This window comes from Boseongicola aestuarii (assembly GCF_900184815.1).
GTDB lineage: Bacteria > Pseudomonadota > Alphaproteobacteria > Rhodobacterales > Rhodobacteraceae > Boseongicola > Boseongicola aestuarii.
Window position 1 is genome coordinate 57,672 of sequence record NZ_FXXQ01000011.1, and the last position, 55,196, is coordinate 112,867.

The window sequence follows — 55,196 nt, forward strand, 5'->3', positions numbered from 1 at the left end:
ATGCCGTCGCCCACCTCGGTCAACCCCCGAAAATCGAACTCAACACACCCGGTCCAATGGGTCTCGCTGACGTCGACCTGGCTTGCGGGCGTCTCGCCAAAGGCGGCCTGATCGATGTCGCCTGTCGCGTTGAAACCGTTCAGCTGCGGCATCCAAAAGGCGCCCGCGCCTTCGCGAACCTTTGTTGTCGCATCAGTGCCGCCAAGCGGGCAATTTCCCACTTTGAAGCCGACAGCGCCGCTCAGAAGGCGATCGAAGACGCTATCGCGGCAGATTTCGTCCAGTTTGAACAGCCCGACGGCGGCTGCGCCATCCCCGCCTCTATCAACCTGCTGACAGCCAGGAAGCCACACTGACGGCTTCAATGAGCCCGAAGATCTCTGGGAAGACTCCAACAGAGAACCGAGCCGCGCCCCATAAATCCTTGCGCGACACGACAGCGAAGGCCATATAGTCCAAAATCACAAAGGTCAGGAAAGGCCGGGGCATGCAGAGCTACCTCGAATTCGAAAAACCTCTCGCCGAGATTGAAGGCAAGGCCGAAGAGCTGCGCGCGATGGGCCGCGCCAACAAAGAGATGGACGTCGAAAAAGAAGCCAAAGCCCTTGATAAAAAGGCAGAACAGCTTCTGAAGGACCTCTACAAGGACCTCTCTCCCTGGCGCAAATGCCAAGTCGCACGGCACCCGAACCGACCGCATTGCAAAGACTACATCGAGGCTCTCTTCACCGAATACACGCCGCTCGCGGGGGACCGCAACTTTGCCGACGACCACTCGGTCATGGGTGGTCTGGCGCGGCTCGACGGACGACCCGTGATGGTGATCGGCCACGAAAAGGGCAACGACACGAACTCGCGGATTGAGCGTAATTTCGGCATGGCCCGTCCCGAAGGCTATCGCAAGGCCATCCGCCTCATGGATCTGGCCGACCGCTTCAATGTGCCGGTCGTCACGCTTGTCGACACACCCGGCGCCTACCCCGGCAAAGGCGCCGAAGAACGCGGCCAATCCGAGGCCATCGCGCGCTCGACCGAAAAATGCCTGCAGCTTGGTGTCCCGCTGGTTAGTGTCATCATCGGCGAAGGCGGCTCCGGCGGGGCCGTCGCTTTTGCAACTGCGAACCGCGTCGCGATGCTGGAACACTCGGTTTACTCGGTGATTTCACCCGAAGGCTGCGCCTCGATCCTCTGGAAGGACGCTGAAAAAATGCGCGAGGCCGCCGAAGCGCTGCGCCTCACAGCGCAGGATCTGCACAAGCTTGGTGTCATCGACCGTATCATCGCCGAACCCATGGGCGGCGCCCAGCGCGGTGCCTCGGCGGCGATCAAGGCGGTAGGCGAGTGTATCGACGATATGATCACCAAGCTTGCAAGCCTGTCGCGCGATGAAGTCCGCCGCGAGCGCCGCAAGAAATTCCTCAACATCGGATCAAAGGGCCTGGCCGCCTAGACGAAACCTTCGCGATTCGCTGGTTTCCTGCCTGACACCTGCACCTGTCAGGTCGCTGGCATCATTCCGGGTATAGTAAAATCGCATCGAAGATCTCGTATTAAACCCGCTGTCCAGGAGTATTGCGCCTAAATACTGAGGCTTAGTTCACTTCTGGATTTGCCCGATAACAGAATTAAAGCCGACCAACCCCTTTTCGCGAGTCTGAATGACAACCCCAAGCGGTCGCTGGAAATCATGGCAAGCCTTCTTGTCTTGCAAAAAGTTGGGGACACAGGCCACAGCCGAGGATGTGGAAACACAGGAGCAACCCGAACTGTTCCCCAGACCGGTTTGCGATGTGCTTCAAGGGTATTTTTTCGGTCGCCTTGCGGTTTTGGAATGCGGACAACAGGCTGGCACCATCGGTGGCATGGCACCCAAAAAGGCGGGTACCGCAAACCGTTAGGGTTTTTCGAAACGGCAAAGGGTCACTATGTCAGGCCTTGAGCGCGCTTACCTTTCAGTCTTTTTCCAACTCTACGGCACCCGCTCCGTCCCGGACTGCCTTCACCTGCGTCGCCAATTCAAGTAGCCAGCTTTCGCGGATCTTTAGCACCGCCGCGATATAGGCTGCGTTTTCGGCTGGGGGAGTTTCAAGATCAAACACATCCGCCAGAGCAATCATTGAGCGACGATCGTTCTCGTTAAAGATATCCGCCATCCTTTCGGCACGGTCTTTGGGAACTCCCATGGCTTCGTAGGCCGATCGCCCGATGCGCACGGCACTGTCATACGTCTCTCGGATGATATCGCGGCAACCGACGGCCCAAAGGTGATAGACATGATGGCGCGTGCGGGCGCGGGCAATCACGTGCAGGTCTGGATAGTTCGCGATCGCATACTTCGTCAGTTCGGTGATCTTGTGTTCGTCATCGATGACGATCACCAAAATCTTGGCTTTCGCAATGCCGGCAGCCGCCAAAAGGTCGGGACGCGTCGCATCGCCATAATAGGCACTGCCTCCGAATTTGCGCAAATTGTCGATTTGCTGCGAGCTGTAGTCAATCACTGTGGTCGTATAACCAGCAGCCTCCATCATCCGATCGATCACCGTACCCATGCGCCCGTATCCTGCAATGATCACATTTCCTTGCTCTTCGATCGTATCCTCCTCGCGATCAGCAGCGGCTCGGACATAGCGCGGTGCGATCACGCGGTCGTAAAGAATGAACAGCGCGGGCGTCAGAACCATCGACAGCGCAATCACCAGCAAAAGCTGATCCGCAACAGTCTGAGGAATCACGGAACTGGCAACAGTGAAACTGAGCAGGACAAATCCAAACTCCCCTGCCTGTGCGATGCCGAGCGCCAGAAGCCACCTGTCAGAGCCGCGCAAGCCGAAAATCGTGGCCAGAACGAACAGGATACCACCTTTGATCACCATCAGGCCAACGGTCATCGCGATCACCAATGCAAGGCTTTCGAACAGCAGGCCAAAGTCAATGCCCGCGCCGACAGTCATGAAGAACAGTCCCAGCAAAAGTCCCCGAAAGGGATCGATGTCGGATTCCAACTCGTGCCGATATTCGCTGTTCGCAAGAACAACACCCGCCAAGAACGTTCCCAAAGCAGGTGAAAGGCCCACCAGGCTCATCAAGAGAGCAATGCCGACCACGCCCATCAGGGCAGCGGCGACAAAAATCTCGCGCAGCCCTGCAAGCGCGATGAATCGAAAGAGCGGTCGCGTCAGATAGTTGCCGCCCAGAATAACCGTGGCAATGGCTGCCAGGTTGACCAGAGCCGTCTGCCAACCGTTCAATCCACTTACAAGGCTCAAGGACGATTTGTGGTCTTCGTCACCATGAGCATCTTGGGAGGCATGAATTTCCGTCGTTCCATGCCCATCCACTAAGGCCGATGCTGTGTCCATCAGGTCCGGCATGGCCAAAAGTGGGATCAGCGCAAGGATCGGGATCACCGCGATATCCTGAGCCAGCAGCACCGAAAAGCTCGCCTCGCCGCCATCCGACTTCATCAGCCCCTTCTCGTTCAGCGTTTGCAAAACGATCGCCGTCGATGACAGAGCCAGCACCAAACCCATCGCCAAGGCAATCGTCCAAGCCTGCCCGAACATCATTGCAACACCCATTACAGCAACCGTGGAAAGCAATACCTGACCTCCGCCCAGCCCAAAAAGCTGACGGCGCATTCCCCACAGATGCTTCGGCTCTAGCTCCAGCCCAACCAGAAACAGCATCATGACCACGCCGAATTCCGCAAAATGCTGGATCGACACGACATCCACGTGCAGCACCGCAAGCAGCGGCGAGATCAATATCCCCGCAATCAGATACCCAAGCACCGACCCAAGACCAAGGCGCGAGGCAATCGGCACCGAGACCACGCCCGCGACCAGAAAAATAAAGGCAAGCAAAAGAAAGTCGGTCATGAGATATCCCCTCGCCGGAGAACAGCCCCGACCTCTAATCCCACCGTCAAAGCAGAAGCCGCTGACGTCAAGAACTCCAACTAAGTCAACGGCGCCGAAAATATTTTTGAACAATGTTCATATTTGCTATTGACGCATCGCATTCGCCCCCCTACCTATTGTGAACGCTGTTCATGAAAGGAGTGAACCAATGCTGAAATCAACTTTGACACTTTCCGCCATCGCGCTTGCCGCCACAGCAGCTCTTGCCTCAACGCCCGCTGAAGCCGGCGCGTCCGGCCAACACTCGGCCGCCGCATCGGAACACGCAGGCGCCGCTTCGGCTCATGGCTCAGCCGCGGTCGGCACCAGCGTTTCCACCGCCATCGCGGTTCCGGTCATTGCCGCGGGCTCGGTGCTTTACGTGACGGGAGCCGCACTTGAATCCGTCGGCGATACCGTCATCGGCGCAGGCTCAGACCTCGCCAATTCCTCGGCAACCCCTCTCATAATCGACATACATACCGCGCCAAATCGCGCCCCGGCGCTCGATTAAGTAACTGAAATGAAACGCTTATCAGCTCTCATTTTCGCCGCCATGGTCGCGCTTTTGCCTACCATGGCCCCGGCGGGCAGCAGTGAAGCCACCGAGGCCATTCTGCCCGCCGATCAAGTCGCGACATTCTCTAATCGCGTCCAAAAAGACCTTGCCGCCCGTGGCGCGCATGTCGCAATCGTGGCCCGCATGGGCCGCGACCCCTCAACGCTGCCCAAAGGAATCAACTACACCCACGTCGCCTATTGGGTTTACTCGGAAATCACCGACCAGAACGGCGGTAAGAGTTATGGCTACCGTGCCTATAACCTCTACCAACTCGGAGACGATCAGACAAAAAGTCGGCTGATCCAGGACACCCCGGCTGACTTCTTCGCCGGCGCACAAAAACTCGATGCCGGAATCATCATTCCGGACCGCCGCCTGCAACAGAAACTGCTGAGCGTCATCGCCAGCCCGACCTACAGCGCGCTTCACAACGCCAACTACGCGGTGCTTGCGAACCCTTCGAACAAACGCTTCCAGAACTGTACCGAACACACGCTCGATGTGATGATGGCGGCGCTTTATGACACCTCGGACCGCAGCCAGATCAAGGCCAACATCAACGCGCACTTCGACGCGCAGGAGATCAGGATCAGCGGTATGAAACGCACGTTCGGGCCACTGGCCTCCGGCGCACTATCCACTTCGGACCACGGCGCAAAGATCAAAACCGCGACTTTCGGTTCGATCTCACGGTTCATGAAGGAATTCGACCTGGCCGAGAAAGTCTACAGGATCACACCGGAAGCAAGCTATCGCTTCTGATGTGCGGGCCCTGCCTCCGTCATCCCCCGAGGCAGGGCCCCAGAAATCGTCTCTAACACAGGCGTAAACTGGCCAGATGGTAAACCATTTCAGGCGACAGATAGAGCTGGAACAACGCGAAAAGCACGCCCAGCGCACCCAGCAGATAAATGAATTGCACTGTCCGCGTCATGCAACTTTCCCCTCGGGTCGCTCGGATATGGGCCAGTTCAAAGCTGCTGCCAGAACGCTCAAACCAATCGCCACTCCCCAAGCCATATCATAGTTGCCGGTGCGGTCATACAACCAGCCACCCATCCAGCCGCCCGCGAACGACCCGAGCTGATGCGCGAAAAAGACTATTCCGCCCAGCATCGACATATGCTTCACGCCCCATACGCTCGCCACCGTCCCGTTCGTCAAAGGCACCGTCGACAACCAGAACAGACCCATCAAGGCACCAAAGATATACGCCGATACGGCCGTGACCGGCATCAGCACAAAGCCCGCAATCAGCGCACCCCGCGCAAGGTAAATCCAGCTCAGCAACATCGGTTTGCGCATCCGACCGCCCCAAAGCCCGGCCAGATAGCTGCCAAGAATATTCACCAACCCGATCAGGGCCAGCACCACCGTCGCGACCGAAACATCAACGCCTTCATCAGCCAGAAACGCGGGCAGATGGACCGCGATGAACACCACCTGAAAGCCACAGGCGAAAAATCCCAGCGACAACAACCAGAAGTCCCGGTTGCCAAAAGCGCCCGACAGCGCATCACGGACGGTCGTTGTGTCGGGCAGAGCCGCACCGCTCTTTGGCGCATCCGGCCGACGAATACCCAACGCCAATGGCACCATCAAAAGCGCGCACCCCGCCAAAGCCACAAGTGCGCCATCCCATTCCAGAAATCCAATGGCTCCCAGCGTCAGTGGCAACAAGGCGAACTGCCCGAAGGATCCGACCGACATGGTGATCCCCATTGCCATCGATCTCTGTTCGGGCGCTACAAGCTTGCTGATCGCCCCGAAGATGACCGGCATTGTCGTTCCCGCCAAACCAAGCCCGATCAAAACACCCGCGCCGAGAACGAACATCGTCTCTCCGGCAACGACGCTCATCAACCAAAGGCCAAGCGCGTAAAGGACTCCGCCCGTCATGATCATGACTTTTGCCCCGAACCGGTCTGCCAGCATCCCGGCAAAGGGCTGCGCCATCCCCCACACAAGGTTTTGCAGCGCAATGGAAAACGCAAACGTCTCACGCCCCCAGCCTTGCTCAATGGATATAGGCTGAAGGAAAAGTCCAAATCCGTGGCGGATTCCGAGAGAGAATAGCAGGATCAGAGCCCCGCAAGCCAACGCGACGCCCGCGCCGTTCCATTTGGAGGTGGTTTCAGTTTTCATAAAGAGAAGCCTTCGCGGCGTCAGAGTGCGAGAGTTCCGAGATATTTCGCAGAGTTTCAATCAGATGGTCCGTTTCCGGACCAAGCAGGGCCTGCATGTCGGCCTGCGCCTTTTGCCAAAGCGGCAAGGCCAGAGCCAGCGTGCGAATACCTTCGGAGGTCAGGAACAAGTCCTTGCTGCGCTCGTCGTCGCTGGTTGTCATCGCAACCAGACCTTGCCGCTCCAGCACCCGGACGTTTCGCCCCAACGTACTGCGGTCCAGCCCCATGCGTTTCGCCAGTATCGTCAGAGTGGCGTTCGGGGTGCGCTGAATTTGGCGCAGCAAGCGGAACATTGTCACTTTCAGACCCGAGGGCTTCAGTCGCGCGTCATAGAACTCGGTTCCGGCAAGGGCCGCGGTGCGCAGGTTGGTGCAGATACAATCGACTGTCTCCATATTTACGGGCATATACCCGTGCATAGGTTCAGGCAAGCGAATTGGCGCCAACAGTTAAGATCGCAGTAAGAATTATCACCGAGCGATGCGCCGTTGCGGATTCCTGGCCAAGTCAGAACGGTCGCACCGACGCAATACAGACGTGAAACCGACGTCATACCGACGTTGGGATTTCAGGTCTTCGGTGCGTTAACCAACCGCGTTGCGGTCTAGCCGATAAAGTTCTGCGTCAGCCAATACTGCCCGCAGTACTGGGCCCGCGGATCGAAGGCGACAGCTGTCGTCGTCTCGCGGACGCGCTTATCTAGGATATTCTTGCGGTGCCCCGGTGAGTTCATCCAAAGCGTCACCACATGACGGGCAAGACTGGCATATGAATGCGCCGGAAGCGGTTGACCATCGTTCGTGCGGAACTGGCAAGCATTTGAATCGACTATCTTAAATCGACGGTTGTCGATCTGATAGCGATGCACCATTCCGATGTTTTCTGACCCTGTCCGAAACCGGACACCGGCCTTTTTGACACGCTGGGTCAACGTCGCCGCACCTGCAACAGTGCTTTTGTGGGTCAACTGCTGCGTGCGCGCCATCCATTTCGAGTGCTTTTCCGCTTCACGCGAAAGGCGGGCGCTTGCATCCGTTACCAAACTTAGGCCCGCGCGACACCGATGGAAATTGACCTCCACCCGGATCGCCTGATCCAAAAGAGACTGATCAATCCGCGTCTGCGGCACCACCGTATTCGCAGCCTTCGCAGGCACATTCCGCGAGCAGGCCTCTGAAGCGTTCGCCACAACGCAAGACAGCGCGATTCCGGTAACAACAGCAGCAATCGTGGATCTCATTCGCAGGTCCTCGTCCCTGCCCCCACCGCGACCTTCCAAGGGAAATGAGGCCAAAGCGAGGCAACCTGCCGACGATCGTTTGGAATTTGTTCAGGAAAATGAGTCTTGCGACCGAAATCCGCTTCCGGAGACGCTAGTGCCCGCGGCGCAGCGCATCCATGGTTCGCACCAGTTCGGCACTGATGCCCGGTTCGGAAAGTGCGTGTCCGGCCCTTGGAACAAAGGACAGTCTGGAACGAGGCCAGGCTTCATGAAGTCGGTGGGCGGACAGTGGTGGACAGATCATATCGTACCGCCCCTGCACAATCGTTCCGGGGACGCCTGCCAAGGCTTCAAGGTTCTTCTCAATCCAGCCATCATATTCGAGGAACCCGGCATTCGAGAAATAATGATTCTCCAGACGTGCAAAAGCGCGCGCATATTCCGCAGGACTGTCACCGCCGGGACCATCGTTGGCGATGGACGCCAGCGTGTTCTCCCAGCTGGCCCAAGCCCGTGCAAATCTTGTCTCCATCGCCAGATCGCCCGAAAACAAACGTCTGTTGTAGGCCTGAATGAAGTCGCCACGTTCGTCTTCAGGGATAATTTCAGTGAACCTCGACCACACGTCCGGCCAGAAAGCACCTGCACCGCCCCCATAGAACCAATCAAGCTCGCGCCTGGTCATCAGGAAGACACCGCGCAAAACCAGATGCGCAACGCGCTCGGGATGGGTGATTGCATAGACCAATCCCAGCGTTGCTCCCCAGCTTCCTCCGAACACGACCCATTGGTTGATCTCGAGTTTTTCGCGGATATGTTCGATATCACGCACCAGGTGCCATGTGGTGTTGTGGGTCACGCTTGCGTGCGGACGGGATCGCCCACAGCCTCGCTGATCAAACAAAACAATGCGATAGTGCGTCGGATCGAAATAGCGCCGCATCGCGGGAGAGCACCCCCCACCGGGGCCTCCGTGAAGCACAACAACCGGGATGCCATGTGGATTGCCGCATTGTTCGACATAGACACGGTGGCCGTCGCCGACATCCATCATACGCTGATCGAAAGGGTCGATCGGCGGATAGAGGAATTGTGACGCACTTTTTTTGTCTGCAACTCGGTCCATGTCAGTCCTATATAACGCGAAATCCTGGCAATCTATGTCAGGAACGACAGAATTTTTGAAAGGTGTCTAACGCTTATGGCGAATTTGAACACGATCGATGCTTCGGAAATCGAAAAGTTTCAGGCAATGGCGGCAGAATGGTGGGACCCCGACGGGAAATTCAAACCACTCCATATGCTGAATCCTTGTCGGTTGAGCTATATCACGTCGCAAATAGCGGCCGAGTTCGGGCGTGATCTAACAACACCCCATCCGTTCAAGGGATTGCGGATCCTCGATATTGGCTGTGGCGGAGGCTTGTTGTCTGAACCGATGGCCCGCCTTGGCGCGACGGTCGTTGGAGCAGATGCCGCCGAGCGGAATATTCCCGTGGCGCGTGTTCATGCAGAGCAACAAGGGCTGGACATCGATTATCGCCACACATCCGCAGAGGCCCTCGTGGAAGCGGGTGAGACTTTTGATGCCGTCTTGAACATGGAGGTCGTTGAGCATGTGTCCGACCCACTGGCATTTCTGTCAGCCTGTCACGATCTGCTGAAACCCGGCGGTCTGATGACTTGCTCAACGATCAACCGAAACGCCAAGAGCTATGCAATGGCGATTATCGGGGCCGAGCACATCATGCGGTGGCTGCCGAAAGGAACACATGAATGGTCAAAATTCATCACGCCAGATGAGCTTTACGAGCTGCTTTCTAAGGCGGGTCTGGACCCCGTGGACCGCAAAGGATTTGTTTTCAATCCAATCAGTTGGTCATGGCGATTGAGTGAGCGCGACCTAAGCGTAAACTACGTTACGGCGTCCGTTCGTCCTTCTTGAGCGGTTCGTCAAAACGTTTTCGAATTTCGCGCAAGACTGGCAAGGTCTGCCGGACGTTCTCCGCTCCGGCAGCCGAAACCGCGTCATTCAGTATCGGCGCGATTGCCGCAAGGGCGGTGTCTCGCGCACTTTTGCCTGCGGGGCTGATCGCTACAAATTTACGCCGCGCATCGTCCCAATCCGGGCGAACGTGAACATACCCCGCTGCCTCGAGTCGGCTTATCGTGTTTGTCATTGCTCCACGCGTCACGTGAAAGGAGCGGGCCAATTGTGCTGGCGTCCGCTCGGAGCCGCTTCTTGAAAGGTGGTTGAGAACGGAAAAGTGGCTGAGCTCCATGCCTTTCGGCAGAACTTTTGCAAGACGTCCACGCGCAAGCTGGTCAGCCATGAACAGTTCGCTGAAGAGCGCGATAGCCAACGGGTCGCCTTTGTCACTGCTTTCGCTCATTTCACCGGTCCGTAGGGTCTGTCGTGCGACAGGCTTGGTAGTCTTGCGCGCACATCATCAACCGCAGCGAGATTTAGATCAACCATTGTGATCCCGGTCAAATCGCCGCCATCAGCCAGCACGCGGCCCCATGGGTCGACCGCAAGTGAGTGGCCGTAAGTCTTGCGCCCACGACCTTCGGAGGCAGAATGGGTTCCGCACTGTGCTGGCGCCAGGACGAAGGAGCCGGTTTCTATCGCCCGGGCACGCAAGAGGATTTCCCAGTGCGCCGCCCCGGTTTCCGGCGAAAATGCAGATGGTACCGTCAAGATGGCGGCTCCCGCTTGCGCAAGATCACGAAAGAGCCTTGGGAACCGCAAGTCGTAGCAAATCGTCATGCCAAGTCCGATTCCGTCCATATCGGCAAGCGCTGCCTTGTTCCCAGGACGGTAGCCGTCACTTTCCCGATAGGTTTCGGTTGCGCTAATCGAAACGTCGAACATGTGGATTTTGTCATAGCGGGCGACGATTTCTCCACGCGGATTGATGAGGAAGGATCGGTTCACGAAGCGCCCATCGCCACCGTTGTCCTTCAGCGCAAGCGAGCCAATGAGAAGCCAGATGTCATGTTCGAGGGCAGATTCTCGAAGTCCTGAAAGCGTGATGTCTTCGTTCTCTGTCTGCAGCACCGAAGCTTGATGACGACGCGACATGGAAACGCAATTGGTCACTTCCGGCGTCAAGACAAAAGCCGCGCTCTTTGACGCGGCCTCGGCCACCAAACCCTTGACGGTCGACAGATTTTCCTCGGGGCAATCCGAGCTTGTTGTTTGTATGAGACCTACGCGCAATACATCAGGCCGCAATAAGCGGATCAAGTTTGCCCGAGCGTTCCAAGGCATAGAGTTCGTCGCACCCACCCACATGGGTTTCACCGATGAAAATCTGGGGCACGGTATGGCGGCCGTTGGCACGGGCGAGCATTTCCTGACGGCGCTGAGGGTCGCGTGCGACATCGATCTCGGCAAACGAAACGCCTTTGGACGTCAAGAGACGTTTGGCTGCGTGGCAGAAGCCACAGAGCGGAGAGGTATAGATTTCAACGTTCTTCAAGATCATGCCTCCTTCTGGCTTGGTCTTCATTTAGGGGGTCTTGGCTACTCTTGCCAGCACCAGAACGGAAATCTGTGAAGCCCCTGCCGCAGAGCAAGCGTGCGCCGATGCAGACAGGGTTGCTCCGGAAGTCATGACATCGTCGATCAGGCAAACACTACGACCCTCAAGAAGACCAGGGCGATTGGTCGCTGGCACGATGGATTCTTCGACATTTCGATATCGGGCATCAACACCCATGCCGTCTTGCGGCTTGGTTCTGGAGGTTCTGATCAGCGCGTCGAGGGCCATATCGAGGTCGCAGAGCTTCGCAACAACCTTAGCGAGTTCAGCCGATTGATTGTATCGCCGTCTGAGAAGGCGGCTCCAATGCAGGGGGACGGGCACGAGAATTGTGTCATTGCTCAGAATATCCGAACCGGCGCGAGCCAACCAGCGGCCAGCGACGGGGACAAGATCGCTGCGGTCACCGTGTTTGAGACCCAACACCACGCGGCGCCCGGCATCACGATATGAAACGGCCGCTCGGCCCTTGCTCCAGGGACGCGGAATTGCGATGCAGTCGTCACAATGGTCGGACACTCCATCGGTTTCTCCAACAAGATCTGCGCCGCAAAGATCGCAGGAATGGCCTGTTTGAAACGGCATGTCTCGCCAGCATGCCCCGCAAAGCGCGCCCTGCCCATCGACCAGTTCCGAGCACAGGGCGCACTGATCCGGATAGATCATTCCCAAAGCGCGTTGCATTAATGACATTCTGCCCCTACCTCGTTTGTTGATGATCGACGCGCCGCGCCTTACCGATAGAAATGCTCTTGCGTTACACCGTGCTCGCGCAGCACGGAGGCCGGAGTTTTTCCTGCTGAACGAAGTTGCCGCTGACCTGGAAGAAAGGCTCTCTGAGGTTAATAAAACGTTCACTAAGACCGCAATAGTCGGAGGTCTGCGCGGGCCATTCGAAGCGATGTTGCAAGATGCAGTAAGCGTTTCGGACGATGAGCCGCTTGGCTTGGGTCGCGCGGCGCACGATCTGGTGGTCCATACAATGGCGCTTCACTGGGCGGATGATCCGGTTGGTCAACTTGTACAGTCGCGGTTGGCGCTGGAACCGGACGGTTTGTTTGTGGCGGTGTTCTTTGGGGGTCAAACCCTGCATGAGCTGAGAACCTCTTTGGCTCAGGCTGAGTCGCTGGTGACAGGAGGGCTATCTCCCCGAGTGCTGCCGATGGGGGACCTGCGCGATCTTGGCGGATTATTGCAGCGGGCCGGGTTTGCGCTTCCGGTGGCGGACAATCGCACGACTACTGTTCGCTACAGGAAACTGGCGGATCTTGTGCGGGATTTGCGCGGCATGGGAGAGACGAATGCTCTTTCGAGCCGGCACCGTAGCCTTGGCAACAAGCGCCTTTTTGCGGAAGCCGAGGGGCAGTACCGAACCCATTTCTCCGACGACGATGGATACTTGCTTGCAACATTCGAGGTTGTCTTTCTGACAGGATGGGCACCGGACGAAAGGCAGCCGAAACCGCTGCGACCGGGATCGGCGACCAAGCGGTTGTCGGATGCCTTAGGCACGACAGAGCTGCCAACCGGAGATCGGGTCGAGCCGCCAAAAAGTTGACCTGCGAGTTAATCCGGTTATCTGGCCTTCCGCGGCAGACTATGATCTGAGGACCTCTTAAAATGTTTGACGACAAATTGATGCAGGACGGTGCTTTGGCCAAAGATACACCTCAGATGAGCAACCCACATTTACCAGCAGACCACCCGCCCGTGGCGAACGAGAAAATCGGTGTTCTGATCGCGAACCTTGGAACGCCCGACGGGTATGACTACTGGTCAATGCGGCGCTATCTGAACGAGTTCCTCTCCGATCGCCGCGTAATCGACTATAGTCCCTGGATTTGGCAGCCGCTTTTGCAGGCGGTTATCCTGACCAAAAGACCGTTCTCCAGTGGTGCAGCCTATAAATCGATATGGAACGAGGAGCAGGGCGAAAGCCCGCTTATGACGATCACGAAAGCACAGACCAAGAAGATCAGCGAAGCGATGGCTGAACGCTATGGTGACGATGTTATTGTCGACTTCTGCATGCGCTATGGAAACCCGTCGACAAGATCTAAGGTCCGCATAATGGCCGAGCGTGGATGCCGTAAGATATTGTTTTTTCCTCTTTATCCGCAATATGCCGGCGCGACGACGGCAACTGCAAACGACGAGTTTTTCCGGTCGCTCATCACTGAGAAATGGCAGCCGCCAGTTCGAACGGTGCCGTCCTATTTCGATCGCCCATCCTACATTGACGCTCTGGCTCAGTCGGTCGAGCGCGCCTACGGCGTGATGGAAACCAAGCCGGATATTTTGGTGTGTTCATATCATGGCGTGCCGCAACGCTATCTGATGGAGGGTGATCCCTATCATTGCCAGTGTCAAAAAACGACGCGCCTCTTGCGCGAGCGTCTGGGCTGGGACAAGTCCGAGATCGTCACAACGTTCCAAAGCCGGTTCGGCCCCGAGGAATGGTTGCAGCCCTACACGGTGGAAGAGGTCGCGCGACTGGCAGAGGGCGGGAAAAAGCGAATCGCAGTTATTGCGCCCGCATTTTCCGCCGACTGCATCGAAACTCTGGAAGAGATCAACGAAGAGATTCGCGAAAGTTTTGAAGAGGCTGGCGGGGAAAACTTCACATATATTCCGTGCCTCAACGATGACGATGCGCATATCGCAGCGCTTTCGGAGGCCATCTCGGATAACTTGAAGGGCTGGATCGAGTAAGCGCTGCTTGTTCAGCTTGGCGCCACCACGCCAAGGTTGGGCATGGTGGGCATCAAGTACGAGTACGCATCGCTCAAAGTAAAACATCCCGCCTGTTTGGCAGGATGTTAAAAAAGTTCAGATATTTCGAAATGCGTTAGATTAGCAAGACCTGCGTGCCGACGTTCGCCAGCTCATACAGCTCGGTGATGTGTTCGTTGTAGAGCCCGATACAGCCATTTGAAGACCGCCGCCCGATCTTGCGCGTGTCGTGCGTTCCGTGGATGCGGTAATATGTCCAGGTAAGGTGCAACGCACGAATGCCCAGCGGGTTGTCCGGGCCAGGAGGCATGTAGTCCGGCCAATCCGGATTGCGTTCCTTCATCGCGGGCGTTGGCCGCCAATCTGGCTCGGGGTCTTTCAAAACAACTTTCGTACGCCCGCGTCGTGTCAGGTCTTCGCTAAGCGGAACAGATGTCGGGTACAATTTGTATACGGAACCGCTTTCATCCCAGTAGTGCAGCGCACGGGATGTGATGTCGACAAGGATGGCCCCGTTGCGCAGGTTGTCAAAGTAAGGCTGCCACTGCAGCGACCGAAAGCTGGACGCATTGCGCCTTACCGTTTGGCCACCCAATTCGGAACCGTCGACGGACTGCGCGATTGCAGGGGCGGCCAGAACGGAAACGCCAGACGCAAGGAAGGCGCGTCGGTTGAAATTCGAATTCGAAAAATCAGTCATTGAAGGTCTCGCTCAAGGCAATGATCGGGCGAACAATAAAGATCATTTGCACCACCTTCAATTCACAGCGGCGTTAGTTAGCCGATACTGTGACACTTACGTTTGAACCGAGCGGAAGTTCGCTGTATGGCGGTAAAAAATGTCCAGAGGCCCGAGAATATGATCCGAACGCTTTTTGCTCTTACGATGGCACTTTTTGTTGCCGCATGCGCGACGCCTGCGCCACAGATCGGGCCGGACGGGAAGCCAATTCCCCAGCTTTACGTGATCGATGAACGTGACACGGCGGACATTCAGTTTCGCGTATTGGACGGAGTGAACGCGCTTCGTAGCGCATCCGGCGCCGGACAGGTGCGCCTGTCCTCTGAACTGAATGCGGCGGCGGCGACACATTCACGTGATATGTCAGTGCAGAACCGTCCGTGGCACTTTGGGTCAGACGGGTCCAGTCCGCTTGATCGCGCAGCCAGAGTTGGTTTTACGGGCACATTGCTCGGCGAAAATATTTCTGAATCCTATGAGTCCGAACTGGAAACGCTGTCGGCGTGGATGGAACAGCCCGATACGCGCAATGTCATTCTGGACCCTCGCGCAACTGATCTTGGTTTTGCATGGTTCCAAGAACCAAACGGCAAGATCTGGTGGACGATGGTTGTTGGCGCCGGAAATGCCGCAGGGCTTCCTGCTACTTGAAGATCGAGATGATCGTACCGGTGCGAACCATCGCATAGACTTCTTCGATTTCTTTGTTGGTGACCGCGATGCAGCCCCAGGTCCAGTCGGGTTTGAGCTTACTCACCAAAGTTCCTTCGCCATGGATGAAGATGTCTCCGCCCGGCTCTTTGCCAAGCGCCTTGGCATCGGCCACGTCGCGTTGGTTTGGATAGCTGATCCCAAGTGAGAGATGGAAACGACTGTCAGGGTTGCGCCGGTCGATGCGGTAGTGCCCCTCGGGCGTTTTTCCGTCGCCTTCGATCTTCTTGTCGCCCGTAGGTTCGAATCCAAGGGCTATTTCATAGGATTTGAGTGCTCTGTTGCCGTGCAACAGATACATCTTGCGCTTTTCCTTGAGAACAACGACGCGGGTCACTTCTGGACCGTTGTACGTCTGAAACTTCGATGCACAGGCGGAGAGGGCTGTCGCCAGAAAGCCGAAAAGCGCGAAACGTCGTGTGAATTGCATGGTCTTGGCCCGAGCCTGTTGCCTCAAAATCCGTATACCGCATTGCAAACACTTCGTGAATCCCCCTCACACAAGAGTCAGCCCTGCAGCTATTTCGATATGTGTGGACCAGCGGAACTGGTCGACGATATCGATCCAATCGAGCTTGTAGCCTGAATTCGTTAAAATTGCGGCATCCTGCGCAAAGGTGACGGGGTTGCAGGACACCGAGGCGATTCGTTGCACTTGTGCAGCGGCGATCTCCGACATCTGCGCTTCGGCTCCGGCACGCGGCGGATCGATGACAATCGCGTCATAGTGCTTGAGTTCGTCAGGCGTGAGGGGGCGGCGAAACAAATCGCGTCGCTCGGTTGTCACGCGTTTGCAGCCCTTGGAATGACGCCAGCCTGCGTCCAGAGCGCCCAGAAGCGACTGCTCACTTTCGACGGCATGAACTTCCGCCCCAAGCGACAATGGAAGAGCAAAGGTGCCGCATCCGGCAAACAGATCCAGAACCTTTCTGGCGTCACCTAAGGCATCCTGAACTGACGCAAGCAGCGCGGCCTCGCCTTCCGCGGTTGCTTGCAGGAAAGCGCCCGGCGGGATCGGAACCGGCGCCGTGCCCATCTGCAATACCGGCGCTACACGTTGGATTATCACATCGTCATCCCAGCTGATCCTGGCGAAACCAGCCGCGTTTGCGATGTCTATCAGTCTCGCCTGCATGGCATTTTCCAGCGGCTTGCCAGCACTTACCAAAACGTCGAGTCCGGTGTCGGTGTCCGTCACGGAAAGACGCAACGCGCTTTTGCGCGAGGCCGCGAGAGATGTAATTTCTTCAAGCGCAGGGAGCGCCGCAAGAAGCGCGGGGCGCATGACCTGGCAATCCGGAACTGCGATCAAAGTATCGCTTGCCGGGCCGTGAAATCCGACAAGAGCCCCTTTCTTGGTTCGTCGACCCGTCAACGTTGCGCGCCGGCGGGATGCTGTAGGAGAGGTGTGCAGGTTCCTGATCGGGGCCTTGAGACCGACGGCTTCCAACGCGCGCGAGACAACGTCCTTTTGCCAGTCCACCACAAAGCCGTCAGAGGCATGCTGCAAGGCGCATCCTCCGCAGGACTTGTAATGGCGGCATTTCGGCGAAATGCGATCAAGGGACGGCGTGACGATTCTCGGCGCTGTCAGGCGCGACCCTTCAAGCGTGCCCTCGACAGTTTCACCTGGCAAAGTGCGCGCCACATACACAGGGCCACTGGCGATTCCGTCCCCGTGAAGCCCAAGTCGCTCAATCGTGACGGTCGTCATTTATTCTGCTGCCTCGCGGACCCCGATAAAGCCACCGGACTGACGATGCCAGAAACGCGCATAAAGGCCACCTGCATCAAGCAATTCTTCATGAGCACCCTCTTCGACAATTCGTCCATCGTCCAGAACGACAATGCGATCCATTCTGGCAATAGTCGAAAGCCGGTGCGCAATCGCAAGGACCGTCTTGCCTTCCATGACCTGGTCGAGTGCAGATTGGATTGACGCCTCAACTTCTGAGTCAAGCGCGCTGGTCGCCTCGTCCAGCACAAGGATTGGGGCGTCCTTGAGGAAGGCGCGCGCCAATGCAATGCGCTGCCTCTGGCCGCCGGACAATTTCACCCCGCGCTCACCCAAATGCGCATCGTATCCGGTCCGGCCCTTGTGATCCTGCAGTTCGAGGATGAATTCGTGGGCCTCGGCACGGCGCGCGGCGGCTTCAATGTCAGCGTCGCTGGCGCCGGGGTTGCCGTAGAGAATATTGTCACGCGCCGCGCGGTTAAACATGGCGGTTTCCTGCGTGACCATGCCGATCTGGCGCCGCAAACTCTCTTGCGTCACTTCGCGCACATCGTGCCCGCCAACCAGAACACGGCCCATTTCCGTGTCATAGAGCCTGAGGAGAAGTGAAACGAGTGTTGATTTTCCGGCACCGGAAGCACCCACTATCCCGAGCTTCTCGCCCGCATTCACTTTCAGATCGATTCTTTCGACACCACCATTTTGACGGCCATAAGCGAAACTGACGTCTTTGAATTCAATAGTCGGTTCAATCTCGGAAATCGCTTTTGCGTCCGCTCTGTCGACAAGCGTTCGCCGCGGGGTCAGCGTCCGCATTCCGTCTTCGACCTCGCCAATATTTGCATAGATCATCATCAGCACATGGCTGACCCACCCAGTCATCTGTGCAATCCGAATGGAAATGGCCCCCGCCGCAGCGATATCACCGGCACTGGCGGCACCGTTGCTCCAAAACCAGAGCGTCCCGCCAATCAATAGCACCGGCACCATTCCCGCAACCGCCATTAAGCAGAAGCGGAAGGCCGCTGAGATAACGCCGTAATCCAGGGCGCGTTCACGGAAGCTTCTGACGGCCTCGGTTGCTGCGGTCTCCTCGTGCGCGTCGTGCGCGAAGAGTTTGACCGTTTTGACGTTGGTGATGGTATCGACGATCTGCCCGGTGACCATCGCGCGTGCATTTGCGCGTGCCTTCGAACGAAGGCGAATGCGCGGCATGAACCAGCGGATCATCAAGAGATACAGGAACAGCCAAAGGCACAACGCAAGAGCCATCCAACCATTGATGGTGGTGAGCAAGACTGCCGAAGCAACGAGCGATGCGATTGCGAAAAACAATACGTTGATAACTTCGCCTGCGACATCCGTCAAAGCGCGCGCAGTTTGCATCTGTTTTTGCGCGATGCGACCCGCAAAGTCGTTGTCAAAGAACGTCACTGCCTGTCCAAGCGTCCAGCGATGCAGTCTAGTCAGAACGAGCGGGTTGAGGTTCGGCAAAACAACGACCGAGTTTGCCATGGAGGAGAGGCCGAAAAACAGAGGCCGCGCGATGACGAAAAATCCGAGAACCAGCAGAACCAGCCCCCAGTTGGCCGTGAAAAACGATTCGGGGTCGGACCCAATGGCTGTATCAATCACATAGCCAAGCAATATAGCGGACATGACTTCAAGCGTGCCCGCAGCGGCGGAAATCACACCGGCAATCAGAAGGATCGGGAAAGACCCGGCGAGCGCCCAGCGAAAGAATGCGCCAAGTGTGCTTGGGGGGTCGCCATCTGCGGGCTGGAAGGCATCTATCAGATCACCTGCGCGACGTATCATTCTGCTGCCTCGGTTTCGGTATCAATGAAGCCGCCCGATTGCCGGCTCCAGAACCGTGAATATAGGCCGCCCTGCGCCAAAAGCTCGCTATGAGTTCCCTGCTCGACGATATGACCGTCGTCCAGCACAAGAATTCGATCCATCTGCGCGATTGTCGACAGCCGGTGAGCAATGGCAATCACCGTCTTACCCGCCATCATTCCATAAAGGGTGTTCTGAATTTCGGCTTCAACTTCAGAGTCGAGGGCGCTTGTCGCTTCATCGAGCACCAGGATAGGCGCGTTTTTCAGAATGACGCGCGCCAAGGCGATCCTTTGTCGCTGCCCGCCAGACAGCTTGACACCGCGCTCGCCGACATGAGCATCATAGCCTGTGCGCCCTTCAGGATCCTCAAGATCAAGGATAAATTCGTGCGCTTCAGCACGGCGCGCGGCTTTGGTCATCTCTGCCTCGCTCGAGTCCGGGCGCCCGTAGAGAATGTTATCGCGCACCGAACGGTGAAGAAGCGAGCTGTCTTGCTGAACCATGCCGATCTGGGCCCGCAGGCTATCTTGCAGGACTTTTGTGATATCCTGGTCATCGATTGTGATCGTCCCACCATCGGGATCGTAAAACCGCAGAAGCAGCTTCACGAGAGTCGACTTGCCCGCGCCGGACCGCCCGATGAGTCCGATCTTTTCGCCTGGGCTAATAGTGAGGTCGATCTTGTCGAGCCCTCCCGAGCCTTTGCCATAGTGGTGTGAAAGGGCTGACATTTTGATACGCCCTTCGGTCAACTTCAGCGGTGCCGCATCAGGCGCATCGACAAGCGTGATGGGCTGGGCAATCGTTTCCATTCCTTCCGCCACGACGCCAAGATTTCGAAAAAACGACGACAACGACCACATGATCCAACCTGTCATCGCGTTCAATCGAAGGACCAGGGCCGACGCCAGAGCCACGACGCCGATGGACGCCGCACCAGTTGACCAAAGCCAGATACCCCACCCCACCACAGCGACAATCAAAAAGCCGTTTATCAGTGTGAGAAATACATCCATCACTGTATAGAGCCGCATTTCCCGCTGAAAGGTGACGCGGGAGTATTCGATCGCGTCTTGCGCATATGAACGCTCGGCTTCTGTATGAGCGAACATCTTGACGGAATGAATGTTGGTATAACTGTCAACGACGCGTCCGGTGACCGCGCTGCGCGCATCGGAAGCCGCTTTGCTGGCCGGGCCGACACGCAGGATGACCCAACGCACCAGCAGGAGATACAGGATCAGCCAAATGGCCAGCGGAATCATCAGCCGCGGATCGGAGCCTGACAATAGGATGAAAGCGCCGCCAACATACGCGATCGAATAGGCCATTGCGTCGAAGACCTGGAAAACCGCCTCGCCAGCGGCGGGAGGCGTTTGCATGATCCGGTTTGCAATCCGGCCTGCGAAATCATTCTCATACCACCCGACAGACTGGCGCAAGACATGACTGTGCGCGCGCCATCGGATCAGAGTGCCAAAATTCGGCATGATGGCGTTGTTGAGCAAGCCGACATCAATCACTTGGATGAGGGGGCGCACAACAAGCAGAAAAACCCCAATGAGAAGCATTTCCAAGCCGTAGTCGGTCCAGTAGGAACCAGGGTCCGTATCTGCGAGCGTATCGACGAGGTGCCCGAGGTAGGCGATCAGCCAGACCTCGATCAAAGCCCCGAGCATCGTCAGGACACCGGTAATCGCAAAAACCTTCTTGAAGGGCTGACAATAGTCCCAAATAAACGCCCACAGCTTTTGTGGCGGCTGATCAGTGACTGGATAGTCACAATAGGGGTCAACAAGGTTTTCTAGGTATCGAAACATGGCGGGCGCTCCGGGAGGTCGAGCATAATTGCAGTATGAGCGGGTCGGCATGGCGCGTACCCAAAACAGGATCGGACCGGTCAGTTATCCGGGATACAGATCCTGTACATCATAGTGCGCCCTCCTTGTTCGGCATTCCTGTCGTAGCCGATCAAGGCTGGTCTGTCATCCCTCTTTCAAAGCGATGCCGATCAGTGCGTCGCGTGAAAGGAGGAAATTACTTTCGATCCAAGCCTTTTCGGCCCGCCGCAACGCCGCGCCCAGCGCCGGTCCGGCGTGGTGCGCCATCAGGTCTTTGGTTTTCAGTGGAAATTCTGCCGCGGCTGCGTTCCGGATCGACTCTGCGATGCCTCCGGGAAGTTGCTGCTCGCTCAAGGCCTGCCGAATAAGGACCACGCTCCACGCTGTGTCCTTTCCATATCGCCACGCGACTTCAGAAATCGAAACGGTGCCCGAAGCCAGTTCAGTGAGTTGGCTACGCTTCCTGGCGTCCGCGCGTGAGAGCCTCCAACGTTGGTTCGGATCATCCCCGCCCAAAGTCGCAAGGCGGCGCAGGGCATCCGCGGGCTGACCCGCTTCCTTCTCTAGGTGGACCAGTGGCGCGACCCATTGCGTGCTTGCGCCGGGTAAAACCCTCATCAGCGCCCCGGTTACAGCCATCCCTGCCAAAGACGGCGCCGGATCGGGTGTGGCGAGAAGTTTCAGCATTTCGGCGCCAATTCGTTCGCCCGCCAGACCATCAAGTGCAGCCACGTTCTGAGAAATCGCAGATAGCGCATCGGGATCAAGCCGTTCGGACGGATCGCCGTATTGCGCATGAAATCGGAAGAAGCGGAGGCTTCGGAGGGCGTCTTCCTTGATACGTTCGTCCGCGTTTTCAATGAACCGGACACGGTGCGCAAGAAGATCCGGCATGCCTCCAAGCGGATCGTGGACATGGCCGGACGCGTCCGCATAAATAGCGTTCATCGTGAAATCACGGCGGCGCGCGTCTTCTTCCATGTTGTCAGTGAAGGCTACGATCGCGCGCCGTCCATCCGTCTCTACATCGCGGCGGAAAGTCGTCACCTCAAATGGTTTTTCGTCGATAACAACTGTAACCGTGCCGTGATCGAAACCTGTGGGAATAGCCTTCTTTCCGGCACGTTCGGCAAGACGCGTCGTTTCGGCCGGCGTCGCCGAGGTCGCGATGTCGATGTCGTTTACGGGCACGCCCAGAAGTGTGTTCCTGACGCATCCTCCGACAGCAAACGCCTGATGATTGGCGCTCTGTAATATCTCAAATACGCGTTGGGTTTCCGCATTCTTAAGCCAGTCTGCATCAATCCGTTTCATCCGCCATCCGGTCCGCCAAGGCGCAAAGCATACGCGCGGTTGCGCCCCAAATGTAATAGGGTCCCCAAGGGACGGTATAGTACGCGCGCCGGGTCCCACGCCAGCGGCGGGACTGGATTGAGAATCGATCGCGATCGAGAACATGCGCCAGCGGGACTTCAAAGATCTCGGCAACCTCGCCGGGTTCGGGGATAGGCTTGAAAAGCGGATCTACCAGCGCCAGTACCGGAGTGACCTGAAAGCCAGTGACGGTTTCATGCGGCGGCAGGCATCCGATCACGTCAACCATGTCGCTTGGAAGTCCGATTTCTTCCCGCGCTTCACGCAATGCAGCGGCGCTCGGATCTGTGTCGCCGTCGTCGACTTTCCCGCCCGGAAAGGCGATCTGCCCGGGGTGATGCTTCAGCGTTGGCGCGCGCTTTGTAAGCAAAATGACAGAGCCCGTTGGTCTGGACGAGACAGCGGCCAAAACACCTGCTGGGCGCAACCGCCTTTCTGAAGGCAACTTAACGTCAGCGTTCAGATCATAATCCGAAGAGGGCGCGCCAGATTTGGCCAGCGCCCTTTCAAGGCGCCGGCGAATTTCAATTGTCATTTTCGTCCGCTTCGAACCCCAAGGTTTTTGGGTCGAATTCGTAGTGAGCGCCGCAGAACTGGCAATCAGCCGTGACTATTCCTTCTTCCGTCGTCATGTGTGCGATGTCTCGCGCGGAATAGATCGACAAGGACTGGCGCACGCGGTCCGCTGAACACGAGCAGCCAAACTCAATGGGTTGCGCATCAAACACACGGGGTCCGTCCTGGTGGAAAAGGCGAACTAGAAGGTCTGTCGGCTGAACGGTTGGGCCGATCAACTCGATATCCTCGGCCGTTTCGAGAAGGACGTTTACGTGATTCCAGTTTTCGGCGTCGTCGCCGTCGAGCACGTCCGCAGGTGTCAAAAGACCGTCCTCGCCGGAACCCTCGTCTGCGACGGAAAGCGAAGACTTAGGCATTTGTTGCACCATGATGCCACCGGCACGCCAGTGTAAATCCTCGCCAGGGGACTGAGTCTGACCAAAGCTGAGAGCAAATCTTGTTGGCAGTTGCTCAGACTGCGCAAAATATGTCTCTGCGCATGCCGAGAGTGAGCCTCCGGAAATAGGGGTGATCCCCTGATAGGGAATCGTGCCTTCGCCCTGATCAATCAGGATTGCAAAATAGCCTTTTCCAATTTGGCTGAAAGGGTCGGCGGATGTGTCCAGCCGCTCTTTGTCGAAGCTTGCATAGGCGCGTATACGTGCCGGAGCGCCAGCGTCGGTTGGGCCGTAGTAATCCGTTGCGATCAAACGGGCAGGTCCGTCGCCGCGTATTTGGATCGACAGCTTCCAACGCAGCTTTATCGTTTGTCCGATGAGTGCGGTCAGCAATGTGGTTTCAGCCACCAAGGCCTCGATCAACGTGGGATAGTCGTGCTGAGACAGGGCCTGCTGAAGCAGCCCGTCAAGTCGCGCAATACGGCCACGGGTGTCAGTACGATCAAGTTGGAACGGGAGGACTGTATCGTCCCAAGCGATTTTAGAGCCGATATTCATGGGGTTTCCTTGCGCAGCGCGCGGGTGCATACCTCGACTATATAGGGGCTGCAAGACGAGGACCAAGGGAATGATCCCTAGGATAGGTGAACCGGTCGTTCCCGGGCAGGCATATCGCCGGCGTCCTGGGATATATGCGGTCCTGATTCGCGGCGATGCCGTCTTGATGACGCACCAATCCGAGCCGATTCCCGAGTACCAGTTGCCCGGCGGCGGAATTGATCCCGGCGAACAGCCTGTTCCGGCTCTGCATCGCGAAGTTTATGAGGAAACCGGTTGGCGGATTGATCGACCTGTCAGACTGGGGGCCTTCAGACGATACACTTTCATGCCCGAGTACGATTTATGGGCCGAAAAAGTATGCCACATCTACTTGGCGAGGCCTACTTTGTGTCTGGGTCCACCAAGTGAGCGTTTTCACGAAGCAGTATGGGTTAGCTTATCTGACTCGATTTCGTTGGCGGGGAATGAGGGCGATGCGATGTTTTTGGATTGGTGCCTTCGAAGTCTCTAGACAGTGCGCTCGAGCAGGACCGCAGAGAGATCGTCGGGGAAGTCCGTCAGGCCGGACGCACGTGACAATCCCTGGTGCAGCGCATCAATAAAGTCGGGTCCATGTTTGTCAAAGATGTCCAACAGCAAAGTCTTGAGGCCCTCTTCTTCAAAAAGGTCTTCGGTGTCAGGGATAGGACATTCTGTAATGCCGTCCGAGTGAAGCAACAGGCGATCACCTTTCGCGAGATTGATCTCGAATGAAGTGAACTCGGCATCGGGGATCAATCCGATAGGCATTCCGAAGGAAGACACATACTCGACTGTTCCGTCCTTTCTCAGGATTGCCGGACTGGGGTGACCCGCTTGCGACAGGACAGCACGACCTGTCTCAAGATCGACATCTGCCAGGATCATCGTCAAATAACGATCTGTCTCGATCTCGGCGAGCATCAGTTCATTGAGGGCGCCGCATACGTCGGCCGGCGGACGCATCGCCCGACCGCCGTTCTCGTCAACAACAAGCGCAAGGTTTCGCTCGGGTGAGGATGGGTTCAGCAAGCCTGCGATCCGGGCGGTCATCAAGGCTGAGGCCACGCCGTGACCCGCCACGTCTACAGCGTATACACCGTAGCGCTTCTCAGAAATCGGAAAAACACCTACAAGGTCTCTTCCCACATGACCGCTTGGTTCGTAGAGCAGTGATGCGCTTCCGCCCGCCAGAACGAAGTGTCGCTCTGGGACAAGTGCTTGCTGGAACAATCGCGCTTCAAGCAAATCCCGGTCAATTGCTGAGTATAGGTCCTGCAATTCGCTTAGTGTTTTGGTTAGAAGGTCGTTCTTTTCTTTCACGTCGAGCTGGGCGGACAAGATCCGCTGCCCTGCCGTGATACGGGCTTTCATTTCAATGGTGTTGAAGGGCTTGGAGAGAAAGTCATCCGCGCCGCTTTCAAGCCCTTCTGCCAGAACTTCGCGTTCGGTTTGAGCGGTCAAAAGGATGAAATACGCCGGCTTGTCGCGCATCATCTCACGGAAGGCTCGGCAAAACGCGACCCCCGACATGCCGGGCATGACCCAATCGCTGATAACAAACTCAATGTCGATCGACCGGCACAGCTCCAAAGCAGCCTCGCCACTTTCGGCTTCCAGTGTGGTATGACCCCATCTTGCAAGCGCCTTTGTCAGAAGGCGGCGTTGCGCCCGGCTGTCATCAACAACAAGGACTGGTCGGCCCAAGTCAGCTTCGTTCTTGGCAGGTATGACGGGTGTCGGAGCGTTCATGCTCCCTTCATGCAACCATGAGGTTAAGGCTCTGTAAAAGCGCGTGATCTTGATAATTTCAAAAAGAAACAGTCTCTTAATATCTTTTTGAAAGAAGGGCGGGGAGGTCGAGGAATCAGATATTTGATAGACTGGGATCGAATACGTGAGTTGGGACTGAAGTCGGTGAGCAGGACTTCGCCGAGGTCGTGGAGATGTTCCTTGAAGAGGTCGACGAGGCGCTTGGGCGGCTTTTCCGATCTGATGATGGGGCCATCGCAAAGGACCTTCACTTCATTAAGGGAAGCGCACTGAACATCGGGCTCACTGAAGTGAGTAGTATTTGTCGGTCAGTTGAAACCAAGCTTCGCGAGGCGCCTGCGCGTGATGCCGACCTTCGCGCAATCCAGACGGCTTTCCACAAGGCGAAGTTGGAATTCGCTTCAGGAGCGCTCGAATAACCCGGCAATCAGAGAGGGTGATTCGGGAGGTCGCTGGATTTTTCCGGCCGTTTTGTCCTGAATTGTCGCGGGATATGTTTCTATTAGCACTGTGTCTGGTGATTGAGGCTACAACAGAAACAACTTTCGGGTTTCTAGCAATAGATCGCCGGTTTCATTTTGAGCGTTTTCTCTGGAGGCGTGTGACAGGCTAGAGTTTCGTTCAACGCGATTACTCAAAGGATCCCACGGATGAAGACCCCTTTCAAAGCTACTCTCGCGGCACTTGTCATGAGTTCCGTTGCCGTCGGCGCGATAGCAACCACCGCGACAATCGCCAGCGTTGAGCCTGCTTTCGCCAAGTCAGACAAAGCGAGCAGCAAGTCAGAAAGCAATCGAGGCAAATCCGAGAATGCCCGTGGCAAATCCAGCGAGCGAGGAAAACCTTCCGGGAGATCGGCTCCTTCGGGCAAGTCCGGTAGGAGCATCGAAGGCTTTTTTGAAAAGCTGACCGGACAAGACAAGCGCGCTTTCAAGGCGCAGAGCTCTGCGAAGCCCCCAAAGCCCCGGAACACCGCCAAGGTCGGTAAGTTCGAGAGCGAATCGCTTCATCCCAACCAACTGGGAAATATGAACGGCGCGCTTAATGCCAACATAAACGCTGTTCTGGCGCACATTCGAAATGGAAACGGGAACGGTCCTGTAGGTCATATTGCTACCCTCGCTGCAGCATCCGCAGCGGCGGACGGTGCCCAGGAAGTTCTGGACCGTGCCGCGCTATTTGATGCTATTGAAGCCGCCGGATACGAAAGTCTGGAAGCGTACTACTCGGCACTAGAAGATACTCCTGGCGATCCGATTAATATGGCTATCGAAATGGCTGAGAGCCGGGATGAGGCCGCAGTCAAGTTCGGTTATCCGTCACATGACGATTACCTCAGACTTGTAGAGGTTCCCGGTGCGGATCCGGATGATGGAATAGACAAAGCGCTGATGAATCTCGGGGTAGAGATCGACGACCGCGGCGACGCGCCCGCTGATCTGGCTCTCGACTCTTCGGACCCTTCGGTAGCTAGGGCTGAAGAAACCTTGCTTGACGAGACTGCTGCTGAAAAAAGTATTCTTGCTTACTGGAACAAGAATCCGGGCGGCGATCCCGATCCTGATTCGGGCCTAACTGCCGACGAAGAAAAACTTCTGACCGAGCTTCGCAATCGGTTTTCAGAAGCCGATCTTGTCGCAATCAAAGAGACGGTTGATGCGAACAGTCCGGAACCGAGAGTCGACGAAGACGCCTGTGAAGAAAACAATGACCTTTGCCAGTCAGAAGAAGAAATCGTGACTCTGGTTGACTGACGGCTTGAAGGGTGCAGGCGGAGCGATAGTAGGCCTACTCTGAAATGGCGTTCGCTCCGTCTTGTTCCCAATGTAAAAACCCCGTAGATGCTCGCCGGTACAACACAAATCCGGGGAAATACCGTGTCCGCACCGAAGAAAGTTGTTCTGGCCTATTCAGGTGGGCTTGATACATCAATCATTCTGAAATGGCTTCAAACCGAGTACGGCTGTGAAGTTGTGACGTTCACAGCGGATCTCGGCCAGGGCGAAGAGCTTGAGCCAGCGCGCAAGAAGGCCGAGTTGCTTGGTGTTTCAGAGATTTTCATCGAGGATCTCCGGGAAGAATTTGTCCGCGATTTCGTGTTTCCAATGTTCCGCGCGAATGCGCTGTACGAGGGGCTTTACCTGCTGGGCACATCAATCGCTCGGCCGCTGATCTCGAAGCGTCTTGTCGAAATAGCTGCTGAGACCGGGGCGGATGCTGTTGCTCACGGTGCGACCGGCAAGGGCAACGATCAGGTTCGTTTTGAATTGAGCGCTTATGCACTTAACCCAGATATCAAAGTGATTGCGCCATGGCGGCTTTGGGATTTGTCCAGCCGCACAAAACTCATTGATTTCGCTGAGAAACACCAGATTCCAATCGCCAAAGACAAGCGGGGCGAGGCGCCGTTCAGCGTGGATGCGAACCTTTTGCACACATCATCTGAAGGGAAGGTGCTTGAGGACCCGGCAGGCGAAGCGCCCGACTATGTCTATCAACGAACCGTTCATCCTGAAGACGCCCCAAACGAACCGGAGTTTATAGAGATCGGTTTTGAAATGGGCGACGCCGTATCGATCAACGGTGAAACGATGAGTCCTGCCAGCATACTGACAAAGCTCAACGAACTGGGTGGAAAACATGGAATTGGGCGGCTTGATCTGGTTGAGGGTCGTTTTGTTGGTATGAAGTCCCGCGGGATATACGAGACGCCGGGCGGGACGATCTTGCTTGAAGCACATCGTGGGATTGAGCAGATCACACTGGATCGGGGTCAGGCGCATTTGAAAGACGAGCTGATGCCGCGATATGCGGAGCTTATTTACAACGGCTTCTGGTTCTCACCCGAGCGCGAGATGCTCCAGGCCGCAATCGACCACACACAAAAGCATGTGACAGGAACTGTAAAGCTGAAGCTTTACAAGGGTTTGGCACGCACTATCGCGCGCTGGTCGGATCATTCGCTTTATTCAGAAGCGCATGTCACCTTCGAAGAGGATGCGGGCGCCTACGATCAGAAGGATGCGCAGGGGTTCATTCAGTTGAATGCTCTGCGGCTGAAGCTTCTGGCAGCGCGGGAGCGGCGGCTAAAGAAGTAAGGCACTGTAGTTGTTACAGTTTCTTTGCTTCAAGGTCCTTGTAAAAGGGCAAAGCCTGCTCCATTAGCTCGGCAGATTTTCCGGTGAGAGCTGGTAAGTCGGCTTCTTTTCCGGCGAAGCCTTTGGAATTATGGACAGATTTGTACCAGTGAGGTGCCCACGCGCCATCGAATGGTTTGGGTCCGGCGGACCACGCGAGCATCGCGGGGTCCCAGTCTAAGCTGATGACTTTACACAATTTTTTGAGCATTCCCTCGGGATCGGTGCGGATGTCATCGCTGTCGACCACGGGTCCCGGAAATTTCGCGTAGACCTCGGTTTGTTGTTTGAAACCAATGTCTTGAAGGGTTGGATCCTCGCGCTTTGCAGAGTAACTGGCGATGACGCGGGCAGGATGCCGGATGAGGTGTACATTGACGCACCCCAGAGCCCAATCAAGCGGAAAGCCGTCGCACATGTGAAAGCCCATGTGCTTCATATACCAATGTTTTTTCCCATCAGGCACGTCGCCACGGATGCGATCAGCGACTTTCTCCGGGTCCGTTTCGTGAGCCTGGAGGACAGAATCCCGCATGGGGTGATCGATTCCGGTCACTTTTAAGTAAGGCGCATAGAATGGCTCGTCCCATGCGGCAAATTCTTCCCTGTTTCCAAAGGCATACATCATTGCGGTCGAGAGATTGCGGGGACCGCTCCACATCGCGATCTTCATTGTCGGTATGACGTCGGTTTCACGTCGGTATTACGTCGGTGCATGCGTTCGGCCTTTTTAGGAATCCTTAGGACTGCTGCGGAGACGCTAGACGGACATTTCGCGTGAAACAACTCTCACGAGGTTGCGACATCACGCGGGGGTGAATTGTGATTGAACAACGCGCGCGACAAGGTGAGTCGAGTTTTAGGGAGATCACGCAATGCCATTCGCAATCCAATCATTGAAGGCTCCGATCTTGGCCGTTTTGATCATGATGGGCATCGCCATTGAATGCGGAAGCGCGAAAGCCGCCGGAACCGGGAAGGCTTATTTCGCCGGCGGTTGTTTCTGGTGCGTCGAGGCCGACTTTGAGCGGTTGCCCGGCGTGGGTGACGTTATTTCCGGCTTTACCGGCGGAAAAACGGACAACCCGACCTACAAGCAGGTCACCGGAGGAAACACCGGCCACTATGAAGCGGTCGAAATTCCTTATGACCCGGAAACGGTCAGCTACGATCAACTGCTTTATGCGTTCTTTCGTTCGGTTGATCCCACCGATGCGGGAGGTCAATTCTGCGATCGGGGCGACAGCTACAGAACAGCGATATTTGTCTCTAATGCTGAGGAAAAGGCCGCTGCAGAGGCCGCAAAAGCGCGCGCCCAGCGCGATCTGGGGCGCACCATCGTGACGCCGATTCTGGAAGCCTCGAAGTTTTTCCCTGCTGATGACTTTCATCAGGATTACTACAAGCGAACCGAGGTCGTATTGACAAGGCGCGGTCCGAAAACAAAGGCGAGCGCCTATAAGTTCTATCGCAACGGATGCCGTCGGGATCAGAAAGTATTGCAGCTTTGGGGTGATGACGCGGTTTTCGCGACGCCAAGCAGCTAGGGTTTAAAGGCCTCGACCTCAGACAAAGTGGGGATCGCGTCGGCGGTCCCCCTTTTTGTGACCTTCAAGGCCGCTGCGCGACCAGCGAAGGCCATCGCCTCGGCTGGCCTGAAATCTCGTGCCAAACCCGCTGCGAGATACCCGGCAAAAGTATCGCCAGCACCGGTCGTATCGACCGCTTCGACCTTGATCCCGGGCGTCTCGGTGCTGTCGCCGGATTGAGTTGAAATCCAGCGGGCACCATCGGCCCCAAGCGTGACGACAATATGGCTCACGGAAAGCTCAAAAAGGGACTGTTCAAGGGATTCTTGGAGTTGTTCGGCTTCAACCTGATTCAACAAAAGCACATCAATATAGGGAAGAACGGCTCGAATTGCTTCGGCGTCGAAGGGTGCGGCTGAGTAAAGAACGCGCATACCGATTTCGGAAGCTATTCGGGCGGCTTCTGGTTGGAGGTTCGTTTCGTTTTGCAGAAGTAGCAGATCGCCGGATTGAGCGGTCGAAAGCGCCGCCTTAAGCCCCTTTTCATCCAGTGTCCGGTTTGCGCCGGGAAGAATGACAATCGCGTTTTCCCCATCGGATGCGACATTGATGATCGCGTGTCCCGTCGGTTCGTTCGAGAGGGCGATGTGCATGGTGTCGACGCCATAGCTTTCGAGGCGTTCAATTACCCATTCGGAATTCGCGCCTATCGCGCCGAAGTGGCAAACGGGCGCGCCAGCCTTTGCGGCAGCGACGGATTGGTTTGCACCTTTTCCGCCAAGGCCTTCGCGATACCCGGTGGCCGCAAGTGTTTCGCCGGGTGCGGGGATGTGCGGCACATCATAAAACAGGTCGATATTGATCGAGCCGAGGCACCAAACGGTTTTCATCAGCCCACCTTGGACGCGGCAAGCACCGCCATGTTCATGATATCATTGACGCTTGAGACGGTTGGCAAGATTTGGATCGGCTTGTCGACCCCGGTGAGAATCGGGCCGATCACAGTTGCTCCGGCCATTTCCTGCATCAGCTTTACCGAGATCGAAGCCGAATGGCGTGCTGGCACGACAAGGATGTTTGCCGGGCCTGTCAGGCGCGAGAACGGGTAGTTTTCCTGAGCCTTGGCGTTTAGCGCCACGTCCACTGTCATTTCACCTTCGTATTCGAAATCGACGTTCATTCTGTCGAGGACCTTGGGCGCCTGATGCATTTTAGTGGCGCGTTCGCTGATCGGGTAGCCGAAGGTCGAGAAGCTGACGAAGGCAACGCGTGGCTCAAGACCGAGGCCCCGTGCAACCTTGGCGGCCTGAATGGCGATTTGGGCGAGGTCCTGATCCGAGGGCCATTCATGCACGAGCGTATCTGCGATCAGGACGATCCGACCTTTGTGAAGAAGGGCCGTGACGCCGACAGCGCCGTCTTCGGCGCGGGCATCAAAAACGTGGTTGATCAGGTCGAGAACATGCGCGGATTTTCTGGTGGCGCCTGTCACCAGGGCGTCGCCGTGGTCATGGGCCAACATGAGTGCCGCGAAGACGTGGCGGTCGCGCGCGGCGAGGCGGTGGATATCGGTTGAGTCGAAGCCAGACCGTTGCAGCCTGTTGTAAAGGAACGATTTATAGGTATCGAGGTGTTCAGTGTTCGCTGCATTCACGACCGTGATCTCGGAAATGGCGTCAGCCAGCCCCTCGGTCTTGAGTTGAGCTGCAACGTCCGCTTCACGACCGACGACAAGCGCCTCGCCAAAGCCGTTGCGCTGGTATGCGACGGCTGCGCGCAGGACACGCGGATCATCGCCTTCGGCGAAAATCATGCGTGATTGGGCGGCTCGGGCGCGGGCGTTGATCGAGCGCAGGATCGACGCGGTGGGGTCCATCCGGGATTTGAGCTGCAACTCGTAGGCATCCATGTCGACGATCGGACGGCGGGCGACACCGGTGTCCATGCCCGCACGGGCGACAGCCGGAGGAACGCGGTGGATGAGGCGCGGGTCAAAGGGGGTCGGGATGATGTAGTCGCGGCCGAAAGTCAGTTTGAGGCCGTAGGCCATGGCGACTTCGTCCGGCACGTCTTCGCGGGCAAGTGCGGCAAGGGCTTCGGCGCAGGCGATCTTCATCTCGTCGTTGATCGCACGGGCGTGGATATCCAGAGCGCCGCGAAACAGGTAGGGGAAACCGAGGACGTTGTTCACCTGGTTCGGGTAATCGGAGCGACCGGTGGCAACGATGGCATCCTCGCGGACTGCGTGCGCTTCTTCGGGCGTTATTTCCGGATCCGGGTTGGCCATGGCGAAGATGACTGGGTTTGGCGCCATACTTTCAACCATCTTTGGCGTGACGGCCCCTTTTGCGCTGACGCCGAGAAAGACATCTGCGCCGGCCATGGCGTCTTCCAGACTCCGAAGGTCGGTGGCCACTGCGTGCGCGGATTTCCATTGGTTCATGCCATCGGTCCGGCCCTGATAAATCACGCCCTTGGTGTCGCAGACGATGCAATTCTCGTGGCGCGCACCCATGCGTTTCAGGAGCTCGATACAAGCAATTCCGGCGGCACCCGCGCCGTTCAGGACGATTTTGACGTCTTCGATCTTCTTGTCGGAAATGTGGAGTGCGTTGATCAGGCCCGCAGCACAGATCACTGCCGTCCCGTGTTGGTCGTCATGAAAGACAGGAATATCCATCTCTTCTTTTAGACGCTGTTCGATGATGAAGCATTCGGGCGCCTTGATGTCTTCAAGATTAATGCCCCCGAACGTCGGACCCATGATGCGGACAGCATTGCAGAAGGCGTCCACGTCTTCCGTGTCGAGTTCGATGTCGACCGAGTTCACGTCAGCGAAGCGTTTGAATAGAACGGCCTTGCCTTCCATCACTGGCTTGGAGCCAAGAGCGCCAAGATTGCCAAGACCCAAGACAGCTGTTCCGTTTGAGATGACGGCGACGAGATTGCCCTTGTTTGTATAGTCATACGCAAGTTCGGGGTTGGCCGCGATATCTTCGCACGGCACGGCGACACCGGGAGAGTAGGCCAGGGACAGATCCCGCTGCGTCGTCATGGGAACCGTGGCCTGGACCTCGAATTTGCCCGGGCTTGGGTGCATGTGGAAATGCAGCGCGTCTTCGCGTGTGAACCTTTGTCGTGGCATTCGTCGTCCTCCCCTGAGCATGCCACCTTACGGTTTGCTACGGCGGGGGCAAGCCGCTTGATTTCGGCTTTCGCCCGGACGTCGGGGCGTTTAGATTCCTTTAAAACTCTCTGGGGGGAGTGACACTTTGACCGTCGCTAACGCCGCCGTCACTCCGATGATGGCGCAATATCTTGAGATAAAGACCGACCATCCGGGCGCTTTGCTGTTCTATCGGATGGGAGATTTTTACGAACTGTTTTTTGACGACGCGGTTGCGGCGGCAGAGGCGCTGGATATTACACTGACCAAGCGCGGCAAGCATCTTGGCGAAGACATCGCAATGTGCGGCGTGCCATACCATGCGGCAGAGGGCTATTTGTTGACGCTGATCCGAAAGGGTTTTCGCGTTGCTGTGTGCGAGCAGTTGGAAAGTCCGGCGGACGCAAAGAAGCGTGGGTCGAAGTCGGTCGTGAAACGTGGGGTTGTTCGACTTGTGACGCCGGGCACCCTTACCGAAGAAACTCTGCTTGAGGCGCGACGGCACAACTTTCTGGCGGCGCTGAGTGACGTTCGTGGGGAGGCTGCTGTCGCATGGGTCGATATCTCGACCGGGGAGTTGCGTGTGCTGGCGACAACGGTTGAACAGTTCGGACCCGAGCTTGCGCGATTGCTGCCCCGCGAAGTATTGGTTTCGGACAGTCGTGAGGCAGATTTCGCCGGTTTAGTGACTGAAATAGGGGCCTCTCTGACACCGCTGTCGGGCGGGAGTTTTGACAGTCAATCTGCCGTGAGGCGCCTTACGGAATTCTATGAGGTCGAAAGCCTGCATGCTTTCGGGGCCTTCGGGCGGGCAGAGATTGCAGCGATGGGCGCGATCATCGATTATCTGGACCTGACACAAAAGGGAAAGCTGCCACTTTTGCGCCCGCCCGTGCGGGAATTGAGCGGCGGGACCATGCAGATAGACGCCGCAACCCGGCGGAACCTTGAGTTGACACAGGCCTTGTCGGGCGGTCGCGAAGGGTCGCTTTTGGCGGCGATTGATCGCACTGTCACGGCGGGCGGAGGACGGTTGCTGGAGCGGCGGATTTCATCGCCCTCGCAGGACTTAAAGGTCATCTCCCAGCGACACGACGCCGTGGCTTATGCCGTGGAAAATGTGGAGTTTCGCGAGGATCTGCGTGATAAGTTGCGGCGCTGTCCCGATGTAGATCGTGCCCTGTCACGACTTTCGCTGGATCGCGGCGGACCGCGGGACTTGGCGGCCGTGCGGAATGCGGTCGGTCAGGCTGCGCTGATTTCGGCGGCTTTGCCGCAAGATGCACCTGATTTGTTGACGGCCATGGGCAAGTCCCTCGTTGGTTTCGGGGAGATTTCAGAGCTACTTGAAGAAGCCCTTGTGGCCGAGCCGCCTCTTTTGGCGCGGGATGGTGGATTTATTGCTGCCGGTTTTGATCCGGACTTAGACGAAGCACGAACTCTGCGGGACGAAGGCCGCGGGGTGATTGCGGGATACCAGGCAGATTACGTCATCGAAACGGGGGTTTCGGCTTTGAAGATCAAGCACAACAATGTGCTGGGGTATTTTATCGAAACCACCGCAACCCATGCCGAGAAAATGTTGGCGCCGCCTCTGTCGGAAAGGTTCATCCACCGCCAGACGACGGCCAATGCTGTGCGGTTTACGACAGTTGATCTGTCGGAGATGGAAACGAAAATACTCAATGCTGGTGGACGTGCGCTGGAGATTGAAAAAAGGCTCTACGAAGGGCTTGTTCGGGCAGTTTTGGCGGTTTCCGGGCCGCTTGGCGATTGCGCGCGCGCCTTGTCGGAGATGGATGTAACGGCGGCCTGGGCCGCGCTTGCTCAGATGGAAAATTGGGCAAGGCCAAGGATGGATGAGAGCCGGGCATTTGAAGTTGTTGCGGGTCGGCATCCTGTTGTTGAGCGCGCCTTGAAAACTGAGGGTGCGCCGTTCATTGCAAACGACTGCGATTTGTCTGGCGATGAAAATGGGTCGATCTGGTTGCTTACGGGGCCAAATATGGCGGGTAAATCAACGTTTCTTCGACAGAACGCGTTGATTGCGCTTTTGGGACAGGCGGGGAGTTTTGTTCCGGCGAAATCGGCGCATGTCGGTCTGGTTAGTCAGTTGTTCAGTCGCGTGGGGGCGGCTGACGATCTGGCACGCGGTCGTTCGACTTTCATGGTCGAAATGGTTGAGACGGCTGCGATTTTGAACCAGGCGGATGCGCGCGCCTTGGTGATTTTGGACGAAATCGGGCGTGGAACGGCGACGTATGACGGCCTGAGTATCGCGTGGGCGACGCTTGAGCACTTACACGATGTGAACGCCTGCCGCGCCCTTTTTGCGACGCATTATCACGAGATGACCCAGCTGGCAGACAAGCTGGACGGGGTGGAAAATGCAACTGTTGCCGTGAAGGAGTGGGACGGCGACGTCATCTTCCTGCATGAAGTTCGGCGAGGCGCTGCGGATCGCAGTTATGGTGTGCAGGTCGCCAAGTTGGCGGGGCTTCCGCCGGCCGTGGTTGAGCGCGCGCGGGTTGTTCTGGAGGCGTTGGAGAAGGGCGAACGCGAAGGCGGACCGGGTGCGAAGGCGTTGATCGATGACTTGCCGTTGTTTGCAGCCGTGCCTGTGGCCAGTGTTCCGAAACAGGGCAAATCGTCTTTGTTAGAGACGAAATTAGCGGAGCTGCTTCCCGATGAGATGACCCCTCGGGAAGCCCTTCAGGCGCTTTATGATCTGAAAGCTGAGGCGATTAGCCGGGGGTCGAGCTAACACCGACTTTGGCCGGGCGCAAAAGACGGTCGTGCAACATGAACCCGTCTGCGGATACCTGAATGATTTCGCCGGCCTTTGTGCCGGGAAGCGGCGCTTCGAACATCGCTTCGTGGTGCTGAGGGTCAAAACGGTCGCCTATTTCCGGCGAAATCGGCTCGATTCCGTGCTTTTTGAAAACGCTGATCAACTCGCGCATGGTAAGCTCGACACCTTCGATCACCGCCTTGTTCGTTTCGCGGCTTTCCTGCGGAATAGCTTCGATGGCACGCCGCATGTTGTCGAACACGGGCAACAGATCACGCGCAAGACGTGATCCGCCGTATTGCTCGGCCTCGCGGCGATCACGCTCGGAACGTTTGCGCGAGTTTTCCGCATCCGCCAACGCGCGCATGAACTTGTCCTTAAATTCGTCGCGCTCGGCCTCAAGCTCGGCGAAGCGTTCGTCGATATCGGGGTCTTCCAACGCTTCGGGGCTGTCGATATCGATCAAGTCTTCGTCCGCCGCCGGTTTCTTTGCGTCTTCGTCGTTCATTCTTACCCTCGATCAGATATCAATCGGCCAACCAACTGGGCCGTATAGTCAACAATGGGAACGATGCGTCCGTAGTTCAGCCGCGTTGGGCCGATCACGCCGACCGCACCGATCACCTTTCGGTCCGCGTTCATATATGGAGAGACAACCAAAGATGAACCCGAAAGTGAAAAAAGCTTGTTCTCGGAGCCAATAAAAATCCGCACTCCGGCACCGCCCTCGGTCAGATCAAGGAATTCGGCAATGTCGCGCTTGCGTTCGAGGTCGTCAAACAGCTTTCGGATGCGCTCAAGCTCTTCTTCCTGACCGGCGCTCTCGATCAGATTCGATCTTCCGCGCACGATGAGGCGTTCGTAGGTTTGACCTTCGTTCTCCCAAAAGGCCTGCCCGGTTTCGACAAGCTCTCGCGCGGCAGAGTCCAGTTCTCGGCGGTGCTTTGCAATTTCACGAGAAATCACGGCCCCAAGCTCGCTTAAGGTGTGGCCTTCGACGATAGAATTCAGGAAGTTGGCCGCTTCTCGCATAGAGCTTGGTGTTTGACCGGCCGGAGGTGTGAACACCCGATTTTCTACGTGACCATCGCCGAACACCAGAACAACGAGCGCGCGTTCCGGGGCGAGGCTGACGAATTCAATATGTTTGATGGGCGCTTCATGTTTGGGCGCAAGAACAAGGCTAGCGCCGTGAGTGGCACCCGAGAGAGCCGAACCAACACGGTCGAGAAGTGAAGCGACATCCGTGTCGTTCTTCCCCAACGAACCCTCGATGGCGCCGCGGTCTTCCGCGCTGAGATCACCGACTTCCAGCAGACCGTCCACGAACATGCGAAGGCCTTGCTGAGTCGGAATTCGGCCTGCTGAGATGTGGGGGGAATTCAGCAAGCCGAGGTATTCGAGATCTTGCATGACGTTGCGAATCGTCGCTGCGCTGACTTTCTCGGACATTTCGCGTGTCAGGGTCCGTGACCCGACAGGTCCACCCGTTTCAAGGAAGCCCTCTACAACACGACGGAACACCTCGCGCGAACGCGCGTTCATTCCTTCGAGAAGTTTTCCGGAATCATTCATTTTGTCCGTTTCCTTGGGGGCGCTGCAATTAAAGGCAAGCAGGCGCGAAGGTCAATCGGGCTTGATGGTATGGGCAAGCGCGACTATCAACCTCGCTCAACCTCAGGAAGGAATTCTCATGCGCCCGTCAGGTCGAGCTACCAATGAAATGCGGACCGTTTCTATCGAAACGGATGTGACCAGACACGCCGAAGGATCATGCATGATCCGGTGCGGCGATACTCATGTTCTGTGCACCGCAACCATCGATGAGCGTGTGCCGCATTGGATGAAGAACACCGGGCTTGGCTGGGTTACGGCGGAGTACGGGATGCTGCCGCGCGCAACGCATTCGCGCATGAACCGTGAGGCCAAGAAAGGTCAGAGCGGAAGAACGCAGGAAATTCAAAGGCTTATAGGGCGTTCACTTCGTGCGTGCATTGACCGCCCTGCCCTCGGCGAGCGTCAGATCATGGTGGACTGCGATGTTATCCAAGCCGACGGCGGGACTCGTTGTGCCTCTATAACCGGTGGTTGGGTCGCTCTGCGACTGGCCGTTAACAAGCTGATGAAGGCCGGCATGGTGACGAGTGATCCGATTATCGACCACGTTGCTGCGGTGTCTTGTGGCATCTATGCAGGCCAGCCGGTGCTGGACCTGGATTATCCGGAGGACAGCGAGGCCGGTGTCGATGGCAACTTTGTGATGACTGGACGCGGGACATTGATCGAGATTCAGATGTCGGCCGAAGGATCGACGTTTTCGCGCGATCAGATGACAACGCTGATCGATCTGGCCGAGATTGGACGGGATCAGTTGGTGACTGTGCAAACCAGCGTGACTGCTTGATGCGAAGTTTTGACGGCAAGACGCTTTTGGTAGCGACCCATAACTCGGGCAAACTTGACGAAATCGCCGATTTGATTTCCGAGTTTGGGATATCTGTGGTCGGCGCCGCAGAAAAGGGCTTGCCGGAACCAGAAGAGACCGGGACAACCTTTGTCGAGAACGCGCGCTTGAAGGCTCATGCTGCGGCAAAGGCAACCGGGCTGCCTGCGTTGGCGGATGATTCCGGGATCGAGATTGATGCGTTGGATGGTGCTCCCGGTGTTTATACGGCGGACTGGGCGGAAACGCCGAATGGTCGGGATTTCATCATGGCCATGACGCGGAGCCATGAAGCGCTTGAGGCGATTAATGCGCCCCTGCCCCGAACGGCTCGGTTCTGTTGCACCTTTGTGTTGGCGTGGCCTGATGGCCACGATGAGGTATTTGCCGGGACCATGGAGGGTCAGGTGGTTTGGCCAATGCGCGGGGACCAGGGTCATGGGTATGATCCGATTTTTCAGCCGGACGGATACGACACCACGTTCGGTGAAATGGATCGGTGGGAAAAGAACAAGATCAGTCACCGCGCGGACGCGTTTGCCAAGTTGAAAGCCGTATTCCGGAATGGATGAGCGGCCGGGCTTTGGTCTTTATGTTCACTGGCCATTTTGCCAGGCGAAGTGTCCTTATTGCGATTTCAACAGCCACGTTGCGTCAAAAATCGACCATTCTGCTTGGGTTAGTGCCTATGTTGATGAGATCCGTCGGCTTGGAGCAGAAACCGAAGGGCGCGTTCTCGACAGTGTTTTCTTTGGTGGTGGCACGCCCAGCCTGATGGCGCCTGAGACTGTTGATGCAATTTTGACCCAAGCAAGGTCGGTTTGGCGGCCTTCGAATTCGATGGAAATCACTCTGGAGGCAAATCCGACTTCAGTCGAAGCTGGCAAATTTCGAGCTTTTCGCGACGCTGGGGTCAACAGGGTTTCTGTCGGACTTCAGGCGTTGAACGATCCGGATTTGAAAGCACTTGGGCGGCTTCATTCGGCCGAGGAAGGCCGCCGCGCCTTTGGTGTTGCACGAGATACCTTTGAGCGCGTTTCTTTCGATTTGATCTATGCAAGACAAAACCAAAGCATGGAAGCCTGGCGGTCTGAGCTGGACGAGGCTTTGGCTTTGGCAGCGGACCACGTGTCGCTTTATCAACTGACAGTCGAGCCGGGTACGGTTTTTGCAGAGCGATTTGCGCGGGGAGGGTTGCGTGGGCTGCCGGATGAGGATGTTTCGGCGGATATGTATGCTTTGACGCAAGATATGACTGAAGCTGCGGGGTTGATCGGCTATGAAACCTCGAATCACGCGGCTCCCGGCGCGGAGTCTCGACACAACTTGATTTACTGGCAGAATGGCGACTGGGCGGGTGTTGGTCCGGGGGCACATGGCCGTTTGTCGGTAAATGGTGTGAGATATGCGACCGAAGCGCCCAAGGCGCCCGGTGCCTGGCTAAACGCCGTGCGTGAGGGAGCTGGCCAGGAGGTTCGCACGCGCCTTACTGACCTCGAAGTCTTGGAAGAACGTGTGATGATGGGCCTGAGATTGCGCCGTGGGATTGCTGTTGAGGCTCTAGATGGACGGCCTGATAAAGTGAATTATATCAATGGCTTATCGGAATCACGCCTATTGGAAATCGAAAATGGACGTCTTCGGTTGACCGATGCCGGGCGGCCTCTTTTGAATGCGGTTTTGCGTGAGCTGCTGGCTTAGACTTTCCCTGCGTCGGTTGTAACCGAAAGCTTGCGGCAAAGCTCGTCTAGCTGATCGAGATTATTATACCTGATCGTCAGCGCACCACCTTCTGTTCCAGGCGGGTGGGCGATGGTAACTTTCATACCCAGCGCAGCCGCAAGGTCGAGTTCAAGCGCGCGCGTGTCGGCGTCTTTGATCGGGGACTCATTGATGTTTGTCGGCTTCAATGCGCCCGATTTTTTCGCCAAAGCTTCGGTCTGGCGAACCGAGAGACCTTGCTTTACGACCTGCGCAGCCAGTCGAACCGGATCGTCAGCCGTGACTAGTGCTCTGGCATGGCCGGCGCTGAGATCGCCTGCACGCACCAACTCCATAACCGAGTCAGGCAGCGTAAGGAGTCGCAACAAGTTGGCGATATGGCTGCGGCTTTTGCCAAGCGCTTCAGCCAACTTTTCCTGGGTGTGACCAAACCGATCCATCAACTGCCGATACCCAGCCGCCTCTTCAATGGCGTTGAGGTCCGCGCGCTGAATGTTCTCGATGATTGCCAGTTCAAGAACCTCTGAATCGTTCAGATCTCGAACGATGGCAGGCACTTCGTGCAATTGCGCACGTTGTGCAGCGCGCCAACGACGCTCGCCGGCGACAATCTGAAAGCGCTCCGAATCCGACGGGTCGCGCCGCAAGATAAGTGGCTGAATGACGCCTTTCTCGCGAAGCGAAGAGGTCAATTCTGCCAGAGCAGCTTCGGTAAATGTCCGCCGCGGCTGATTGGGGTTGGGGCTGATGCGATCAACGGCGATAAATGTTTCCGCCTTCCGTGCAGCGCCGGTGGCTGGCTGCGGAGTTGTGGTATCGACATCTGCCATCAATGCGGAAAGTCCGCGACCTAATCCTCTGCGTTCCTGCTTCGCGTGTGCCATGTTGATACCCTATGGTGTGGTTTGTTCTAGTTTCTCTACCATTTCTTGTGCCAAAGCGCGATAGGCTTGGCTGCCTTTTGACGCCGGATCATAAGAAATAACGGGCATCGCAAAAGACGGTGCCTCGGAAACCCGGACGTTTCTTGGCACGACAGTCTTAAAGACAAGTTCACCCAGAGCCTCGCGCGCGTCAGCTTCGACTTGCTGGCTTAGGTTGTTGCGGCGATCGTACATCGTCAGGACCACGCCTTCGATCCGTAAGTTCGGGTTCGCAGTTTGGCGAACCTCGCGAACGGTCAGCATGAGCTGTGAAAGCCCCTCAAGCGCAAAGAACTCGCTTTGAAGCGGGACAAGCACCGAATGTGAAGCAACCATAGCGTTGACAGTAAGCAAGCTCAGCGACGGCGGGCAGTCGATTAGAACGAAATCCAGAGCAAAGGCATCGATCTCGGGCTGTCTCAGGGCATCGTGGAGAAGAAAACTCCGCTTTTCGACCGACATCATTTCTATATCGGCTGAGCTTAGATCGGTTGTGGCGGGCGCGATTACCAGGCCTTCAACGTTCGTCGGGCGAATAACGTCCTTAAGGTCAGCGTCTTCCAAGAGCAGGTCGTAGGTCGTAACTGCGCGCTCCGAGGGATCAATTCCGAGGCCGGTTGATGCGTTACCTTGAGGATCAAGATCGACCAGCAGCACGTTGAACCCCTCGTCCGCGAGGGCTGCGCCTAGATTTATTGCTGTGGTTGTCTTACCGACTCCGCCTTTTTGGTTCACGATGGAGATAATACGAGGGCCGACGGGTCGTGTTGGGTCAGACACGCTTGATATCTCCGATTTTAAGAATGGCGGCCTGATTATCCGTCATGCTTGAGATGCTTTCACAGGTGAAGGACCATGTTTTGAGGGCCAATTCAACCTCGGATGACGCGCTTGCGCCTTTTGGAAGCAAGGCAATACCGTTTTTGCCAATATGGCGCGAAACGTAGCTGAGAAGTAGCTCAAGCGGTGCAAGGGCCCGCGCGGTGACGACATCGGCAGCAGATGGCTCGGCGGCTTCGGCGCGCTCGGCCAAGACAGTGAGCCTTGTGTCAGTTTCTCGCCCGACGGTCCGCAGAAACGCTGCTTTACGTTGATCGGATTCGATGAGGGTCATCGCGAGGTCTGGTCTTGTTGTTGACGCCATCAGGGCGATAACGGCCCCGGGAAAACCCCCGCCGCTCCCAAGATCAACCCATGTCTTAGCGGACACAGGCGCGATTGTGAGCAGCTGCGCAGAATCTGTAAAATGCCTCTCCCAAAGCGCTTCAATCGTTCCGGGCGCAACGAGATTAATGCGTTTTGTCCATTTCCTGACGAGATTCGCATAGGTTTCAAGTTTTTCGATTGTTTCACGTGAAGCATCGAACCTGTCTGCAAACTCGTCCTTCGCACCATTCATGCGCTTCGTCTTTGAATTTGCCGGAGTTTAGCAAGTATGAGCGTTAATGCGGCCGGTGTGACCCCCTCCACGCGTCCCGCCTGCCCCAACGTACCGGGTCGGACTGAAATCAGCTTTTGGCGCAGCTCGTTCGAGAGGCCAGCGAGGGTTTCATAGTCGAAGTCGGCGGGAATTTTGTGTCCCTCGTCTTTCTGCAGCGCCTCTACTTCACGTTTTTGCCGTTCGATATAGTTTGCATACAGGGCGTCACGCTTGATTTGCTCCTGGATTTCGACGTCAATGCTTGCGATTTCTGGCCGCAGACACGCTACATCGTGGAAGCTCACATCGGAAAACGACAATAAGTCGAGGCCGGAACGGCGAGAACCATCTTCCGCGATCCGAATTCCTGCTTTGGATGCCTCCGATGACGTAATGAAAACTTTGCCAAGGAGCTTTTTCCCGGCGTGAAGACGCTCCATTTTCTGAGAAAAAGCCGACTCTCTCTCTTCGCCGACACATCCGACGGCAAGCCCCAAGGGCGTGAGGCGCTGATCTGCATTGTCAGCGCGAAGCGATAGACGGAACTCTGCGCGGGACGTAAACATCCGGTAGGGCTCAGTCACGCCGCGCGTTATCAGATCGTCTACCATCACACCAATATACGAGGTTTCCCGACCAAAGGTGACAGGTTCAAGGTCAAGCGCATCACCCGCGGCGTTGAGTCCCGCAACAACGCCCTGCGCTGCAGCCTCCTCATATCCTGTGGTACCGTTGATCTGACCCGCAAGATAAAGTCCCGGCACATCTTTTAGACGAAGACTCTGATTGAGGGCCTGGGGATCAACGTAATCATACTCGATTGCATAGCCGGGTTGGACAATTTCAGCGGCTTCGAGGCCCCTGATCGAGTGAACGTAGTCGTGCTGTACGCTTTCAGGAAGCGAGGTCGAAATGCCGTTTGGATAGACCAGGTCGCTTGTGAGGCTTTCGGGCTCGAGGAAGATTTGATGGGAGGCCTTGTCCGCGAAACGGACAACTTTGTCTTCGATCGACGGACAATACCGCGGCCCGACGCCGTCGATATGCCCGCCATACATAGCCGATTTACTGAGGTTATGGCGGATTATTGCGTGTGTTTGCTCGTTCGTGTGGGTTATGCCGCAGGACACCTGTCTGGATAGTGGTCTAAGCGAAAGGAACGAAAACAGCGTGGGATCGTCATCACCGGGCTGTTCTTCGAGGATATCCCACTTGATACTGGAAGACCTCAGCCGTGGAGGTGTGCCAGTCTTTAGGCGACCAAGGGGCAGTCCAAAACCATCAATGCGTTCTGCCAGTCGAATTGAGGGCTTGTCGCCAATGCGACCGCCAGGCCGAGTTTCGTTTCCGATATGGATAACGCCCCGCAAGAAAGTCCCTGTCGTGAGGACGGTCGATTTGGCGTTAATCCTCGAACCATCCGCAAGCTCAACGCCAATGACTGCATAGCCCTGCACGATGAGGTCAGTCACTTCGCCTTCAATGATCTGAATACGCGGATGTGCAGTGATCTCTGAAAGCATCTCACGCTTATAGATCGCTCGATCAGCCTGCGCTCGTGGGCCTTGTACTGCCGGGCCTTTGCGACGGTTCAAAAGTCGGAACTGGATACCCGCCCTGTCGGCGACACGGCCCATAACGCCGTCAAGGGCATCGATTTCACGTACCAAGTGGCCCTTTCCAAGCCCCCCAATTGCTGGATTGCATGACATGACGCCGATGCCGTCACGGGCCAGCGTGACCATCGCAACCCGCGCCCCACGCCGGGCAGCGGCGTGGGCCGCGTCTGCCCCCGCGTGTCCGCCACCGACAACGATTACGTCTATGTCCAAATGTTTCACGTGAAACATCCCTATTTGCCAATACAAAAGCTCGAAAAGATTTCATCCAGGATATGCTCTACATCGACACGTCCGACAAGGGCGTCAAGTGCGCGTACAGCAGTCCGAAGATCTTCAGCGATAAATTCGGCAAGCTCCGGAGCGCTGGTTAGTTGGTTTTGCGCATGGGCAAGCGCGTCGGCCGCGATCTTCATGGATTGCCGATGCCGGTCACGAATAGCAATGCCGGACTCTGATGCCCGTCTTTGAAAAACTTCGGTCACGCGCGCGACAAGATCATCGAGGCCGAACCCCGTTGTGACCGAGATATGCCCATCCGGGTTCAAATCGGATTTCGTGACAAGGACTATGTCTTCCTTGGTCGAAACAATGGGCAGTGTTTCGGATCGTGAAGATAGCAATATGATGCGGAGATCTGCTGCTTTTGCTCGCGTTCTGGCCCGCTCGATGCCGAGAGCTTCAACGTGATCCTCGGTAATGCGGAGGCCCGCTGTATCAAGGAACGTAACAGGCAGACCTTTCAGGTCCATATGAATTTCGATCACATCACGGGTCGTACCAGCAATATCCGACGTAATGGCAGCATCGCGGCCTGCAAGCGCGTTGAGCAAAGACGACTTCCCGACATTTGGAGCACCGACAATCGCAACCTCGAAACCGTCACGAATTCTTTCGGACACCTCAACGCCCGCAATTTCGGCGGCCAGTTCTGTAGAAACTGAGAGCAGAAGTTCCGACACCTCGGGCGAAACGTCGACCGGCACTTCTTCGTCTGCGAAATCAATGGTCGCTTCAAGCAAGGCCGCTGCCCGAATAAGTCGCACGCGCCAACTCTCGGCGAGATCGCCGAGCGCTCCGGACAGGACACGCAAGGCTTGGCGCCGCTGTGCCTCTGTCTCAGCCTCGATCAAATCGGAGAGGCCCTCGACCTGCGCCAAATCCAGACGCTCGTTCTCAAGGGCGCGGCGGGTAAATTCCCCTGGTTCGGCCTGCCTGAGGCCGGGCAGACCTGCAAGCGTCTGCAGAACGGCGTTGATGGTGGCAGTGGCGCCATGGAGGTGCAACTCAACCACATCCTCGCCAGTGAAACTGTGAGGTCCGGGGAACGTCAGAAGGAGAGCTTCGTCAAGAACAAGATCGTACGCACGCAGCGTCCGGAGCACCGCAGTCCGCGGCTTGTCCGGAAGGGTGGCAAGCGTAGAAACGGCGACAAACGCATCTGGGCCGGAAATACGGACAACGGCAACGCCCGATTTCCCACGCGCGGACGCAAGGGCAAAAATCGTATCCATTTAGTCTAACCTACTGATTTAATTCAGTAAATCATGTGTTCATAGAATCGAAGAACTCGGCGTTGGATTTCGTTTGCTTCAGCTTCGAGATCAAGAACTCGATCGCATCTGTCGTACCCATCGGGTTCAGAATTCGGCGCAAAACGAAGGTTTTCGCAAGATCGCCCTTGTCGACGAGGAGTTCTTCTTTCCGTGTACCGGACTTGAGAATGTCCATCGCCGGGTAGACGCGTTTGTCCGCAACTTTGCGATCCAGGACGATCTCGGAGTTGCCCGTACCCTTAAATTCTTCGAAGATGACTTCGTCCATACGGCTGCCCGTATCAATCAGCGCGGTTGCGATGATGGTCAGCGATCCGCCCTCTTCGATATTCCGCGCGGCGCCGAAGAACCGCTTGGGGCGTTGCAATGCATTGGCGTCCACGCCACCGGTCAGAACTTTGCCCGAAGAGGGAACCACGGTGTTGAACGCACGGCCCAGTCGGGTGATGGAATCGAGTAGAATGACAACGTCACGCTTGTGTTCAACCAAGCGCTTGGCCTTTTCAATGACCATTTCCGAAACGGCGACGTGGCGGGTGGCGGGTTCGTCGAAGGTAGAGGAGACAACCTCGCCTTTCACAGACCGCTGCATGTCAGTCACTTCTTCCGGACGCTCGTCAATCAGAAGAACGATCAAATAGCACTCAGGATGGTTCGTTTCGATCGAGTGGGCGATATTCTGGAGCAGCACCGTTTTACCGGTACGAGGCGGTGCCACGATGAGACAACGCTGGCCCTTTCCGATTGGCGAAACCAGATCGATGATGCGCGCCGACCGATCCTTCACCGTCGGATCCTCGATTTCCATCGTCATACGTTCGTCGGGATAAAGCGGTGTGAGGTTGTCGAAGCTGACTTTGTGACGTGCCTTCTCGGGGTCTTCAAAATTGATCTTCTCGACCTTGGTCAGGGCGAAGTATCGTTCGTTGTCGTTCGGGTCACGGATGATGCCCTCGATGGTGTCACCCGTCCGCAGCGCAAACTGGCGGATCATTTCAGGCGAAACGTAGATATCATCTGGGCCGGGCAGATAGTTTGCCTCAGGCGAGCGCAGAAACCCAAAACCGTCTTGGAGAACCTCCAAAACGCCGTCTCCACCGATAATCCATTCCTCGTCCGCGCGCTCTTTCAGAATTGAGAACATCATCTCGCCCTTGCGCATCGTGGACGCGTTTTCGATCTCAAGATCTTCCGCAATGGAAAGAAGTTCTTTCGGGGATTTGGCTTTCAGATCAGCCAGATTTAGACGGTCAGACATTGAAACCTTTCGGACGGACAAAGCGTCCGTGCGTCAATTCGGAGAATGGAAAGCGACAATTCGGCCAGGACGGCCTTCGCCGCTCTGCTTTAGGGAGACAGGAAGATTGAGTCAACCATCCTTAAATGGGTTGGACGATGACCATGACGACGATGATAATCAGAAAAAGTGTCGGAACCTCGTTCATTATTCGGAAATAACGTCCCGGTTTCTGGTTCGTGCCCGCTTCGAAAGTTTTGCGTGTTCTTGCGCACCACATGTGGAACCATGTCATTCCCAGCACAGCGACAAGCTTCACCCAAGGCCAACCCTGCGACCAGTCGATACGATCGGGAGTGGCGACCATGAGCAGCCCGAATATCCAGGATGCTATCATCGCCGGGTTCATGATGGCCCTGAGAAGACGACGCTCCATGGTTTGAAAGAGAGTATGTGTTTCTCCGGACGTGCTGACGGCCTCTGCGTGGTAAACGAATAAACGCGGCAGGTAGAACAACCCGGCCATCCAAGCAACGACAGAAATCACGTGCAAGGCTTTCAGCCATTGGTAGCTGTTTTGCAAAATCTCAGACATGGCTTTCTCTTAGACCGGTCTTGTTCCAATTAATATAATATAAAGAAAGAAAAGGATGATGTGGTTTGTAGAGCCTGTGGATACCGTGGATACTTTATTTCTCCCCCGTATTATCCGGATCTGGATAAGTTGTTCAGAGCGATCCCTGACCGATAAGAATGGTGATTTTCACGTTTTAAATCATATGTTTACTACATTGATATCGACGAAGACCTGTTGATAACTCAGGGATGAAAATTCTCAACGCGGTTTACCCACAGGCATAGGATTCCGGATGTACACATAGGATGGAATCCAGCTTCCTGCCATGGGACTTGCCAAGCCGGTGGATGGGATGCGACGAAGGTGACTATTCACATTTATTTCCTTTGCTTCGCGCACAGGGTTACGCACAGGCCTGTCCACATATGACTCACCTTACGCTTGCTTCGACGTCACAAATTCGCGCGGAGCTTTTGCGCAATGCGGGGCTTGAGATCGAAACGGTGGCGGCTCGGGTTGATGAAGAAGCTATAAAAGCCGCCCTGCTTGCTGAAGACGCGAAGCCGCGGGATATTGCTGATGCCTTGGCCGAGGCGAAAGCCCGCAAGGTTGCGATGAAGGGAACGGCGGGGTTGGTCCTGGGCTGCGATCAAGTTCTTGAATTCGATGGTCGGGTGATTTCCAAGTGCGCGAATTCCGGCGATGCGCTGGAGCTGCTGAGGGAAATGCGCGACAAGCGACACAGTCTTTTGTCGGCGGCGGTGATTTATGAGGGAGACAAACCCGTCTGGCGACACGTTGGAGTGGCGCGCTTGATGATGAGGGACGCTTCGGACGCGTATCTGGAAGACTATATTGCGCGCAATTGGGAGAGTATTCGACATTCAGTTGGTGGTTACAAACTTGAGGAGGAAGGCGTGCGGCTGATGGCGCGCGTTGACGGGGATTACTTCACAGTTCTCGGCTTGCCGCTTGTTGAGCTCTTGTCCTATCTGACTTTGCGCGGCACGTTGCCAAAATGACAGATCAAAGGATTCCTCTGGCAGGCGTTATCGGGTCACCGATTGCGCACTCCAAATCGCCGAAGCTGCATGGCTATTGGCTTAACCGTTATGCAATTCGGGGCCATTACATCCCGATGGAAATTGACTCGGATGACCTTGAAGAGACGCTGCGGGCATTACCAAAAGCCGGGTTCGTCGGCTTGAACGTAACAATTCCGCATAAGGAGCGGGTGTTGGCGATCGCTGATCTGGTGACTGACCGAGCGGCTTTGATCGGCGCAGCGAACACCTTGATATTTCGCAAGGATGGGAAAATTCACGCCGACAATACCGATGGCTATGGGTTTGTTGAGAATTTGAAGCAAGGGGCTGAAAGCTGGGAGCCGTCGGCCGGACCCGCAGCGGTCATTGGGGCCGGTGGAGCAGCACGGGCCGTGATTGCGGCGTTGCTTGATAGCGGCGTCCCTGCCGTGCGTCTTGCGAACCGAACCAAGACGCGGGCAGAAGCATTGCGGCAGGAATTCGGGACCAAGATCGAGGTGTATGACTGGGTTCAGGCAGGCAACATGCTGGAAGGTGCCGCGACCGTGGTGAACACGTCCTCACTTGGTATGGTCGGAAAACCCGAGATGCGTATTCCTCTGGATGGATTGTCGCGGGACGCAGTTGTGACCGATTTGGTGTACACGCCCCTTGAAACGCGTCTTTTGAGTGAAGCGAAGCGGCTAGGATGCAGAACCGTTGACGGGCTGGGGATGTTGCTTCACCAAGCCGCGCCGGGCTTCGAACGGTGGTTCGGAGTTCGACCTGAAGTCGATGAGGCAGCGCGGCAAGCGGTGTTGTCGTGACACGCCCGTTTGTAATTGGGCTGACGGGTTCGATCGGGATGGGAAAGTCAACAACGGCAGAAATGTTCCGTGAGGCGGGCGTCCCGGTTTGGAGTGCCGATGATGCCGTGCATCGATTGTATGGTGCGGGCGGCGCAGCGGTTGAAGAAATCGCGAGCCTTGTGCCTGATGCGGTGCAGGGAGGCGAAGTCAGTCGTGCCGCATTGTCAGAGAAAATCGCTGCAGAGCCGCAGCTCCTGAAGCAGATCGAAGCGGTTGTTCATCCATTGGTCGCCAAAGATCGAGCGGCGTTTCTAAATTCGGCGGATGCAGATGTCGTTTTGTTAGATGTGCCGCTCTTGTTTGAAACGGGCTTGGAGTCGTCCGTTGACATGACGGTTGTCGTATCTGTTTCTGAGGACGTTCAGAAACAGCGTGTTCTGGAACGAGAAGGCATGAGCGAAAAGAAGTTTGAGTTGATCCGGTCCAAACAAATGGCGGATTCGGAAAAACGTGAGCGTGCTGATTATGTCGTCGATACGTCATCGCTTGAGAGTGCTCGTACCTGCGTCCATGATGTTCTTACTAAGATAAAAGACAGGCTGGCCCATGCGTGAAATCGTTCTTGATACCGAAACAACCGGGTTCGATCCTCAGACGGGTGATCGCATCGTGGAAATTGGAGCGGTTGAACTGATACGGCATATGCCGACGGGAAAAACCTACCATCAGTATATCAATCCCGAGCGATCAATGCCGGATGACGCGTTTCAGGTCCACGGGCTTGGCGACGACTTTCTGCGGGATAAGCCGGTATTCAAATCGATTGCGCAGGATTTCCTAGATTTCATTGGTGACGCCAAGCTGGTCATTCACAACGCGGCGTTTGATATCAAATTTCTGAATGCTGAACTGGGGTGGCTTGGTCTGCCTGCAATTCCCTGGGATCAGGCTATCGATACGCTTGCAATTGCACGCAAGAAATTCCCGGGATCGCCGGCGTCTCTGGATGCGCTATGCCGTCGGTACGGGATCGATAATACGGCGCGGACGTTGCACGGCGCGCTTTTGGACAGCGAAATTCTGGCGGAAGTCTATTTGGAGATGATCGGGGGGCGCCAGCCGGACTTCGGGTTGTCCGCGGCAGAGGCGCAGGTCGATCAAGGGGTTTCCGTCAAGACCGAACGCATTGGGCAGAGGCCACGACCCCTGCCCCAACGATTAACAGATTCTGAGAAAGCCGCCCACGACGCGCTGATTGGCGGCATGGGCGAGACTGCGGTCTGGACGCGATTTAGCTGACTTTCGGTGCGTTGGCTTCGGCCGCAGCCTGCGCTTTTTGTTTCTGAAGAATGGTCTGGCGATACAGCGCGATGAAGTCGATGTTGTCGAGATTCAGTGGCGGGAAGCCACCGTCACGCGTCATGTCAGATACGATGCGACGCACGAATGGGAACGTCATGCGCGGGCATTCGATCAACAGGAACGGATGAAGCTGATCGTCAGGGATGTTGTCGATTTTGAAGATGCCTGCATATTCAATTTCGAGCACGAACAGGGTTTCATCGCCGTTCTTGTTTTTCGAGGTGATGTTGTACTTCGAAATAACTTCGTACTGACCTTCGCCGCGCTTGCGCGCATCAAGCGAAACCTGAACCTGAATGTCGGGCTGAACTTCGCCCTCGACGGGTTTCTGCGACAGGATGTTCTCGAATGACAGGTCGCGGATGAACTGTCCTAGGATTTTCATTTGGGGTGGCGTCGGGGCTGCTGGTGCGGCGCCGTTATCGGTCTCGGCCATGGAATACTCCGTTTGACGGTTTTTCAAATCGGACCCCCTCTATCAGAGGGTCAGCGGACCCTCAATGGCGCGTCCAGCCTGAAGGTCCTTTTGGGCGAGGGGCGTCGAGATCTTCATAATCCGCATCAATGATGCTGTCATCCTGCGGCGGGCGTTGTGCAGTCCCGTATTCGAAGCTTTGCACATTGATGCGTGAGCGAATGGCGCGGTAGACTTTACCGCGAATGCCGGGGACCAAAAGCGCGAAGCCGACGGCATCGGTAAAGAAGCCGGGTGTCAAAAGGAGTGCGCCGGAAAACAGAATCATCGCACCGTGGGCCAGAGGTTCGGTCGGGTCGTTGAGGTTTTCGAACGATCCGCGGACCTGATTCATGACGGCGAGACCCTGACTGCGGACCAGCATCGTACCCAAAACGGCTGTGATGATCACAATCGCGAGCGTCGGAAGCAGGCCGATAAATCCACCGATCTGAATAAACAGAGCGATTTCGATGAGCGGCACGAGCAAAAATAGCAAAAACAGGCGCATTTGATCCTCTTCGTCGCAGGCCCGCCGGTGGACGCGGCCCCTTTGTGACCCTACATATGTGACCTGACGCGTTAAAACCCAAGTCTTCGCATTTCGAGAGAGAAAATGAGCTCATCTTTGATCCAACTACTCGTCCTTGCCGGAATTGCCGTATTCCTGATTTTACGGCTTCGCAGCGTGCTTGGCACACGCGAGGGCTTTGAGAAGCCTCCCGTCGCAGGGCCATCTCCGTCGCGACGCTCGGGTCGACCCGAATTCGATGTGATCGAAGGCGGCCCGGATCGCGACATCACCGATCATGTTGAGGATGGATCCAGCAGCGCAAAAGCGCTGGCGGCAATGAAGATGGCCGAGCCTGGCTTTGGAGTCAGCAGCTTCCTTGAAGGTGCGCGCGGTGCCTATGAAATGATCCTGATGGCCTTTGAGCGCGGGGATTTGTCAGAGGTGCGCGGTTTCCTCGGTGACGAGGTTGCCGAGACCTTTCAGGACGTGATCGATCGTCGAAAGGAAGAAGGCTTGAGCATCGATGCGAGCTTTGTTGGCCTGCGTGAGATCACTTTGAAATCTGCAGAGTTCAATCGAAACACGTCCGAAGGCGAGGTCACGGTCAAGTTCCTGGCTGAGTTGACGTCTGTTGTGAAAAACAGCGAAGGCGAGATCATCGAAGGCAATCCGAATGAGATCAAACGCCAGCGCGATGTCTGGACTTTCTCGCGGAAAATGGGCGCGTCTGATCCGAACTGGTATCTGGTCGCGACTGGCGAGTGATGCGGGCGCTTGGCGCAGCGCTGGCGTTGGTTTTGTCGGCAAGTGCAGCGAAGGCGGGCGCAACTGTTCTGGACTGGTCCGATCTGGATGGGTGGGCGCGTGATGATCATGATCTCGCGCGCTCGGTGTTTCTGGAGACCTGTGGCGATATCGGAGCCGAGTGGAGTGCTGTGTGTGAGCAAGCCCGTGCAAAAGGGCCCGCAAGGCAATTCTTCGAAAACGCGTTTCAGCCGGTTCTGATCGGCGGAGAGACCGAGCCGCTGTTTACGGGCTACTATGAGCCCGAGTTGCGGGGATCGCGCCGCCAGCGCGGGGAATTTCAGTATCCAATTCATCGCAAGCCTGACGATATCCCGCGGGGCGAGATGTGGTTGTCGCGGGAGGAGATCGAGAGATCCGGCGTTTTGGCGGGGCGCGATCTTGAGATCGCTTGGCTATCCGACCCTGTCGAGAAGTTCTTTCTTCAAATTCAGGGATCTGGCCGTATTCGGCTTGATGATGGGAAGATGGTTCGGGTCGGGTTTGGGGGTCGGAACGGCCATCCCTATCGATCCGTTGGGCGTGAGATGATCCGGCTTGGGATCTTCCAGGAACACGAGGCATCCGCTCAGAGAATAAAGGGGTGGGTTCGCGAGAATCCAGGCAGCGGCCTGAAGATGCTCTGGCACAACGCGTCGTACATTTTCTTTCGTGAAATTGACGGGTTGGCGGAAGATAAAGGTCCGATTGGCGCCATGAGTCGGCCGATCACCGCTGGCCGGTCGGTTGCGGTTGATCCCGAATACGTGCCGATGGGCGCCCCGGTCTGGCTTGAGAAAGACGGCGCGATGCCGCTTCGGCGGCTTATGATCGCGCAGGATACCGGATCCGCGATAAAGGGAGCGCAGCGGGCGGATATTTTCTATGGGTCCGGGGATGAGGCCGGCGAGATCGCGGGTCAGGTGCGGGACTCGGGGCGCATGATCGTATTGCTCCCGAAGAAGCGTGCCCGCGCGCTGTCGGAGAACTGAGCAATGAAGCGGCGGTCGCCTCGTGGGCTGAATCCGGACGAGAAAGACCTTTGGGAACGCGTGGCCAAGACGACGAGTCCGCTTGACGGCCGGGACATCAGGCCTGCTTTTGTTCCGCCCAAGCAGAAGAAGCCAACCCAGAAACCTGCGGAAACAAAAGCGATTGCGCCCTTTGAGATTGGTTCAGGCGCTGGCGTGACGGTGCCGGGACATAGTCTGGCTCCGTCCGTGCGCGCGGCTGTTGGCGCGGCACCTTTGCGGATGGATCAAAAGGCGTTCGGGCGAATGAAGCGCGGGAAGCTCAAGCCTGAAGGCCGGATTGACTTGCACGGGATGCGGCTGGATGAGGCGCATGGCGCGCTGAATGCTTTTATTCATGCGTCCCATGCGCGCGGTCGCCGTTTGGTGCTGGTGATTACCGGGAAAGGGCGGATCTCAAGCGATCATGGGCCGATCCCAGTTCGTGCAGGATTGTTGCGGCATCAAGTGCCTGATTGGCTGACTCGCCCGCCCTTGAGTGCCTTGGTTTTGCAGGTCAGTCAGGCACACCAGAGGCATGGCGGTGGCGGTGCTTATTACGTCTATTTACGCCGAACCTAGTGCCCTCGTTGCGCGCGTCAGGGCGATCCAGACCAGCAGGCCTGCCCCAAAGAAGTAGACTGCGATGCCAAGCATTTGCTCTGGAAATGTGTAGCCAAAGTCTATGAGAGCGCCGGTTATGCCGGGGCCGATCGCCGAGCCGAAGACCATGACGCTGGTGGACACGGCCTTGATGGCTCCGATGTGTTTCGTGCCAAAGAACTCGGCCCAGAACGTCGTGATAACCGTGGCTTGAAGCCCCGTTCCAACACCGAAGAAAAGGAACGAAATCGCAGCGGCGAACAGGGTGTCTGCAGCAGCCAGCAAGACGAAGCCGATCATCCAAGGAACCATATAGAACCGGATGATCCTACCCGACCCGACCTTGTCAATGAGTTGCCCGGATGTCAGCGTGACCGCAATGCCCACAACTGTCAGCAGCGGGATAAGCGAAAGGTAGTCAAGAAGCGCCCAGCCTTTGACGTCTGCTATGTGAACTTGTTGGAAAAACAATGCTGTGCCCCATGACGGCGGGCCGAGAAGCATTGGTACCATAAGCCAGAATATGGGCGACCTTAGAACGTCCGGGCGGGTCCAGTGGCGGCCGTTCATGCCGGTTGATGTGGATTGCTCGGCAAGCGATTGCGGTGTGCGCTCGGCGGCGAGAAGGCGCAGGATGACCGGGAACGTCGCCAGCATAACGACAGCCGAGATGATCCATATCCAGCGCCACTCCAGAACCGAAAAGAGTGCGGCGACGATGACGGGAACGAAGGCTTGTCCTAGTGCAAAGCCCATTGCCGAAATCGACAGGGCGAGACCGCGGCGTCCTGTGAACCAGCGCGCCATTGA

The 55,196-nt window shown here is 56.5% G+C and carries 57 protein-coding genes (2 of these 57 cut by a window edge); 24 read left to right on the forward strand and 33 right to left on the reverse strand.

The window, feature by feature from the left end:
- Together BOA8489_RS15115 and BOA8489_RS15120 are read left to right on the forward strand one after the other, a co-directional pair.
- A protein-coding gene (locus BOA8489_RS15115) for a class I SAM-dependent methyltransferase (protein ID WP_176440329.1) crosses the window boundary here: on the forward strand, nt 1–356 show its final stretch. The gene continues 499 nt to the left of window position 1, outside the view; only the last 356 of its 855 coding nucleotides appear in the window; its start codon lies off the left edge, out of view; its stop codon occupies nt 354–356.
- A 131-nt stretch (nt 357–487) separates the two neighbouring features.
- Nucleotides 488–1,450, forward strand: coding sequence for an acetyl-CoA carboxylase carboxyltransferase subunit alpha (locus BOA8489_RS15120; protein WP_093975144.1), 963 nt, complete (start codon nt 488–490; stop codon nt 1,448–1,450).
- A 502-nt stretch (nt 1,451–1,952) separates the two neighbouring features.
- On the opposite strand, the gene BOA8489_RS15130 is transcribed toward BOA8489_RS15120, so the two are convergent.
- Entirely contained in the window at nt 1,953–3,881 is a 1,929-nt protein-coding gene (locus tag BOA8489_RS15130) for a cation:proton antiporter domain-containing protein (protein WP_093975146.1), read from the reverse strand.
- 190 nt (nt 3,882–4,071) lie between these two features.
- Between BOA8489_RS15130 and BOA8489_RS15135 the strand changes: the two genes are divergently transcribed.
- Complete coding sequence (locus BOA8489_RS15135; RefSeq protein WP_093975147.1) at nt 4,072–4,416, forward strand: hypothetical protein; 345 nt, start codon at nt 4,072–4,074, stop codon at nt 4,414–4,416.
- A 9-nt stretch (nt 4,417–4,425) separates the two neighbouring features.
- Nucleotides 4,426–5,226 carry a DUF2145 domain-containing protein gene (locus tag BOA8489_RS15140; protein ID WP_093975148.1) on the forward strand — a complete coding sequence of 267 codons (801 nt, stop codon included), beginning with the start codon at nt 4,426–4,428 and terminating at the stop codon, nt 5,224–5,226.
- Between the two features lie 168 nt (nt 5,227–5,394).
- Here the strand turns inward: BOA8489_RS15140 and BOA8489_RS15145 are convergent, their stop codons facing one another.
- The 4 genes from BOA8489_RS15145 to pip all read right to left on the reverse strand — a co-directional run bounded on the left by BOA8489_RS15145 (nt 5,395) and on the right by pip (nt 8,998).
- Nucleotides 5,395–6,609 (reverse strand): MFS transporter, encoded by a 1,215-nt coding sequence (locus BOA8489_RS15145; protein ID WP_093975149.1) that lies wholly within the window; start codon nt 6,607–6,609, stop codon nt 5,395–5,397.
- A complete protein-coding gene (locus BOA8489_RS15150; RefSeq protein ID WP_176440330.1) occupies nt 6,599–7,057 on the reverse strand; it encodes a MarR family winged helix-turn-helix transcriptional regulator in 459 nt (152 codons plus the stop codon). Before BOA8489_RS15150 ends, BOA8489_RS15145 begins: the two co-directional genes overlap by 11 nt.
- 197 nt (nt 7,058–7,254) lie before the next feature.
- Nucleotides 7,255–7,890: a CAP domain-containing protein gene (locus BOA8489_RS15155; RefSeq protein ID WP_093975151.1), complete on the reverse strand. Its 636-nt coding sequence runs from the start codon at nt 7,888–7,890 to the stop codon at nt 7,255–7,257.
- Nucleotides 7,891–8,023: 133 nt separating this feature from the next.
- On the reverse strand, nt 8,024–8,998 hold the full coding sequence (pip, locus tag BOA8489_RS15160; protein ID WP_093975152.1) for a prolyl aminopeptidase: 975 nt from the start codon (nt 8,996–8,998) through the stop codon (nt 8,024–8,026).
- A gap of 75 nt (nt 8,999–9,073) precedes the next feature.
- Here pip and ubiG point away from each other — a divergent pair, with 75 nt between their 5' ends.
- Entirely contained in the window at nt 9,074–9,817 is a 744-nt protein-coding gene (gene ubiG / locus BOA8489_RS15165; RefSeq protein ID WP_093975153.1) for a bifunctional 2-polyprenyl-6-hydroxyphenol methylase/3-demethylubiquinol 3-O-methyltransferase UbiG, read from the forward strand.
- Here the strand turns inward: ubiG and BOA8489_RS15170 are convergent.
- The 4 genes from BOA8489_RS15170 to BOA8489_RS15185 are packed head-to-tail and all read right to left on the reverse strand — an operon-like array spanning nt 9,792 to nt 12,104.
- Nucleotides 9,792–10,265, reverse strand: a complete 474-nt coding sequence (locus tag BOA8489_RS15170) for a MarR family winged helix-turn-helix transcriptional regulator (RefSeq protein ID WP_093975154.1) — start codon at nt 10,263–10,265, stop codon at nt 9,792–9,794. The genes ubiG and BOA8489_RS15170 overlap by 26 nt on opposite strands.
- Nucleotides 10,262–11,095 (reverse strand): carbon-nitrogen hydrolase family protein, encoded by an 834-nt coding sequence (locus BOA8489_RS15175; protein WP_093975250.1) that lies wholly within the window; start codon nt 11,093–11,095, stop codon nt 10,262–10,264. Before BOA8489_RS15175 ends, BOA8489_RS15170 begins: the two co-directional genes overlap by 4 nt.
- Before the next feature lie 4 nt (nt 11,096–11,099).
- Entirely contained in the window at nt 11,100–11,357 is a 258-nt protein-coding gene (grxC, locus tag BOA8489_RS15180) for a glutaredoxin 3 (protein WP_093975251.1), read from the reverse strand.
- 30 nt (nt 11,358–11,387) lie between these two features.
- A complete protein-coding gene (locus BOA8489_RS15185; RefSeq protein WP_306345767.1) occupies nt 11,388–12,104 on the reverse strand; it encodes a ComF family protein in 717 nt (238 codons plus the stop codon).
- Between the two features lie 217 nt (nt 12,105–12,321).
- On the opposite strand from BOA8489_RS15185, the gene BOA8489_RS15190 reads away from it, so the two are divergent.
- Together BOA8489_RS15190 and hemH are read left to right on the forward strand one after the other, a co-directional pair.
- On the forward strand, nt 12,322–12,978 hold the full coding sequence (locus BOA8489_RS15190) for a methyltransferase domain-containing protein (protein ID WP_306345768.1): 657 nt from the start codon (nt 12,322–12,324) through the stop codon (nt 12,976–12,978).
- A gap of 116 nt (nt 12,979–13,094) precedes the next feature.
- Complete coding sequence (gene hemH, locus BOA8489_RS15195; protein ID WP_176440336.1) at nt 13,095–14,132, forward strand: ferrochelatase; 1,038 nt, start codon at nt 13,095–13,097, stop codon at nt 14,130–14,132.
- Between the two features lie 136 nt (nt 14,133–14,268).
- On the opposite strand, the gene BOA8489_RS15200 is transcribed toward hemH, so the two are convergent.
- Nucleotides 14,269–14,853 (reverse strand): L,D-transpeptidase, encoded by a 585-nt coding sequence (locus BOA8489_RS15200; RefSeq protein ID WP_093975157.1) that lies wholly within the window; start codon nt 14,851–14,853, stop codon nt 14,269–14,271.
- Between the two features lie 126 nt (nt 14,854–14,979).
- Between BOA8489_RS15200 and dalA the strand changes: the two genes are divergently transcribed.
- Complete coding sequence (dalA, locus tag BOA8489_RS15205) at nt 14,980–15,546, forward strand: divisome-associated lipoprotein DalA (protein ID WP_370807268.1); 567 nt, start codon at nt 14,980–14,982, stop codon at nt 15,544–15,546.
- Here dalA and BOA8489_RS15210 read toward each other — a convergent pair.
- From BOA8489_RS15210 to hslO, 7 genes are all read right to left on the reverse strand, one after another.
- Nucleotides 15,539–16,036, reverse strand: a complete 498-nt coding sequence (locus tag BOA8489_RS15210; RefSeq protein ID WP_093975159.1) for a L,D-transpeptidase family protein — start codon at nt 16,034–16,036, stop codon at nt 15,539–15,541. The genes dalA and BOA8489_RS15210 overlap by 8 nt on opposite strands.
- 66 nt (nt 16,037–16,102) lie before the next feature.
- Nucleotides 16,103–17,320 carry a class I SAM-dependent RNA methyltransferase gene (locus BOA8489_RS15215; protein WP_093975160.1) on the reverse strand — a complete coding sequence of 406 codons (1,218 nt, stop codon included), beginning with the start codon at nt 17,318–17,320 and terminating at the stop codon, nt 16,103–16,105.
- Nucleotides 17,321–19,159 (reverse strand): ABC transporter ATP-binding protein, encoded by a 1,839-nt coding sequence (locus BOA8489_RS15220; protein ID WP_093975161.1) that lies wholly within the window; start codon nt 19,157–19,159, stop codon nt 17,321–17,323. It lies immediately after the preceding gene.
- Nucleotides 19,156–21,003, reverse strand: a complete 1,848-nt coding sequence (locus tag BOA8489_RS15225; RefSeq protein WP_093975162.1) for an ABC transporter ATP-binding protein — start codon at nt 21,001–21,003, stop codon at nt 19,156–19,158. The genes BOA8489_RS15220 and BOA8489_RS15225 overlap by 4 nt, the downstream gene beginning before the upstream one ends.
- 165 nt (nt 21,004–21,168) lie before the next feature.
- Complete coding sequence (locus BOA8489_RS15230; RefSeq protein ID WP_093975163.1) at nt 21,169–22,338, reverse strand: CCA tRNA nucleotidyltransferase; 1,170 nt, start codon at nt 22,336–22,338, stop codon at nt 21,169–21,171.
- A complete protein-coding gene (locus BOA8489_RS15235; protein WP_093975164.1) occupies nt 22,325–22,933 on the reverse strand; it encodes a CoA pyrophosphatase in 609 nt (202 codons plus the stop codon). Before BOA8489_RS15235 ends, BOA8489_RS15230 begins: the two co-directional genes overlap by 14 nt.
- Nucleotides 22,923–23,912, reverse strand: a complete 990-nt coding sequence (gene hslO / locus BOA8489_RS15240; protein WP_093975165.1) for an Hsp33 family molecular chaperone HslO — start codon at nt 23,910–23,912, stop codon at nt 22,923–22,925. Before hslO ends, BOA8489_RS15235 begins: the two co-directional genes overlap by 11 nt.
- A gap of 70 nt (nt 23,913–23,982) precedes the next feature.
- Here hslO and BOA8489_RS15245 point away from each other — a divergent pair, with 70 nt between their 5' ends.
- Complete coding sequence (locus BOA8489_RS15245) at nt 23,983–24,426, forward strand: NUDIX domain-containing protein (protein WP_093975166.1); 444 nt, start codon at nt 23,983–23,985, stop codon at nt 24,424–24,426.
- Here BOA8489_RS15245 and BOA8489_RS15250 read toward each other — a convergent pair.
- A complete protein-coding gene (locus BOA8489_RS15250) occupies nt 24,423–25,685 on the reverse strand; it encodes a PP2C family protein-serine/threonine phosphatase (protein WP_093975167.1) in 1,263 nt (420 codons plus the stop codon). The two genes, BOA8489_RS15245 and BOA8489_RS15250, sit on opposite strands and share 4 nt — an antisense overlap.
- A 194-nt stretch (nt 25,686–25,879) precedes the next feature.
- On the opposite strand from BOA8489_RS15250, the gene BOA8489_RS15255 reads away from it, so the two are divergent.
- The 3 genes from BOA8489_RS15255 (at nt 25,880) to BOA8489_RS15265 (ending at nt 28,804) form a co-directional block, all read left to right on the forward strand.
- Nucleotides 25,880–26,125, forward strand: coding sequence for an Hpt domain-containing protein (locus BOA8489_RS15255; RefSeq protein WP_245813891.1), 246 nt, complete (start codon nt 25,880–25,882; stop codon nt 26,123–26,125).
- A gap of 231 nt (nt 26,126–26,356) precedes the next feature.
- Nucleotides 26,357–27,460 (forward strand): hypothetical protein, encoded by a 1,104-nt coding sequence (locus BOA8489_RS15260; RefSeq protein ID WP_093975168.1) that lies wholly within the window; start codon nt 26,357–26,359, stop codon nt 27,458–27,460.
- A gap of 123 nt (nt 27,461–27,583) precedes the next feature.
- Nucleotides 27,584–28,804, forward strand: coding sequence for an argininosuccinate synthase (locus tag BOA8489_RS15265; RefSeq protein WP_093975253.1), 1,221 nt, complete (start codon nt 27,584–27,586; stop codon nt 28,802–28,804).
- 13 nt (nt 28,805–28,817) lie between these two features.
- Here the strand turns inward: BOA8489_RS15265 and BOA8489_RS15270 are convergent, their stop codons facing one another.
- Nucleotides 28,818–29,516, reverse strand: coding sequence for a sulfotransferase-like domain-containing protein (locus tag BOA8489_RS15270; protein ID WP_093975169.1), 699 nt, complete (start codon nt 29,514–29,516; stop codon nt 28,818–28,820).
- A gap of 202 nt (nt 29,517–29,718) precedes the next feature.
- Here BOA8489_RS15270 and msrA point away from each other — a divergent pair, with 202 nt between their 5' ends.
- Nucleotides 29,719–30,390 carry a peptide-methionine (S)-S-oxide reductase MsrA gene (gene msrA, locus BOA8489_RS15275; RefSeq protein WP_093975170.1) on the forward strand — a complete coding sequence of 224 codons (672 nt, stop codon included), beginning with the start codon at nt 29,719–29,721 and terminating at the stop codon, nt 30,388–30,390.
- On the opposite strand, the gene BOA8489_RS15280 is transcribed toward msrA, so the two are convergent.
- Both BOA8489_RS15280 and BOA8489_RS15285 read right to left on the reverse strand, forming a co-directional pair.
- Nucleotides 30,387–31,262 carry a ribokinase gene (locus tag BOA8489_RS15280; protein ID WP_093975171.1) on the reverse strand — a complete coding sequence of 292 codons (876 nt, stop codon included), beginning with the start codon at nt 31,260–31,262 and terminating at the stop codon, nt 30,387–30,389. The genes msrA and BOA8489_RS15280 overlap by 4 nt on opposite strands.
- Nucleotides 31,262–33,517 (reverse strand): NADP-dependent malic enzyme, encoded by a 2,256-nt coding sequence (locus BOA8489_RS15285; protein ID WP_093975172.1) that lies wholly within the window; start codon nt 33,515–33,517, stop codon nt 31,262–31,264. The genes BOA8489_RS15280 and BOA8489_RS15285 overlap by 1 nt, the downstream gene beginning before the upstream one ends.
- A gap of 157 nt (nt 33,518–33,674) precedes the next feature.
- On the opposite strand from BOA8489_RS15285, the gene mutS reads away from it, so the two are divergent.
- Nucleotides 33,675–36,302, forward strand: a complete 2,628-nt coding sequence (mutS, locus tag BOA8489_RS15290) for a DNA mismatch repair protein MutS (RefSeq protein ID WP_093975173.1) — start codon at nt 33,675–33,677, stop codon at nt 36,300–36,302.
- On the opposite strand, the gene BOA8489_RS15295 is transcribed toward mutS, so the two are convergent.
- Both BOA8489_RS15295 and hrcA read right to left on the reverse strand, forming a co-directional pair.
- Nucleotides 36,283–36,837 (reverse strand): nucleotide exchange factor GrpE, encoded by a 555-nt coding sequence (locus BOA8489_RS15295; protein WP_093975174.1) that lies wholly within the window; start codon nt 36,835–36,837, stop codon nt 36,283–36,285. The two genes, mutS and BOA8489_RS15295, sit on opposite strands and share 20 nt — an antisense overlap.
- A 2-nt stretch (nt 36,838–36,839) precedes the next feature.
- The gene (hrcA, locus tag BOA8489_RS15300; protein ID WP_093975175.1) at nt 36,840–37,904 is read right to left on the reverse strand and encodes a heat-inducible transcriptional repressor HrcA; all 1,065 of its coding nucleotides are present in this window, start codon (nt 37,902–37,904) and stop codon (nt 36,840–36,842) included.
- 118 nt (nt 37,905–38,022) lie between these two features.
- Between hrcA and rph the strand changes: the two genes are divergently transcribed.
- From rph to hemW, 3 genes are read left to right on the forward strand one after another with little or no spacing between them, the layout of a single operon-like run.
- Complete coding sequence (rph, locus tag BOA8489_RS15305) at nt 38,023–38,733, forward strand: ribonuclease PH (protein WP_093975254.1); 711 nt, start codon at nt 38,023–38,025, stop codon at nt 38,731–38,733.
- Nucleotides 38,733–39,344: an RdgB/HAM1 family non-canonical purine NTP pyrophosphatase gene (gene rdgB, locus BOA8489_RS15310; protein ID WP_093975176.1), complete on the forward strand. Its 612-nt coding sequence runs from the start codon at nt 38,733–38,735 to the stop codon at nt 39,342–39,344. The genes rph and rdgB overlap by 1 nt, the downstream gene beginning before the upstream one ends.
- Nucleotides 39,337–40,473, forward strand: a complete 1,137-nt coding sequence (hemW, locus tag BOA8489_RS15315) for a radical SAM family heme chaperone HemW (protein WP_093975177.1) — start codon at nt 39,337–39,339, stop codon at nt 40,471–40,473. The genes rdgB and hemW overlap by 8 nt, the downstream gene beginning before the upstream one ends.
- Here hemW and BOA8489_RS15320 read toward each other — a convergent pair.
- The 7 genes from BOA8489_RS15320 to hemJ all read right to left on the reverse strand — a co-directional run bounded on the left by BOA8489_RS15320 (nt 40,470) and on the right by hemJ (nt 47,844).
- Nucleotides 40,470–41,378: a ParB/RepB/Spo0J family partition protein gene (locus BOA8489_RS15320; protein WP_093975178.1), complete on the reverse strand. Its 909-nt coding sequence runs from the start codon at nt 41,376–41,378 to the stop codon at nt 40,470–40,472. The genes hemW and BOA8489_RS15320 overlap by 4 nt on opposite strands.
- 9 nt (nt 41,379–41,387) lie before the next feature.
- Entirely contained in the window at nt 41,388–42,197 is an 810-nt protein-coding gene (locus BOA8489_RS15325) for a ParA family protein (protein WP_093975179.1), read from the reverse strand.
- Nucleotides 42,190–42,816 (reverse strand): 16S rRNA (guanine(527)-N(7))-methyltransferase RsmG, encoded by a 627-nt coding sequence (rsmG, locus tag BOA8489_RS15330; protein ID WP_093975180.1) that lies wholly within the window; start codon nt 42,814–42,816, stop codon nt 42,190–42,192. Before rsmG ends, BOA8489_RS15325 begins: the two co-directional genes overlap by 8 nt.
- Entirely contained in the window at nt 42,813–44,687 is a 1,875-nt protein-coding gene (mnmG, locus tag BOA8489_RS15335) for a tRNA uridine-5-carboxymethylaminomethyl(34) synthesis enzyme MnmG (protein WP_093975181.1), read from the reverse strand. Before mnmG ends, rsmG begins: the two co-directional genes overlap by 4 nt.
- Nucleotides 44,688–44,689: 2 nt before the next feature.
- On the reverse strand, nt 44,690–45,970 hold the full coding sequence (mnmE, locus tag BOA8489_RS15340) for a tRNA uridine-5-carboxymethylaminomethyl(34) synthesis GTPase MnmE (RefSeq protein ID WP_093975182.1): 1,281 nt from the start codon (nt 45,968–45,970) through the stop codon (nt 44,690–44,692).
- Nucleotides 45,971–46,001: 31 nt separating this feature from the next.
- A complete protein-coding gene (gene rho / locus BOA8489_RS15345; RefSeq protein ID WP_093975183.1) occupies nt 46,002–47,270 on the reverse strand; it encodes a transcription termination factor Rho in 1,269 nt (422 codons plus the stop codon).
- Between the two features lie 121 nt (nt 47,271–47,391).
- On the reverse strand, nt 47,392–47,844 hold the full coding sequence (gene hemJ / locus BOA8489_RS15350; RefSeq protein ID WP_093975184.1) for a protoporphyrinogen oxidase HemJ: 453 nt from the start codon (nt 47,842–47,844) through the stop codon (nt 47,392–47,394).
- 407 nt (nt 47,845–48,251) lie between these two features.
- Between hemJ and BOA8489_RS15355 the strand changes: the two genes are divergently transcribed.
- From BOA8489_RS15355 to dnaQ, 4 genes are read left to right on the forward strand one after another with little or no spacing between them, the layout of a single operon-like run.
- Complete coding sequence (locus BOA8489_RS15355; protein ID WP_093975185.1) at nt 48,252–48,848, forward strand: Maf family protein; 597 nt, start codon at nt 48,252–48,254, stop codon at nt 48,846–48,848.
- Nucleotides 48,845–49,678: a shikimate dehydrogenase gene (locus BOA8489_RS15360; protein WP_093975186.1), complete on the forward strand. Its 834-nt coding sequence runs from the start codon at nt 48,845–48,847 to the stop codon at nt 49,676–49,678. Before BOA8489_RS15355 ends, BOA8489_RS15360 begins: the two co-directional genes overlap by 4 nt.
- Nucleotides 49,675–50,274 (forward strand): dephospho-CoA kinase, encoded by a 600-nt coding sequence (gene coaE, locus BOA8489_RS15365; protein WP_093975187.1) that lies wholly within the window; start codon nt 49,675–49,677, stop codon nt 50,272–50,274. Before BOA8489_RS15360 ends, coaE begins: the two co-directional genes overlap by 4 nt.
- On the forward strand, nt 50,267–50,959 hold the full coding sequence (dnaQ, locus tag BOA8489_RS15370) for a DNA polymerase III subunit epsilon (protein ID WP_093975188.1): 693 nt from the start codon (nt 50,267–50,269) through the stop codon (nt 50,957–50,959). The genes coaE and dnaQ overlap by 8 nt, the downstream gene beginning before the upstream one ends.
- On the opposite strand, the gene secB is transcribed toward dnaQ, so the two are convergent.
- On the reverse strand, nt 50,952–51,458 hold the full coding sequence (gene secB / locus BOA8489_RS15375; RefSeq protein ID WP_093975189.1) for a protein-export chaperone SecB: 507 nt from the start codon (nt 51,456–51,458) through the stop codon (nt 50,952–50,954). The genes dnaQ and secB overlap by 8 nt on opposite strands.
- A gap of 61 nt (nt 51,459–51,519) precedes the next feature.
- Nucleotides 51,520–51,987 (reverse strand): FxsA family protein, encoded by a 468-nt coding sequence (locus tag BOA8489_RS15380; protein ID WP_093975190.1) that lies wholly within the window; start codon nt 51,985–51,987, stop codon nt 51,520–51,522.
- Nucleotides 51,988–52,092: 105 nt separating this feature from the next.
- On the opposite strand from BOA8489_RS15380, the gene BOA8489_RS15385 reads away from it, so the two are divergent.
- The 3 genes from BOA8489_RS15385 to BOA8489_RS15395 are packed head-to-tail and all read left to right on the forward strand — an operon-like array spanning nt 52,093 to nt 54,365.
- A complete protein-coding gene (locus tag BOA8489_RS15385) occupies nt 52,093–52,755 on the forward strand; it encodes a Tim44/TimA family putative adaptor protein (protein ID WP_093975191.1) in 663 nt (220 codons plus the stop codon).
- Entirely contained in the window at nt 52,755–53,765 is a 1,011-nt protein-coding gene (gene mltA, locus BOA8489_RS15390) for a murein transglycosylase A (RefSeq protein ID WP_093975192.1), read from the forward strand. Before BOA8489_RS15385 ends, mltA begins: the two co-directional genes overlap by 1 nt.
- A 3-nt stretch (nt 53,766–53,768) precedes the next feature.
- A complete protein-coding gene (locus BOA8489_RS15395) occupies nt 53,769–54,365 on the forward strand; it encodes a Smr/MutS family protein (protein ID WP_093975193.1) in 597 nt (198 codons plus the stop codon).
- Here BOA8489_RS15395 and BOA8489_RS15400 read toward each other — a convergent pair.
- Nucleotides 54,351–55,196: the 3' portion of an MFS transporter gene (locus BOA8489_RS15400; protein WP_093975194.1), read on the reverse strand. It continues 375 nt past the right edge of the window; 846 of the gene's 1,221 nt are visible here — the last part of the coding sequence; its start codon lies beyond the right edge, outside the window — the gene reads right to left on this strand; the stop codon is at nt 54,351–54,353. The two genes, BOA8489_RS15395 and BOA8489_RS15400, sit on opposite strands and share 15 nt — an antisense overlap.

Excerpts from the sequence above, each read along its gene's own strand:
- BOA8489_RS15120 (WP_093975144.1), top strand. The coding sequence starts at position 488 with ATGCAGAGCTACCTCGAATTCGAAAAACCTCTCGCCGAGATTGAAGGC.
- BOA8489_RS15130 (WP_093975146.1), bottom strand. The coding sequence starts at position 3,881 with ATGACCGACTTTCTTTTGCTTGCCTTTATTTTTCTGGTCGCGGGCGTG.
- BOA8489_RS15135 (WP_093975147.1), top strand. The coding sequence starts at position 4,072 with ATGCTGAAATCAACTTTGACACTTTCCGCCATCGCGCTTGCCGCCACA.
- BOA8489_RS15140 (WP_093975148.1), top strand. The coding sequence starts at position 4,426 with ATGAAACGCTTATCAGCTCTCATTTTCGCCGCCATGGTCGCGCTTTTG.
- BOA8489_RS15145 (WP_093975149.1), bottom strand. The coding sequence starts at position 6,609 with ATGAAAACTGAAACCACCTCCAAATGGAACGGCGCGGGCGTCGCGTTG.
- BOA8489_RS15150 (WP_176440330.1), bottom strand. The coding sequence starts at position 7,057 with ATGCCCGTAAATATGGAGACAGTCGATTGTATCTGCACCAACCTGCGC.
- BOA8489_RS15155 (WP_093975151.1), bottom strand. The coding sequence starts at position 7,890 with ATGAGATCCACGATTGCTGCTGTTGTTACCGGAATCGCGCTGTCTTGC.
- pip (WP_093975152.1), bottom strand. The coding sequence starts at position 8,998 with ATGGACCGAGTTGCAGACAAAAAAAGTGCGTCACAATTCCTCTATCCG.
- ubiG (WP_093975153.1), top strand. The coding sequence starts at position 9,074 with ATGGCGAATTTGAACACGATCGATGCTTCGGAAATCGAAAAGTTTCAG.
- BOA8489_RS15170 (WP_093975154.1), bottom strand. The coding sequence starts at position 10,265 with ATGAGCGAAAGCAGTGACAAAGGCGACCCGTTGGCTATCGCGCTCTTC.
- BOA8489_RS15185 (WP_306345767.1), bottom strand. The coding sequence starts at position 12,104 with ATGCAACGCGCTTTGGGAATGATCTATCCGGATCAGTGCGCCCTGTGC.
- BOA8489_RS15190 (WP_306345768.1), top strand. The coding sequence starts at position 12,322 with ATGTTGCAAGATGCAGTAAGCGTTTCGGACGATGAGCCGCTTGGCTTG.
- hemH (WP_176440336.1), top strand. The coding sequence starts at position 13,095 with ATGAGCAACCCACATTTACCAGCAGACCACCCGCCCGTGGCGAACGAG.
- BOA8489_RS15200 (WP_093975157.1), bottom strand. The coding sequence starts at position 14,853 with ATGACTGATTTTTCGAATTCGAATTTCAACCGACGCGCCTTCCTTGCG.
- dalA (WP_370807268.1), top strand. The coding sequence starts at position 14,980 with ATGGCGGTAAAAAATGTCCAGAGGCCCGAGAATATGATCCGAACGCTT.
- BOA8489_RS15210 (WP_093975159.1), bottom strand. The coding sequence starts at position 16,036 with ATGCAATTCACACGACGTTTCGCGCTTTTCGGCTTTCTGGCGACAGCC.
- BOA8489_RS15215 (WP_093975160.1), bottom strand. The coding sequence starts at position 17,320 with ATGACGACCGTCACGATTGAGCGACTTGGGCTTCACGGGGACGGAATC.
- BOA8489_RS15220 (WP_093975161.1), bottom strand. The coding sequence starts at position 19,159 with ATGATACGTCGCGCAGGTGATCTGATAGATGCCTTCCAGCCCGCAGAT.
- BOA8489_RS15225 (WP_093975162.1), bottom strand. The coding sequence starts at position 21,003 with ATGTTTCGATACCTAGAAAACCTTGTTGACCCCTATTGTGACTATCCA.
- BOA8489_RS15230 (WP_093975163.1), bottom strand. The coding sequence starts at position 22,338 with ATGAAACGGATTGATGCAGACTGGCTTAAGAATGCGGAAACCCAACGC.
- BOA8489_RS15235 (WP_093975164.1), bottom strand. The coding sequence starts at position 22,933 with ATGACAATTGAAATTCGCCGGCGCCTTGAAAGGGCGCTGGCCAAATCT.
- hslO (WP_093975165.1), bottom strand. The coding sequence starts at position 23,912 with ATGAATATCGGCTCTAAAATCGCTTGGGACGATACAGTCCTCCCGTTC.
- BOA8489_RS15245 (WP_093975166.1), top strand. The coding sequence starts at position 23,983 with ATGATCCCTAGGATAGGTGAACCGGTCGTTCCCGGGCAGGCATATCGC.
- BOA8489_RS15250 (WP_093975167.1), bottom strand. The coding sequence starts at position 25,685 with ATGAACGCTCCGACACCCGTCATACCTGCCAAGAACGAAGCTGACTTG.
- BOA8489_RS15255 (WP_245813891.1), top strand. The coding sequence starts at position 25,880 with ATGTTCCTTGAAGAGGTCGACGAGGCGCTTGGGCGGCTTTTCCGATCT.
- BOA8489_RS15260 (WP_093975168.1), top strand. The coding sequence starts at position 26,357 with ATGAAGACCCCTTTCAAAGCTACTCTCGCGGCACTTGTCATGAGTTCC.
- BOA8489_RS15270 (WP_093975169.1), bottom strand. The coding sequence starts at position 29,516 with ATGAAGATCGCGATGTGGAGCGGTCCCCGCAATCTCTCGACCGCAATG.
- msrA (WP_093975170.1), top strand. The coding sequence starts at position 29,719 with ATGCCATTCGCAATCCAATCATTGAAGGCTCCGATCTTGGCCGTTTTG.
- BOA8489_RS15280 (WP_093975171.1), bottom strand. The coding sequence starts at position 31,262 with ATGAAAACCGTTTGGTGCCTCGGCTCGATCAATATCGACCTGTTTTAT.
- BOA8489_RS15285 (WP_093975172.1), bottom strand. The coding sequence starts at position 33,517 with ATGCCACGACAAAGGTTCACACGCGAAGACGCGCTGCATTTCCACATG.
- mutS (WP_093975173.1), top strand. The coding sequence starts at position 33,675 with ATGATGGCGCAATATCTTGAGATAAAGACCGACCATCCGGGCGCTTTG.
- BOA8489_RS15295 (WP_093975174.1), bottom strand. The coding sequence starts at position 36,837 with ATGAACGACGAAGACGCAAAGAAACCGGCGGCGGACGAAGACTTGATC.
- hrcA (WP_093975175.1), bottom strand. The coding sequence starts at position 37,904 with ATGAATGATTCCGGAAAACTTCTCGAAGGAATGAACGCGCGTTCGCGC.
- rph (WP_093975254.1), top strand. The coding sequence starts at position 38,023 with ATGCGCCCGTCAGGTCGAGCTACCAATGAAATGCGGACCGTTTCTATC.
- rdgB (WP_093975176.1), top strand. The coding sequence starts at position 38,733 with ATGCGAAGTTTTGACGGCAAGACGCTTTTGGTAGCGACCCATAACTCG.
- hemW (WP_093975177.1), top strand. The coding sequence starts at position 39,337 with ATGGATGAGCGGCCGGGCTTTGGTCTTTATGTTCACTGGCCATTTTGC.
- BOA8489_RS15320 (WP_093975178.1), bottom strand. The coding sequence starts at position 41,378 with ATGGCACACGCGAAGCAGGAACGCAGAGGATTAGGTCGCGGACTTTCC.
- rsmG (WP_093975180.1), bottom strand. The coding sequence starts at position 42,816 with ATGAATGGTGCGAAGGACGAGTTTGCAGACAGGTTCGATGCTTCACGT.
- mnmG (WP_093975181.1), bottom strand. The coding sequence starts at position 44,687 with ATGTTTCACGTGAAACATTTGGACATAGACGTAATCGTTGTCGGTGGC.
- mnmE (WP_093975182.1), bottom strand. The coding sequence starts at position 45,970 with ATGGATACGATTTTTGCCCTTGCGTCCGCGCGTGGGAAATCGGGCGTT.
- rho (WP_093975183.1), bottom strand. The coding sequence starts at position 47,270 with ATGTCTGACCGTCTAAATCTGGCTGATCTGAAAGCCAAATCCCCGAAA.
- hemJ (WP_093975184.1), bottom strand. The coding sequence starts at position 47,844 with ATGTCTGAGATTTTGCAAAACAGCTACCAATGGCTGAAAGCCTTGCAC.
- BOA8489_RS15355 (WP_093975185.1), top strand. The coding sequence starts at position 48,252 with ATGACTCACCTTACGCTTGCTTCGACGTCACAAATTCGCGCGGAGCTT.
- BOA8489_RS15360 (WP_093975186.1), top strand. The coding sequence starts at position 48,845 with ATGACAGATCAAAGGATTCCTCTGGCAGGCGTTATCGGGTCACCGATT.
- dnaQ (WP_093975188.1), top strand. The coding sequence starts at position 50,267 with ATGCGTGAAATCGTTCTTGATACCGAAACAACCGGGTTCGATCCTCAG.
- secB (WP_093975189.1), bottom strand. The coding sequence starts at position 51,458 with ATGGCCGAGACCGATAACGGCGCCGCACCAGCAGCCCCGACGCCACCC.
- BOA8489_RS15380 (WP_093975190.1), bottom strand. The coding sequence starts at position 51,987 with ATGCGCCTGTTTTTGCTATTTTTGCTCGTGCCGCTCATCGAAATCGCT.
- BOA8489_RS15385 (WP_093975191.1), top strand. The coding sequence starts at position 52,093 with ATGAGCTCATCTTTGATCCAACTACTCGTCCTTGCCGGAATTGCCGTA.
- mltA (WP_093975192.1), top strand. The coding sequence starts at position 52,755 with ATGCGGGCGCTTGGCGCAGCGCTGGCGTTGGTTTTGTCGGCAAGTGCA.
- BOA8489_RS15395 (WP_093975193.1), top strand. The coding sequence starts at position 53,769 with ATGAAGCGGCGGTCGCCTCGTGGGCTGAATCCGGACGAGAAAGACCTT.